44 protein-coding genes, 1 tRNA gene and 4 pseudogenes (1 of these 49 cut by a window edge) are annotated in these 49,452 nt (G+C 33.6%); 17 read left to right on the top strand and 32 right to left on the bottom strand.

Features of this window, described 5'->3' with window-relative positions; genetic code table 11:
• Nucleotides 1–94 precede the first annotated feature (94 nt).
• The 9 genes from E0F91_RS11875 to E0F91_RS11835 form a co-directional block, all read right to left on the bottom strand.
• On the bottom strand, nt 95–343 hold the full coding sequence (locus tag E0F91_RS11875; RefSeq protein ID WP_243698893.1) for a hypothetical protein: 249 nt from the start codon (nt 341–343) through the stop codon (nt 95–97).
• A gap of 438 nt (nt 344–781) precedes the next feature.
• Nucleotides 782–1,579: a PRTRC system ThiF family protein gene (locus E0F91_RS11870; protein ID WP_131910555.1), complete on the bottom strand. Its 798-nt coding sequence runs from the start codon at nt 1,577–1,579 to the stop codon at nt 782–784.
• Nucleotides 1,579–2,301, bottom strand: coding sequence for a PRTRC system protein B (locus tag E0F91_RS11865; protein WP_131910556.1), 723 nt, complete (start codon nt 2,299–2,301; stop codon nt 1,579–1,581). The genes E0F91_RS11870 and E0F91_RS11865 overlap by 1 nt, the downstream gene beginning before the upstream one ends.
• The gene (locus E0F91_RS11860; RefSeq protein WP_131910557.1) at nt 2,298–3,473 is read right to left on the bottom strand and encodes a hypothetical protein; all 1,176 of its coding nucleotides are present in this window, start codon (nt 3,471–3,473) and stop codon (nt 2,298–2,300) included. Before E0F91_RS11860 ends, E0F91_RS11865 begins: the two co-directional genes overlap by 4 nt.
• Before the next feature lie 16 nt (nt 3,474–3,489).
• Nucleotides 3,490–3,708: a PRTRC system protein C gene (locus E0F91_RS11855; protein ID WP_131910558.1), complete on the bottom strand. Its 219-nt coding sequence runs from the start codon at nt 3,706–3,708 to the stop codon at nt 3,490–3,492.
• A gap of 17 nt (nt 3,709–3,725) precedes the next feature.
• Nucleotides 3,726–4,334: a PRTRC system protein E gene (locus tag E0F91_RS11850; protein WP_131910559.1), complete on the bottom strand. Its 609-nt coding sequence runs from the start codon at nt 4,332–4,334 to the stop codon at nt 3,726–3,728.
• A gap of 11 nt (nt 4,335–4,345) precedes the next feature.
• A complete protein-coding gene (locus tag E0F91_RS11845; RefSeq protein ID WP_131910560.1) occupies nt 4,346–4,540 on the bottom strand; it encodes a hypothetical protein in 195 nt (64 codons plus the stop codon).
• Between the two features lie 50 nt (nt 4,541–4,590).
• A complete protein-coding gene (locus E0F91_RS11840) occupies nt 4,591–5,664 on the bottom strand; it encodes a DUF932 domain-containing protein (RefSeq protein WP_131910561.1) in 1,074 nt (357 codons plus the stop codon).
• Nucleotides 5,665–5,708: 44 nt separating this feature from the next.
• Nucleotides 5,709–6,101, bottom strand: coding sequence for a single-stranded DNA-binding protein (locus E0F91_RS11835; protein ID WP_131910562.1), 393 nt, complete (start codon nt 6,099–6,101; stop codon nt 5,709–5,711).
• A 215-nt stretch (nt 6,102–6,316) separates the two neighbouring features.
• On the opposite strand from E0F91_RS11835, the gene E0F91_RS18105 reads away from it, so the two are divergent.
• Nucleotides 6,317–6,451, top strand: coding sequence for a hypothetical protein (locus tag E0F91_RS18105; RefSeq protein ID WP_262709549.1), 135 nt, complete (start codon nt 6,317–6,319; stop codon nt 6,449–6,451).
• 456 nt (nt 6,452–6,907) lie between these two features.
• Here the strand turns inward: E0F91_RS18105 and E0F91_RS11830 are convergent, their stop codons facing one another.
• Nucleotides 6,908–8,050 (bottom strand): tyrosine-type recombinase/integrase, encoded by a 1,143-nt coding sequence (locus E0F91_RS11830; RefSeq protein WP_131910563.1) that lies wholly within the window; start codon nt 8,048–8,050, stop codon nt 6,908–6,910.
• The gene (locus E0F91_RS11825) at nt 8,047–8,610 is read right to left on the bottom strand and encodes a helix-turn-helix domain-containing protein (protein ID WP_243698892.1); all 564 of its coding nucleotides are present in this window, start codon (nt 8,608–8,610) and stop codon (nt 8,047–8,049) included. The genes E0F91_RS11830 and E0F91_RS11825 overlap by 4 nt, the downstream gene beginning before the upstream one ends.
• Before the next feature lie 562 nt (nt 8,611–9,172).
• On the opposite strand from E0F91_RS11825, the gene E0F91_RS11820 reads away from it, so the two are divergent.
• Entirely contained in the window at nt 9,173–9,451 is a 279-nt protein-coding gene (locus tag E0F91_RS11820) for a MerR family transcriptional regulator (protein ID WP_113637347.1), read from the top strand.
• A gap of 348 nt (nt 9,452–9,799) precedes the next feature.
• Here E0F91_RS11820 and E0F91_RS11810 read toward each other — a convergent pair whose 3' ends face one another.
• The 6 genes and pseudogenes from E0F91_RS11810 to E0F91_RS11785 all read right to left on the bottom strand — a co-directional run bounded on the left by E0F91_RS11810 (nt 9,800) and on the right by E0F91_RS11785 (nt 14,036).
• On the bottom strand, nt 9,800–11,110 hold the full coding sequence (locus E0F91_RS11810) for a site-specific integrase (protein WP_113637343.1): 1,311 nt from the start codon (nt 11,108–11,110) through the stop codon (nt 9,800–9,802).
• Between the two features lie 289 nt (nt 11,111–11,399).
• Nucleotides 11,400–11,483 (bottom strand) — tRNA-Tyr (locus E0F91_RS11805).
• Between the two features lie 174 nt (nt 11,484–11,657).
• Nucleotides 11,658–12,044, bottom strand: a pseudogene (locus E0F91_RS18220) (TlpA family protein disulfide reductase); the annotation flags it as partial.
• Between the two features lie 18 nt (nt 12,045–12,062).
• Nucleotides 12,063–12,821 (bottom strand): DUF4369 domain-containing protein, encoded by a 759-nt coding sequence (locus tag E0F91_RS11795; RefSeq protein WP_132066700.1) that lies wholly within the window; start codon nt 12,819–12,821, stop codon nt 12,063–12,065.
• A 356-nt stretch (nt 12,822–13,177) separates the two neighbouring features.
• Nucleotides 13,178–13,618, bottom strand: a complete 441-nt coding sequence (locus E0F91_RS11790) for a KTSC domain-containing protein (protein ID WP_132066699.1) — start codon at nt 13,616–13,618, stop codon at nt 13,178–13,180.
• Nucleotides 13,619–13,790: 172 nt separating this feature from the next.
• Complete coding sequence (locus tag E0F91_RS11785) at nt 13,791–14,036, bottom strand: hypothetical protein (protein ID WP_132066698.1); 246 nt, start codon at nt 14,034–14,036, stop codon at nt 13,791–13,793.
• A gap of 90 nt (nt 14,037–14,126) precedes the next feature.
• On the opposite strand from E0F91_RS11785, the gene E0F91_RS11780 reads away from it, so the two are divergent.
• The gene (locus E0F91_RS11780; protein ID WP_132066697.1) at nt 14,127–14,672 is read left to right on the top strand and encodes a hypothetical protein; all 546 of its coding nucleotides are present in this window, start codon (nt 14,127–14,129) and stop codon (nt 14,670–14,672) included.
• Between the two features lie 57 nt (nt 14,673–14,729).
• Here E0F91_RS11780 and E0F91_RS11775 read toward each other — a convergent pair whose 3' ends face one another.
• Both E0F91_RS11775 and E0F91_RS11770 read right to left on the bottom strand, forming a co-directional pair.
• Nucleotides 14,730–15,125, bottom strand: coding sequence for a response regulator (locus E0F91_RS11775; RefSeq protein WP_132066696.1), 396 nt, complete (start codon nt 15,123–15,125; stop codon nt 14,730–14,732).
• Nucleotides 15,122–17,965, bottom strand: coding sequence for a PAS domain S-box protein (locus E0F91_RS11770; protein WP_132066695.1), 2,844 nt, complete (start codon nt 17,963–17,965; stop codon nt 15,122–15,124). Before E0F91_RS11770 ends, E0F91_RS11775 begins: the two co-directional genes overlap by 4 nt.
• A 281-nt stretch (nt 17,966–18,246) precedes the next feature.
• On the opposite strand from E0F91_RS11770, the gene E0F91_RS17740 reads away from it, so the two are divergent.
• The 6 genes from E0F91_RS17740 to E0F91_RS11745 all read left to right on the top strand — a co-directional run bounded on the left by E0F91_RS17740 (nt 18,247) and on the right by E0F91_RS11745 (nt 22,653).
• Nucleotides 18,247–18,399, top strand: coding sequence for a hypothetical protein (locus E0F91_RS17740; protein WP_165930123.1), 153 nt, complete (start codon nt 18,247–18,249; stop codon nt 18,397–18,399).
• Nucleotides 18,400–18,410: 11 nt separating this feature from the next.
• Entirely contained in the window at nt 18,411–18,653 is a 243-nt protein-coding gene (locus tag E0F91_RS11765) for a hypothetical protein (RefSeq protein ID WP_132066694.1), read from the top strand.
• A 7-nt stretch (nt 18,654–18,660) separates the two neighbouring features.
• Nucleotides 18,661–19,050: a YchJ family protein gene (locus tag E0F91_RS11760; RefSeq protein WP_132066693.1), complete on the top strand. Its 390-nt coding sequence runs from the start codon at nt 18,661–18,663 to the stop codon at nt 19,048–19,050.
• A 133-nt stretch (nt 19,051–19,183) separates the two neighbouring features.
• Nucleotides 19,184–20,302, top strand: a complete 1,119-nt coding sequence (locus tag E0F91_RS11755) for a vWA domain-containing protein (protein WP_132066692.1) — start codon at nt 19,184–19,186, stop codon at nt 20,300–20,302.
• Nucleotides 20,303–20,427: 125 nt separating this feature from the next.
• A complete protein-coding gene (locus tag E0F91_RS11750; RefSeq protein WP_132066691.1) occupies nt 20,428–21,891 on the top strand; it encodes an AAA family ATPase in 1,464 nt (487 codons plus the stop codon).
• A 168-nt stretch (nt 21,892–22,059) separates the two neighbouring features.
• Nucleotides 22,060–22,653: a 2OG-Fe(II) oxygenase gene (locus tag E0F91_RS11745; protein WP_132066690.1), complete on the top strand. Its 594-nt coding sequence runs from the start codon at nt 22,060–22,062 to the stop codon at nt 22,651–22,653.
• 217 nt (nt 22,654–22,870) lie between these two features.
• Here the strand turns inward: E0F91_RS11745 and E0F91_RS11740 are convergent, their stop codons facing one another.
• Nucleotides 22,871–23,866, bottom strand: coding sequence for a metal-dependent hydrolase (locus E0F91_RS11740; RefSeq protein ID WP_132066689.1), 996 nt, complete (start codon nt 23,864–23,866; stop codon nt 22,871–22,873).
• A gap of 258 nt (nt 23,867–24,124) precedes the next feature.
• Between E0F91_RS11740 and E0F91_RS11735 the strand changes: the two genes are divergently transcribed.
• Nucleotides 24,125–24,979: an EamA family transporter gene (locus E0F91_RS11735; protein WP_132066688.1), complete on the top strand. Its 855-nt coding sequence runs from the start codon at nt 24,125–24,127 to the stop codon at nt 24,977–24,979.
• Nucleotides 24,980–25,058: 79 nt separating this feature from the next.
• Here the strand turns inward: E0F91_RS11735 and E0F91_RS11730 are convergent, their stop codons facing one another.
• Together E0F91_RS11730 and E0F91_RS11725 are read right to left on the bottom strand one after the other, a co-directional pair.
• Nucleotides 25,059–25,772, bottom strand: a complete 714-nt coding sequence (locus tag E0F91_RS11730) for a GYF domain-containing protein (protein ID WP_132066687.1) — start codon at nt 25,770–25,772, stop codon at nt 25,059–25,061.
• 132 nt (nt 25,773–25,904) lie between these two features.
• Nucleotides 25,905–27,053 (bottom strand): saccharopine dehydrogenase family protein, encoded by a 1,149-nt coding sequence (locus E0F91_RS11725; RefSeq protein ID WP_132066686.1) that lies wholly within the window; start codon nt 27,051–27,053, stop codon nt 25,905–25,907.
• A 509-nt stretch (nt 27,054–27,562) separates the two neighbouring features.
• Here E0F91_RS11725 and E0F91_RS11720 point away from each other — a divergent pair.
• On the top strand, nt 27,563–30,322 hold the full coding sequence (locus tag E0F91_RS11720; RefSeq protein WP_132066685.1) for an HNH endonuclease: 2,760 nt from the start codon (nt 27,563–27,565) through the stop codon (nt 30,320–30,322).
• A 153-nt stretch (nt 30,323–30,475) separates the two neighbouring features.
• Here the strand turns inward: E0F91_RS11720 and E0F91_RS11715 are convergent, their stop codons facing one another.
• From E0F91_RS11715 to E0F91_RS11695, 5 genes are all read right to left on the bottom strand, one after another.
• Entirely contained in the window at nt 30,476–30,799 is a 324-nt protein-coding gene (locus E0F91_RS11715) for a helix-turn-helix domain-containing protein (RefSeq protein WP_132066684.1), read from the bottom strand.
• 315 nt (nt 30,800–31,114) lie between these two features.
• The gene (locus E0F91_RS11710) at nt 31,115–32,032 is read right to left on the bottom strand and encodes a hypothetical protein (RefSeq protein WP_132066683.1); all 918 of its coding nucleotides are present in this window, start codon (nt 32,030–32,032) and stop codon (nt 31,115–31,117) included.
• Entirely contained in the window at nt 32,029–35,181 is a 3,153-nt protein-coding gene (locus E0F91_RS11705) for a synaptonemal complex protein 1 (RefSeq protein ID WP_132066682.1), read from the bottom strand. The genes E0F91_RS11710 and E0F91_RS11705 overlap by 4 nt, the downstream gene beginning before the upstream one ends.
• A gap of 2 nt (nt 35,182–35,183) precedes the next feature.
• Nucleotides 35,184–35,849, bottom strand: coding sequence for a chromosome partition protein MukE (locus E0F91_RS11700; RefSeq protein ID WP_132066681.1), 666 nt, complete (start codon nt 35,847–35,849; stop codon nt 35,184–35,186).
• Nucleotides 35,822–37,195, bottom strand: a complete 1,374-nt coding sequence (locus E0F91_RS11695; protein WP_132066680.1) for a hypothetical protein — start codon at nt 37,193–37,195, stop codon at nt 35,822–35,824. The genes E0F91_RS11700 and E0F91_RS11695 overlap by 28 nt, the downstream gene beginning before the upstream one ends.
• A gap of 598 nt (nt 37,196–37,793) precedes the next feature.
• On the opposite strand from E0F91_RS11695, the gene E0F91_RS11690 reads away from it, so the two are divergent.
• The 3 genes from E0F91_RS11690 to E0F91_RS11680 all read left to right on the top strand — a co-directional run bounded on the left by E0F91_RS11690 (nt 37,794) and on the right by E0F91_RS11680 (nt 43,500).
• Nucleotides 37,794–39,794, top strand: coding sequence for an ATP-dependent nuclease (locus tag E0F91_RS11690; protein WP_132066679.1), 2,001 nt, complete (start codon nt 37,794–37,796; stop codon nt 39,792–39,794).
• 1 nt (nt 39,795) lies between these two features.
• Nucleotides 39,796–41,616 (top strand): UvrD-helicase domain-containing protein, encoded by a 1,821-nt coding sequence (locus tag E0F91_RS11685; RefSeq protein ID WP_132066678.1) that lies wholly within the window; start codon nt 39,796–39,798, stop codon nt 41,614–41,616.
• Nucleotides 41,617–41,802: 186 nt separating this feature from the next.
• Nucleotides 41,803–43,500 (top strand): hypothetical protein, encoded by a 1,698-nt coding sequence (locus E0F91_RS11680; RefSeq protein ID WP_243698891.1) that lies wholly within the window; start codon nt 41,803–41,805, stop codon nt 43,498–43,500.
• Nucleotides 43,501–43,661: 161 nt separating this feature from the next.
• Here the strand turns inward: E0F91_RS11680 and E0F91_RS18005 are convergent.
• The 4 genes and pseudogenes from E0F91_RS18005 to E0F91_RS11660 form a co-directional block, all read right to left on the bottom strand.
• Nucleotides 43,662–43,820: pseudogene (locus tag E0F91_RS18005) on the bottom strand (DUF1016 N-terminal domain-containing protein); the annotation flags it as partial.
• A 70-nt stretch (nt 43,821–43,890) separates the two neighbouring features.
• Nucleotides 43,891–44,210 (bottom strand): annotated as a pseudogene (locus E0F91_RS18000) (conjugal transfer protein TraG); the annotation flags it as partial.
• 61 nt (nt 44,211–44,271) lie between these two features.
• Nucleotides 44,272–44,838 carry a helix-turn-helix domain-containing protein gene (locus E0F91_RS11665; RefSeq protein ID WP_132066677.1) on the bottom strand — a complete coding sequence of 189 codons (567 nt, stop codon included), beginning with the start codon at nt 44,836–44,838 and terminating at the stop codon, nt 44,272–44,274.
• 787 nt (nt 44,839–45,625) lie between these two features.
• On the bottom strand, nt 45,626–45,949 hold the full coding sequence (locus E0F91_RS11660) for a helix-turn-helix domain-containing protein (RefSeq protein ID WP_072944222.1): 324 nt from the start codon (nt 45,947–45,949) through the stop codon (nt 45,626–45,628).
• 1,457 nt (nt 45,950–47,406) lie between these two features.
• On the opposite strand from E0F91_RS11660, the pseudogene E0F91_RS11650 reads away from it, so the two are divergent.
• A pseudogene (locus tag E0F91_RS11650) lies at nt 47,407–47,669 on the top strand (aspartate aminotransferase family protein); the annotation flags it as partial.
• Nucleotides 47,670–47,762: 93 nt separating this feature from the next.
• Here E0F91_RS11650 and E0F91_RS11645 read toward each other — a convergent pair.
• A complete protein-coding gene (locus E0F91_RS11645) occupies nt 47,763–48,227 on the bottom strand; it encodes a hypothetical protein (RefSeq protein ID WP_132066676.1) in 465 nt (154 codons plus the stop codon).
• 194 nt (nt 48,228–48,421) lie between these two features.
• Between E0F91_RS11645 and E0F91_RS11640 the strand changes: the two genes are divergently transcribed.
• Entirely contained in the window at nt 48,422–48,919 is a 498-nt protein-coding gene (locus E0F91_RS11640; protein WP_086454424.1) for a c-type cytochrome, read from the top strand.
• A gap of 16 nt (nt 48,920–48,935) precedes the next feature.
• Nucleotides 48,936–49,452, top strand: the beginning of a protein-coding gene (gene nosZ, locus E0F91_RS11635) for a Sec-dependent nitrous-oxide reductase (RefSeq protein WP_086454423.1). 1,457 nt of this gene lie beyond the right edge of the window; the window shows 517 of its 1,974 coding nt (coding positions 1–517); its start codon is at nt 48,936–48,938; the stop codon falls past the right edge of the window.

Genomic DNA, 49,452 nt, shown 5'->3' with positions numbered 1-49,452 from the left:
TTTTCATTATATGAAAAATTATTAATGTTTGAAAAATAAGAATTGACGGTTTGTAGCACCGCAATTTGTTATTGTGCCGAAGACACTAAAAACATTAATTAATCTTAGGCGGTTGCCAAATGGAAGAGAAGAAGTCTGAAACAGCTGACGCAGTTATTACACCTAATTTCTTTTTAGGTTGTTGGACATAATTGGATGTTAAAGCATAAAAAGAAGTAATTACAAATCCAGTACAGGTATTGCATTTAGAAAAAGGCGAGCAACATTCCATACCGCAACCGTCGCTATCTTCTTCCTGATTATTTGTTGTTTGATGTATGACGTCAAAGCATTTATCTTCCATAAAGCCTGGCAAGATCGATAAGACCAAGACCATTAATGCTAATATGAATGATAAATTTTTCATTTGGCAAATGTATAAATTTATGCTCAATTTCACACAGTAATAAAGAATTAGAACATCAACTGTTATTTTTAAATAATATATAGCGAGAATTAGAGAAGAGATAGTATTAAATTTCTATCATTTTTAAAAAATATATTTGGTTTATAACACAGAATCTTTTCTTTGGTCGCAGATGTGAAAAGAAAAGAAGTCCGTTAAAATCAATAATGGGATACTGAATATCCCACGAAAATATCTCGCAACTTGTTTGGCGAAAATAGGGAAATGAAAGAATGAAATGGAAGATTTTTGACAAAGTGGTTGCACCTTATTAGATGCAAAAATGCGTTTCCGACCATAGTGAGGAATTGCATTTTTGCCACCCGATTTTTCGGGTCAGGGGACTTTTACCGGGTGGGTGCGGAAGTCTTTCAGATTATGAAAAAATCCTCTGTATTCCGTCATTCCATAACGAAATAAGTTCCAAAGCAAAGAACAACCCATTTGCGCCAATGACGAATTAATAAATAAATCCTGTTTTTCCAATGCTTCAGCTAAACTGCAACTTGGCGTGTCGTCCTGCTCTTCAGACTGTTTTAAAAGTTCGCCAAATTCATCGGTAACCAATGGCAGGCTTGCCACCGTTTCGAATCTCTCTGAATTGGGTTGTTGGATATTTCCTATTGTAGATAGTAAAACTTGTCCTGTATGTTGGCTATTGCCAAAATCCAACCAATACCGTGGGCGATTTGAATAGGCTTTACCGTTGTTTAAAATTTTTAAAATGTCTGCAATCTCAAATCTTGCTTTTACGCTGTCCACACAAGAAATATAAATACTTGAACCAGCTTTTTCGGGTAATTTATCCAAATAGTCTTTTTCGAATTTTGCCGTTTCCGATTTCCAATTTGTCCCCGAAAATCGGTTGGCTCTGTTAATTAATGCAACGGATTTGTACAATCCAATTTCACATTCTGCAAAACGCTGTCTGCCTAAATTTGCTTGGGTAATTACATCATCATCCCAAAGGCGGATTTGTAGTCCTGCGTGTCCCAACTCAATTAAACTGTGGTTCATTTCCATCAAGGCAGTCAAAACCTTTGAACCTGTTCCACCTGCACCAATTAAATTTACTAAAATCGGATTGGTCGGATTAATTAAATCAATATCTGTAAAATGTATTTTCGTTTTCATCACAATAGATTTTTAAGTGTTTTGTTATTTGGTTTCAATACTTCTTTTGGAAAGGGGTTGTCTGTACCAATTAGGTCTTTCCACATAGTTACACAATTTCCTTTTACTGGATTGTATTCGCCTAATAAGTGACTGAAATAACTATTAAAAAAATAACTTTCCCAAGCCTGTATAAATTCCTCCACCGTAGCCGAATTTTGAATATCAATAGTTACCGTTCCCATACATACATTTCCGTTTTCATACACATTGAAAAATGGTGCGTAATGCAAAAGCGTTTTTTGTGTCGGTCTTCTATCGCTTGACAAAGCAAATACTGCCAGGCTATTTTTATTAGCAAACCAAAGCATTGGCGGTACTTGTGCTTTTCCATTAGGAATGCCCAAACCATCTACAAAATACAGTTGTCTTTGCTGTGATTTGGTGTACCAAAGTACCGTACCCTTTTCGCTCGGGTTGATTTGTAAAATGTTGGTTGGTAAAATCCCTTTTGGTTTTAAAAAAGCTTTATTTTTTTCTTCATCCGTCTGTAATGATTTTGCCAATAGATTGGCTTCTTTTACAGTCAATGGATGCGCATTAATTGGATTACCGTTCTTGTCCATATCGAAATGCTCTACATACATATCTGTATTTATACCTTTGGTTTCATAAAAAACCAAAGCAGATTTCGGGTGGTATAATGTGCCAAAATTCTCGGTTATGTCGTTTGTATTATTCATTTTTCTGCTGTTTTATATTCATCTAATAAACCGCATAAATCATTTAGTATCGGAAACAAGCGGTTTTCAAAATCAAGGTTAGTATATGTTTTCTCGCTTCCGTCAAAGTGTTTGCTAATTGTTGGTTCTGCCATTGCTCCATACTCATTAAATTCATTGTTAATGCTATCCGAAAGACGTTCATACAGCCAACCTTTGGTATCTGCTACAAATGAAATGTACTTTTCCATTCCAAGGATTTCATTGTCGTAATCATTGTCGTAAGAGTCTTGTTCGGAAATGGGTGCATTTTTAAAAATACTTGTTATTGGATATTCCGTAAAAAGTTCAAAAACTTTACAAGCTACTTGCCAACATTCTTGGTCAAATTCATCAAGTTTTTTGAAGTTTTTTAAACGCTCTTCAAATAGTTGTAAATTGATACGGTTGAATATTTTCTGTTCTATTTTGTCGCCAATTTGTTCGGCTTGCCTTAACTCACTTTTATATTTCTCCGTTTCGTCCGTTTCATTGTCCTGTTCCACCCAATCGGTCATCATCTCATACATCCAATACAGATAACTATTTTCTTGTCTGTAATACGGAATACCAACAATGTGATACAGATAACTGCATACGGAAACCAATAATTGAGCAGTCTTTTTACGCCTTTTGTCGTTGAGCATTTTAAAGAGCGGAACGATAGGAATATAATACAAGGTCGTTCTTGTATCGTATCGTTCCTCACTTACAAAAAATGTTTTCTTACTGTCCTGTACCAATCTCAAACTATTCCAATTTAAATGGGTGCGTTTTAACTTGGTTTCTATATCCCACATCGCCAACGCTATATTGTAGGGATAGCCATAAATTTGTGTTTGCATTGGTTCTATGCCATATTGCTCGGCAAGTTTGGAAAGGGATTGATAAAAATCCCTCTCTGTTTTTGCTATTTCTTTACAAGCCTGTAAGGATTGTTGCGTTTTCAGTTTAGGCAGGAATATACACTTTAGAAAACCATTGGCAACATTGCTATTGGTACGGCTTTCCGCTTGTCTTTTTGTACTTGGTTTGCATCTTTTGGTCTTTGCATCCATTGTGCGAACTCGCCGAATTGTCGGTGCAATTGCCGTTGTCTTTTCTGTTCGGGTATGCTGATAATTCCCGATAGGATATGTGGTTGCATAATTCATCGTTTTGATTTTTGGTTTAACCTTTTGTACCCATTACGCTTTCAAATTTGTACTCAATTGCATCGTCTTTTATTTGCGGAGCAGATACTTTTGCCGTTGTAAGTATCGGGTACAAATTGGCGTAAAAATTCATTACGGCTTCCACGCTCCAACGTGGTTCGGGTTCGGTTAGTCTAATGTCCTGTCCTTTATCTTTGAGTATAAAAACTCGCTTTAATTGCGTTGCTACTAACATAACTCTGATTTTTTGGATTAATATTCTTGTTCTTCGTCCGTTTCATCGGTAGGATAATTTACTGTAACTTCTTCCTCTTGGTGCAGTTCGGGTTTTACTTCTTCCATTGCTCCAAAAAGGCTCGGTGTTACAAACTTTTCAGACAATGCGTTTTTACGTTTGCGTATCTCGTCCGCTTTTTCGGGAAACTCTGTTATCTCGGGTACTTTCATCCATGCTTCACGGAATTTGCCTTCTTTTTCTAGTTCTTCCGCCTTTGCCATTGCATCTTTAAATTTCTTGTCTTTGGCTTCTTGTTCTTTCTTCTGTTTATCGGCTTTTTCTTTCTCCATAGCCGATTGTTTTCTGACTTCTTCCATTTGTTTTAGAAATTTCTCCATATCCACCATTAAACCCGAAACGGTTTGGATAGGTGCGGTAATTTGCTCAAAAAATCCATCGTCAAACTCTTGGGGCGTTGCATTAAATGTCAATGGCGGAATTAGATTTTTGGCGTTATCTCCGCATTGTTCGTTGTTGAGGATAACCGAAACAATTAGGTTATTTTCTGCTCCTTTTGAAATATTCAGTTGTAATACTCCTGTAAAGTCCAACTGTGCTATCTGATTGAAAAAATTAGTATTCATTGCTATAAAATTTAAGATGTTGTTAATTGCGTATTGATTGCTCTTAGTTTTTCGTACATATCTGACCAATAGGTTATTTGTCTTTTGTCAAACTCCGAAAAATTGCTGTCCTGGTGGTTATATTCTTTGTATCGCCTTGCTATTTTTATAGCTTCCTTTAAATCTGTTACTTCGATTTGGCAACCATTTATGTCTGTTACGTTCATAGCTGTTTTATGGTAGGCTACCACCGCTTAAGGCGGTAGCCTATAGTTATTTAATTGAGGTTTAAGATTTCCGCACCGTCCAATGCAAAGGCGGTACACAATTCAAATGCTTTTTGAGATTTGAGTTGAGCTGTTCCACCCAATACAATACTCTGCAACTTGGCTTCATCATTTTTGTAATTGCGTACATTCTGATAGTATCCTGTAACGGCATTGTATGCTCCGAACAATGTTCCTTTTGTAGTGTCCATTTGTTGCGTGTCGCTCATCATTGCGTAAGAAAAAGCATCGTCAACGGTGTTTTTAAATAAGGTTGAAATTTCATCTTCTGCACCTTCTTTAATTAACTCAAGCGTTTCTTTATTCGGGCAAAGTGCCAATTGGATTAGCTTTCTTACTTCTCGGTCTGTAACTTTTACGCTTGCCCACTCATTAAAAATATTCTCTAATTGGTTGCTCAAAGTGTTCGCTAGTCCCATAATTTTATGGGCGTTTTCGATACGTTGTTTTGCTCCCGAAGTATGTTTTATACGAACTACATTGGTCATACTACGTAGCGAAGCATTCAACGTATTTTGGCAAACTATTCTAACAGGTGTAAATGCGGCTGTGATACTTCCGCTACCATCGTGCGAAGTAGTTAAGAAAATGTACTTTTCTGTTACATCATCGCCATTACCTACACGGATATAGTCGGGCAATTTGGCTGTGATAAATATGCGCTCTCCGTTGCCTAACGCTCCTGCGGTTTCATACAGAATACCCTCGCCACCTCCTACAATAGCATCAAAGAAATTGAATGCTTCACGGTTTTGTACGATGTGGTAATCTTTACCCACCACGCCCAATACTGCGTTGTTATCGTTACGGATGTTGGCAAAATAGTTAGGAACTTCAATTTCAGTATCTTGCATAACAATACCCTCGGTTATTTGAATAATTCCTGAGCCATTAGTATATAAAGGTCTTTTTACAACTTCGTAATCTAACCCTGCATGTTTTATAGCTTCCTCGCTCGTTGGGTACTGCTCTACGATTTGCCCTAAACCGTGCCACGCTTTTTGTTGAACGCTAAAGAATGAATAACGTCCTGTTCTCTCGTTGAAATTGATATTATGTGCCATAATGCTTAAAATTTATAGTTTGAAAAATGATTAAATACTCGTTGTTAAAATGGGAGGTCGTTTTCCGTACCTTGTTTTGTAGTTTTGTTACTTTCAGTTTGCACAGTAGCTTGTACGGTATCAGTCTTTCTACTGCCTCCGTGTAGTTTGATTTGTGAGGTATGAAAATTCAGTCCTGCTCTTAATTCTCCGTCATTACCTGTCCACGCTCTTGTACTTACTCTTCCCGATAGTTCTACCAAAGTGCCTTTTGTGAGTAGCAAGGCTACGTTTGGGCTTATCCAATAGGAGCAGTCGAAATAGGTCGTCTGGTCTATGCGTTCGCCCTGTTTGTTACGGTAGCTGTCGTTGATTGCTACTGAAAAGTTTACTACTTGTTTTTGCTGTGACGTTGTGCGTACTTCCGCATCTCTCGTCAATCGTCCTGTGATGTTCATGATTTCTACTTTTTTGAGTTATTAAATTTGTACTGATTTTATTTTTTTTAATTTATTCGGTAATGAGAGGAGGTTCTGAAGTTTCGTTTCTCTTTTACCATTTCTAATGCTGTATATTTTCGTTTCTGACATTTTTTTTATTCGTCTAAAGAGCCGGAGTATGCTTTGTTTCGTTTCACGAGCATAAAAGGTTCGTGTTTAGCAGCAGCAAGGTTTTGACAAAAAATACGACCCGAATGGGTGGAGATTTTTTGGCAAACCCGCAGGGCTTGACCTTGATGTTGCGTAAAGAACACGGAAATACCTTTGCTCTTGAAATGGGACAAAACAGCATACTGGCTATTGAATAAAAACCTTGTGGAAGCCAATGGAAAAGGCATTAAGAAATGGTCTATGTAATTACAAAACCAGCATTTATCTGGCAGAATTTTTAACTATGTTTAAGTGTTGGTGGCTATGAAAGCCACTAAAAAGATATTGGAAAATTTTGACTAGGGTTTTTTCTAAATTTTTGAATATGTTTTTCAGTATATCCAACCAAAGCTCTTTTATGCGAAGGGGGTGAGTAAAGGAAATAAATGTGCTTTGGGGATAAAAAGTGTGGGCATAAAAAAAGCAGAACCGTTAAGTTCTGCTTACAATCATTGTTATTCTAAATATCAAATGGTTTAAGTAAAGGCTTTTTCCATTTTCTAAAAATTCTACAATATAAAATCATCTGTTTTCGAAGTTTAAAGAGTTTGAAATGGTAGCTATAAAGTAAAAATAAAACATTAATGTTCTTGATTTATTCAGTATTAAAATTTTTACTTAAATGATATTTTATTTATTGTTTCGCGCTTTTTCTCGTCAATTATTTTTGTATATATCTGCGTTGTCTTTATATTTTTGTGTCCCAGCATTTTAGATACAGTAAAAATATCTGTCCCTGCTGCCATTTGTAATGTTGCATACGTATGGCGAAAGCAGTGAAATGTTATATGTTTTTCAATACCTGCATCTTTAACCCAAATAGGTATCAAGCGATCAAAATCCCATTTCTTTAAATCTAAAAAGATTTTGCCTTGATCCACTCTTTTTTCTCCTAGGAATTCAAGTGCTTCCTCGGAAATGGGATTGGTTGATGGTCTGTTAGTTTTCTGATGCTTAAATCGTATATAATATCCTTCATTTTTACTGTACTGTACTTCATCCCATGTAAGTTTAGAAATATCAGAATATCGCATTCCTGTTAGTAGAGAAAACATACTGACGCGCTTGACAATATCTTTTTTACACGGCGTACTGAACAACCTTGAAGCTTCTTCCATTGTTAAGAAATTTCTTTGAGACTCCTGTTCCTTGATACTTTCAACCATTGCATTAACATCTGTTTGCAATAATCCTTTTTTGTACGCTTTTTTAAGAGTTGCTTTGATCTTGTTAAAATAAGATAGGGCAGTGTTTTGGGCTAAGAACTGGTTTTTTCTCCGTAGACTTTTTGCGTTCAAGATATATTCTCTAAAATCTTCTATAACGGTTACGTCTATTTCCCGCATTATTATATCCTCATTCTTAAGGAACATCTCAAAGTGAATAATCGCGTACTTCCAGATATCACTGTTAATTCCAATTTTACTTTCTGCTGTCTCTTTTAAAAACTGAAGAAATGATTTTTCACCAATCTCAATCAGACGAAGACGCTCCTGCTCGAACGGAGTATAGATTTGCAACTTGTTCAGTTCATTTAGCCTATTTGCACATATAATTTCAGCCTTGCACAGATTCTCTAAATTCATTTCTCTATCCATATTGCTTTTGGGATTTGAAACGAGATATAAGCCTAAATATTCTCTTCGTGAGAATTCACGGATTTTAGGGTTATAGACTGCGGGAAAAAAATCAAGATATAATGTGATCTTTCCACTAGGCAGCTTTCTCTTTCTTAGCGTAACATTTACATTTTTCATCTTCTCACGTCATTAAAAATTATATCAATATCCTGTTTGGCTACATAGTTAAATTTTCCAACGGAATATTTAACTATGCCCTGTCGCTGAATCAAAAGATAGAGTGCCCCTGAAGAAATATTGTACTTCTGTTGAATTTCTGTTATTGTATAGCAATTGTCAAATCCAGGAAATTGGTGACCAGTACTCAAGGTTACATCCTGTATGGGAATAGCAAAAAAAGATTCAAGATCGCATCGTCGGATAACTGTTCTTTTGCCGAACTTTCCAATGTCCAAATGTCCATTGTTAATTAACCTATAAATAGTACTCCGGCTGATTCCAAAAAGAAGGCTTGCCTGAGTAATTTTTAGAAACTCTAGCGGCTTTATTTTTTCCAAATCTGTGTTTAATAGCTGAACTGTTTCGCTATTGCTTTTTTCTAGTTTTCCGTTGCGCACGATTGATTTATATCCTCTGCTGTTGCAAATGTGTGAACAATATCTTGTACGCGTTGTTCTGGCTGTGAACTGCTTTTTGCAGTACTCGCAAATTCTGATAACCTCAATTTTAGAACTCATAATATGACTAATTTTGTGTCCCATTGTGTCTAAGCGTCTCTAATTGTGTCATAATTTCGCCTAAAAAATTCCCAAGTTGGATTTTTTTTTAAGTGGTACAATAATGGTACAAAAAAGAACAAACTCTCTGTAAATAAAACTAAATAAACAGAAAGATAAATCCCAGTTAAAATGTTATTTTATAACATTTTAACTGGGATTCTTTGTTTTGTTTTGCGTTATTTTGTCCTGTTATTTGCCAATACAGAAAATTGCAAAAAAACTCTCGGCAAAAATTACAAAATACTATCGCTGAAGGTTTTCTTCAACCCGAGGATGATTCGTTTGCTTAAGGCTCGTTTTTGAAAGTATTTTTGAAGTAGCCTTTACTATAGATTAATTGCCAAGAGTTGATGAACAGACAATCATAGCCAAGAATCTCCTTTTAAAGCCGAAGATTGATTATTTCTGTATCATTCTAATAATTTAGTAGTTGTACCGATTAAAAAAAAGAAATCAAAAAAGCAGAATTTATTTTTTGGTAAATGAAAATATGCAACAGTCAAATTTTTAAAAAAATGTTATGGAAGAAATTATAACAAAAGAAGATTTAAGGCAGTTTGGTCTGCAATTATTAGATAAAATGCGCATTATAGTTCAAGAGACCACTCCTACGCAAACGGAATTAGTACAGCCAGAATGGCTCAAAAGTAAGGCTGTCAAAAAGCTGCTGGATATCTCTGCAGGTTCAGTGCAGAATCTCAGAGTGACACAGAAAGTCCGATTTAAAAAAGTTCTGGGCTCGTATTATTACAATAAAGAAGATCTTCAGAAACTTTTTAATGATGAATCAGACAAATAAACCAAGTGAAGACCAAATCATGAACTATTTATCCATTTGTATGGACGATCCAAGGCTTAATGTTTGGCATCTGGCCATTTTAGCGGCAATTCTAAATTTAGGTTACAGGCAGAGACAATGGCAGAGAATCAAAGTTAGTCGTAGTAAAATAATGGCATTGTCGCACATAAATACACTGCCAACATACCATAAATACTTTAAACAGCTTCAAGATTTTGGATATTTCAAGTACAGCCCCTCATACCATCCAGACTATAGGAGTGAAGTTGAATTACATGAAAAAAGGTTATCTCATAACTAGTGAGATAACCTCTTTGTTTTACTATTTATTTTTTTTCCAAATATGAATTAAGATGAGGGTATATTGTATTTTTCCTTAATTGTTTTTATATCTTTTTCTAATCTTGAAAGTACAGCCAGATCTACTTTGGACATCTTAAAGGACGTTTTAGACAGTCTTTTATTGAGCAGTGACATTTCGCGTCCAATGGTTGCCTGTTCTGTAATGGCATAGGCTTCCGTCTGTTTAACAGACGCATGGCCTAGCATTTCTTTAACTACATTAATGGGGACATTATTGTTTAATGTAACTGTACTTCCAAAGGTTCGACGTGCCATATGTGTATTTAATGTGAAGGGAAAACCGCATAGAGTCGCAATCTCTTTAAGATACTCGTTCATTTTCTGGTTGGAAGAAACTGGTAAAACTGTGCCACGCTGTAAGCACAGAGGGTGTTCTTTATATTTTTTAATTATTTTGAGTGCTTGAGGCAATAGTGGGACATTGGTAGGAGAACCCGTTTTTTGTCTTTCAGACATTATCCAAGAATTCCCGTCAATACCATCTTTGATATCGGTTTTTTTTAATTGATATGCGTCGATATAAGCCAATCCCGTGTAACATTGGAATACAAATACATCTCTGACAACATTAAGTCTTTCTGTGGTAAAATAATGCCGTTCCAATTCATACAGTTCTTGTGTGGAAAGAGGTTTCTTAACTATTTTGGTTTTTCGGCTTTTAAAGTTTTTAAAAGGGTCTTTTAGGATGACTTCCTTATCGATTGCACGAATGACAATTTTTTTGAAATTAGCAATGTATTTAAGCGTGGTATTGTTGCTGCAATTTCGAACTGTTCTCAGGTAAAACTCAAAGTCCTTAATAAATTCAAGATTTAGATCTGTAAATTCAATATCATCAGCATTAAATTTAAATCTAATAAATGACCTTAAATGATTTATCGTAATAGTAAAACGATCAAGAGTTCCTTTAGCATATCCTTTTCCCAGTAAGGCAGTCATTTCATCATTATGTTTTTGAAATTCTTCCAGTACTTTAACCCTTGGAGTAACGTTTCCTAATATGTAATCCATGATCTTTTGGGAAGTTATTGGTTTTCCGCTGTACATGATGTCGGTCTTGTATTCATTGATTTTTAAAATCAGTGAATCCAGAAAAAAGTTAAGGGATCTCGCATCTTCTTTGGTGCCGATAGCCCTTTCGGTTTTCTGGTCCCAGCGGGCGCTGTCCCATTTTCGTTTGGTGGATGTTTCCTTAGGGATTCCATCTACAGTTATTCTAAGATAAACTGTTCTAATTTTACTTTCATTGCGGGGGATTTTCAAAAAGAAAACCAACCCAAAGCTGCTCTCTAACATAATTCAACTTTTTAGATTAATAAATGTAGAATTATAGCATCAAAAAAACAAGTCGTTAACCTCGTTAACCTCTGTATTTACTAGTGTTTAAGTGGTATTCTGTGGCACATTTTGTGAACACGGTAATGTGCCACGATTTTGCCATAGAAACTTTGAGCGTTTTTATAAATATTGAAAAGTGCTTTAAAATAAAAAAACCTGCGAATCCTTGGATTTGCAGGTTTTACCACGTTTTTTGCGGGTTTTTGAAAAGATTGAAAAAGTTGCCTTTTTGCTTCTTTTACCCTTTTGGTGGGGAGAGCAGGATTCGAACCTGCGAAGTTTACACAGCAGATTTACAGTCTGCCCTCGTTGGCCGCTTGAGTATCTCCCCAAGTCTCAACAAGCATTGCTTATTGTGCTAACCGGGTGCAAATATAGAAACAGTTTTGAAGTTTCCAAACTAAATTTGCACTTAATTTCAGTATTATTTTTAATGTATTGGTATTGAATAAAATAAAAAAATCTCCACTAGGGAGATTTTTTTATTTTCTATCAAAGAAGTTGTTTATTTTGCTAAAAGTTCTACTATTTTTGCTCGAAGCGCATCACCTCTTAAATCTTTTGCGACTACATGTCCTGATGCATCTAAAATAAACGTAGCAGGAATAGATTCCACTTTGTATTGTGCTGCAATAGGTTCATCCCAAAATTTTAAATTTGAAACTTGGGTCCAAGTTAATTTATCTTTTGCAATGGCTTCTTTCCAAGCCTTGGCATCTTTATCTAAAGAAACACCAATAATGTTGAGTCCTTTGCTGTGAAATTCCTTGTAAATTGCTACAACATTGGGGTTTTCTTGACGGCATGGACCACACCAAGATGCCCAGAAATCAATTATTGTTACTTTACCTAAACTTTCTTTTAAAGATGTTATTTTTCCTTCTGGATTAGGAGCGGAAAAATCGGCTCTTCATTTACCGTCCGTTGTTGGGGCAGTTGCTCCAACAGCCGCAGGTGCTTTGATTTCAGCTAGTTTAGTTTTTATTGCTATACCTGGTTTAGTTTTTTTCAATGATTCTTCTAACCCGTTGTATAATTTTTCAGATTTTGCAACATCAGCAGTTGGATCATTTAACATTCCTTGAATGATTAAAGCAGAAATAAATGATTTTGGATGTGTTTCGGCGTAAGAAACATATTTTGCTTTTGAAGCAACACCAACTTCTTCTTGAATTTTTGCAAATTCTTTCATCAAACTATTGATAACAACAGTATCTTTAGTTTGTTGCGCAGCATTCATAGCTTCCATATTTTTATTTTGAAAATCCATTAGTTTCTTTTGAACTTTAGTGATTTCCTCATTGAAAGTTACATACTCATCATTATTGTAAGTTCCTGATACTTTCGATTTTTGAATACTATCTTTATTAATAGCAATAGTTACTTCGCCATTTTCAAGTATAAAAGGTATTTTAGCTTGTGCTCCTTCTAATTGAATCGTGTAAAATGAAGGTTCAGTTATTGTTCCTTTCATTTCAAATTTCCCATTTTCAACTTTTACAGTATCTTTTGGTAACATCATTCCCGTTGCATCTTGTGTTTCTAAGATAATTGTTTTACCATTTTCAATTCCTGTTGCAGTTCCTGTAATGATGTACTCGTCTTTGCCAACTTTGCTACAAGATATTAAAACAACAGCTGCCGAAAGTAATAGAATTATTTTTTTCATTATTAATTAGTTAATTGAGTTAAGTCTGCAAAAGTATTTAAAAAATATAAAATATAATTCATTTTAGAACCTAAATTTTTGTTATAATTTATAATTATTTATGTATCGTTTAGAATGAATTGATTAGCCAGTTTTAGATGCTGTTCGTTGTTAATAATAACAATTACAACGCAAGCAATAGTAAGAAGTATTTTTTTTGAAGCAACATTAAAAATGTTTAAAAATGAAAATGATTCTCTATTGTTGTTATTTGAATTAAAGATCCTTTAAAAAAGTGATAGTAAAAGAAAAAAAAGTGTTTTAAAAGCAAAAAAAGCACCCTTTTTGAGGATGCTTTATAATTTTATCTAAAAAAATTAATCTTGATTGATTGTTTTTCTCCAAGTAAACGAATTCAGAATGTGTCTTTTTGCAAATCTTCCAGGAGAATCAGCGTTGACCATTTTTACATAAGTTGCTTTAGGAACACTGATGTATTCATAAACGCTACCGTTTGAGAAATTAATTATTAATCTTCCTTCAACAAACTTATAGTCAGAAATTGTAGCTGTTGCTATTGTTTCAGTGTATTCTGGTAAGTTTGCTTTTAAAGTTTCAGGATTGATACTAACCAAGAAATGGTAAGCTTCAATGATTTTTTTACTATTTTCTTCAGCAGCTTTCAATCCAGCTTCATCGCCTTGAAATTTATCAGGATGCGCTTCTTTCATCGCATTACGATAAATCGTTTTTAAATCTTTTAGCTCTGCAGTTTTGTCTACATTTAGCAGTTTGCGGTATTCAACTATTTTTTTCATAAATAAGGTAACTACTTGTCTTTTACTATAAAATCAATATAATTTGATTTCAAAATCGACAAATTTTTTGCAAAGGTACACTTTTTTTTATTTTATTAGTTATGACCAATAAATTTTAAAAAAAAGTATTTTTTAAAAGTATGATTAAAAAGAATTAAAACTCTTTAATAAGCTACTGTTGTGGCTTATTATTTGCTTTATCGAAATTTTTTGATTTTTTTGGATATTTGTTGTGGCTGATATCGCTAGGATTTTCGATGATGGATTTTATAGTTATCAAATCTCCTACCGCATATTTTGTAGCCATTTGATAATCTAAAAGATATTGTCCACAAAAAAAGTTGTTATTTTCATCTTTTTCCATGATTCCGGTGTAAACCCCTTTTTGCAACATTCTTTCTTCAGAAGCTTTAGTCATAATAGTATTTTTAAAATAAATCTTTTTTGCAAAGTTAATCAATTATAGTTTGTCTTGCTACGATTTGCGCTTTCTGATTATCTTTGCTTGATGGAAAATTTTTTTCGCCCTAACCCAAATTCTTTCAAAAATACTTTTTGTGTATTTAGTGAAATACCTGTTGATACTGTCAATGGCATGAAAATCCAGTACGATAGTAAATCGGGAAGCAAATATTATTATACAAATTTAGGAATGTATCGTCTATCTAATCACTGGGGACGATTAGCAAACAGTAAATGGCGTCTAGAACCTTTAGAACCCCCAACTCTTTCTAAAATTAAATTGGGTTTCGCTTCTTGGGACCACTTTTATCCAGATAATGCTGTAGAAGAGCTCTATTATTTGGAGGTAAATTTCTCAAATAAAACCGTTAATTATCAGCATAAAAACAATCCAGTTTATGATAAAAAAGCAATTTTACGAACTAGTTTTGAAACTTCCAAGCGGATCAAACAAGTTCGAAATTTACTTACTTTAACCTCATGGGCTCGATATTTTGATTGTGATGATATTGATCTTTTGAGACAACAAATCATCAATGAACTTCTCTTTACTACTAAAACATTAGAAGAAATAAAAAAAGAATTTCACTGATGTTAGTTCTCACAGCATCATTTAATATTTTTTAGGAAGCTTCATAGCATGCTTTCTTTAATCATTTGAAGCAATTAATACCAAATCATTTACGGTGATGGGCTTGGAGAGGTATCCTAAAATATTTTCATACGATTTTGATTTGTTCTTATCTTCAATGGCAATCGAGGAACTGACAATATAGACGACGATTTCTTTATGCAATTTAGGTTTTATAAGCGCCATTGCTTCCATAAACTCCCATCCATCCATTATAGGCATATTGATATCCAGTAAAATGATATCTGGAAGATCACCATTAATTGTTGCAGCATGATCCAAGTTATCAATAGCTTCTTTTCCATTTTTGAAAGAGGAAATCGCCGAAAACATCTCTGACCTTTGAATTATTTTGTTTACTATAATTTGGTAAATGGCATCATCGTCAACTATCCAGATTGCTTTTTTTGTCATTGAATATAAATTTTAAAGGTAGTTCCAATATTGGGTTCGCTTTCCACAGTAATATTTCCTCCCATTGCATCAATTTGATTTTTGGTGATAAACAATCCAATTCCTTTGGAATCAGAATTGTTCGTGAAGGTCTTGTACATGCCAAAAATTTTGTCAGCGTTTCTCACAAGATCAATACCTATACCGTTATCTGAAATTTGAAGTACTTTCCTATCATTTTCGACCGCTAAATTAATTTTTATGATGGGTTTACGAGACGGATGTCTGTATCGAATTGAGTTTGAAATAATATTATACAGGATACTTTCCAGATAAGCGGGGTTATAATTAATAAAAGTATCCTGCGGTATATCAGATGAAATAGTTACTTCATGACTGGTGATTTGTTCAGAAAGCACACTTTTTACAGTTGTAATATAATGTGCTAAATTCAAAGATTCTGATACTAATCCAATATTATTCCTAATATTTATGACTTCATTTAAGTGTATCATGGTTTCGTTAAGAGAGCAGGAAACAGTTTTTAATAATTGCATCATTTGTTCTCTTTCTTCTTCGGATTCGGAGGATTCAATCAAAGAAACGATAGAGGCGATATTGCTGGTATGTGATCTTAAATTATGGGAAACAATATAAGAGAAATTTAGCAACCTTTTATTTTGTTCTGTCACTATCGTAAAGGAAGAATTCAACTCTTTTTCCGCTTCTTTAGTTTTAGTTATGTCAATCATAATACCACGTAAACTAACCGCTTTGCCATTTTCTAAAACTACGTTTACGATGTCCCTGAGCCAAACAATCGAATGGTCTTTAGCAACCATTCTATATTCAAAATCATGGTTTAATTTTTGTTCTGTTTTCAGTTTGCAATAATTTCGAACCATTTCTTGGTCTTCCCAGTAGATATGATCCTGCCAAAATGTGGGTTCTGCAAGCCATTCGGCAGCAGTATATCCCAGAATATTTTCTACTTTTTTACTTATAAAATTAAACGAAAAGCTTGTAGCATCACATTCCCAAACTATTCCGTCTATGGTATTAATCAATGATTCTACTCTTTGTTTTGTGTCAAGCATAATTTTTTCAGTGGCTATCCGATCCGTAATATCTTCTGTAGAGACAATGATTTGTTCGAATGTTTTTGTGTAACTTCTAACTATATTCCATCTTAAATTAATGTCACGAAATTCTCCTTTGGCATTTTTTATTATCGTATCAATAATGAACTGCTTCTTTCCTTGGGTGATTGCGATTAAATTCTCAATGAAATCTTTCTTGGATCTTATGTTAAATAGTTCTGACTTCGCTTGAATTAAATCTTCTTTGGATTTGACTTTATATAATTTTAAACTGGCCTTATTTATATTGATGACTTGAATTAAGGAATGGCACTTTTCTACAACAAGTGGGTTAGCGTAAAAAAAATCAGTAACTATATCTTTACTTTTATTTAATAATTTCAGTTCTTCTAAGTATTTTTTAACTTCAGAAAAATCTTCTTCTCTTAACGGCATAGGGGAGTCGTCAAACAGACTCTTAAATCGGGTTTCATTTTTTTTAATTAAATATTCAGCTTCTTTTTTTGTTGAAATATCCTCAACTATAGATATGTGTGTTGTTACTTTTTTATTATTTTTTAATAGCGGAGAGACCGTTAAATTTATCCAAACAATAGCACCCTCTTTTGTAATGTATCGTTTTTCCATTGTGTACGCTGCAATTTTTCCTTCTCGCAGTTTTTCAAGATTTAGTAAATCTTCTTCTAAATCTTTTGGATGAGTTACAGATTGAAAGTTCCTATCTTTCATTTCCTGCTGCGTGTATCCTAATAATTGGCAATATTGATTGTTGATTTCAATAAAATTTCCTGTAAAGGAATCTATGTGCGCAATTCCCACCGCTGCTTGATCGAAAATAGCCCCAAATTTTATTTCAGAATTCAAAAGCTTAGTAGCCTGAATGCTCACTAATGATTGTAATTCTTCCGGTATTTTTAAAAGCGTAAAAATTAATAGCCCAAAAAGAGCGGCTATTATGATTCCAATGATTCCAGGAATTAAAATTTGAGAATAAAGATAATTTTGATTTTTTGATATGATGTATAACTTCCAATCACCATCCGGAATTTTTAATGAAATTTTATATTTTTTAGAAAAATCACTTTTATTAGGTAAGTAAAAAATCTCTTTCTGTTCTGTGGAATCGTATTTTGAAAATTGAAAATAATATTTAGAATCATCTATATTATCGATTCCAGATGATTTTAAAAGTGTTTCTAGTGTGATGATTACTGCGGAAAAACCCCAAAATTTATTATTTTGAAAAACGGGAAACCTTCCTACAATTCCCATACCGCCCTGCTTTAATTTTAAAGGCCCTGCAAAATACATTTTTTGAGTTGCAATTGATTTTAAAGCTTCCTCCTTAAGATAAGGATCCGTTAGAATATTTAAATTCATAGCCGCTTCATTCCCTTTCATGGGATATATGTATTTTATAATTCCTTTTGGAACTAACTGTACCGCATTAATATTAGCATTTGAGGCCATTAGTGTTTTGCCAACACTGTCAAAATTTTCAGGAATCCCGTTGTTATCGATAGTGAGTGCTAAAGTCAGTGTAGTGGTATAACAATTTTTAAGCGATTGTTCAATGTTTTGATGCACGACATGAACAATAGAGTTCATTTCGCGTTGCTCATCTTCTTTAATGAGTTTATATTGCTGCCATAAAATAAAACCGGTAATATAACTCAAAAACAAGAATGTTAAAAAACCTGTTAATTTTGGTTTGCTAAAAAACCATCCGATGAATTTGCTGTGTTTTTTTCCAGACTTCATTTTTTATTAGGTTGGTTTTCTAAAAGTTTATTATTCAAAAAATAAATATATAAAAAAATATAACATGAGAATCCTATTTTGAAATTATATTTTACTACTTCAGGATGATATTCTTCAGCCAATAGTACCTTTTACATCATCATTTTTACTAAAAAAACTAATTATTGCAAAGAAAGTAACTCTAGAAATAATAAATTTTAGGTTGGATTTAAAGAAATAAACCGAACTTTACAGCATTTATTGAATCAAATAACAAATAGATTACTTAAAAATAGACGGGTATGAGCAGAAATAACGACAGAAATATTAAAAAACACAACGACAAATTGCATAAAGCACAAGATAAAGTCAAACAAGCGGAAATTGTGCGCAAAGAAAAGTTAAAGCAAATTGTAAAGAAGTTTAATGAAAATAACGCTTCGAAAAATAATTAAAAAGCCGCATCATGGAAATAAATAAATTTGACCAAGTAAAAAGTGGTGTTCAAGAAATAATTGATTTTATAGCTAAAAAAAATGCCAAAGAAGCCAACAATAAATTAGTTGCAGTTAGCGAAGAGCTAGATGAATTACTCGATTTTGCCGAAGAAGATGAAGACCTGATAGAAATAAGTAGGTATCAAGTTTTGTTGAATCAATTACACCAAAGAATAGTAGGACTTAATGGCCAGGCAACAACTTCTATCTAAAAGTAGCATGCTAAATAGCAACCAGAAAACTTGTTTTTGCGGTTTGGGTAAATCCTATCAGGAATGTTGTGAACCCATTATTAATGGCATTCAAAAAGCAACAACAGCTGAATTGTTAATGCGTTCTCGTTATTCGGCCTATGTGACGCATCAAGCTGATTATTTGGTAGCAACAACTCATGTCTCCAAAAGAAGTTCCCATTCTAAATCAGAAATTCTTAATTGGGCGACCAGTAATAAATGGCTTCAATTAGAAATTATACACGTAACCGAATATACGGTGGAGTTCAAAGCCTACTTTTTGGACTCTAAAAACCAGCAGCAAATTCATCATGAACTTTCCTCTTTTAAACTTGAAAATGGGAATTGGTTTTATGTGGATGGGGAATTCTTTTGATTTTTTTTGATTACGTTAGAAAGAGCATTCTTGGCTCCATTATTCCGATGACTATTTTTATTAAAACGCTTTTAACTAAAAATTAATAAACGTTTTTGCAGGGTCATTTGAAAATGATGTAATTTTAACAATTATGAAAAATGACAATAGAAAAGGTTTTTATTTCAAGCAATACGAAGCGCCAAATCAATCTCCGTTTGATAAACTCTTTGGAATTTTCAAGGAATTAATCACACATACTTCTGGAGATTTTGATGAAGCAATCGACTGGTTGCGGGAATTAGACAAAGAATATAAATTGACGGATGAAAATTACACCATTGATAATTTTATCGAAGATTTAAAGAAAAAAGGTTACATCCGAGATGAACTTAAAGAAGATGGAAGTTCAGGAATTGGAATTACATCAAAAACGGAGCGAGCCATCCGGCAGCAGGCATTAGACAATATTTTTGGGAATTTAAAGCGCAGTGGCAGTGGAAATCACAAAACCAAACATGCCGGAAATGGTGACGAACATACTGGTGAATTTCGCGAATTTCATTTTGGTGATGGACTAGAGCGAATCTCATTGACAGAAAGTTTGCGAAATGCCCAAATCAATAATGGAGTCGACAGTTTCATGCTGACTGAAAATGATTTGGTTGTTGAAGAAACACAATTTAAATCTCAGATGAGCACCGTCTTGATGATTGATATTAGTCACAGTATGATCTTGTATGGGGAAGATAGAATTACACCAGCTAAAAAAGTGGCAATGGCTCTAGCTGAACTAATTACAACACGTTATCCAAAAGATACTTTAGATATATTAGTTTTTGGAAATGATGCTTGGACGATTGCTATCAAAGATTTACCTTATCTAAAAGTGGGTCCATTTCACACTAATACTGTCGCAGGCTTGCAACTAGCAATGGACCTACTTCGTCGAAAACGAAATACCAATAAACAAATATTCATGATTACGGATGGGAAACCAAGTTGCGTTCGGGAAAAGGACGGTTCGTATTATATGAATAGCAATGGTCTAGATGAATATATTGTAGATAAATGCTACAGTCAAGCGCAACAAGCCCGTAAATTACACATTCCGATTACTACTTTTATGATTGCTAATGATCCTTATCTACAGCAGTTTGTCAATAAATTTACCGAAGCCAATCAAGGAAAAGCGTTCTATACTGGATTAAAAGGTTTGGGCGAAATGATTTTTGAAGATTATGAAACAAATAGAAAGAAGAGAATTAAATAAAGCGATACAAACACTGTAGAGTAAAAAAGAATAAAGCGAACAAGATAATTAATCAAGATAATAGATAGAAAGAGCAGGAAAACAATTTTTAAAGTAGTCCTTCTTTCAATCGTTAAATTTCAAACATGAAAATAGAAAATATAAAAACATTAGGCGAATTAAAAAAATCAGGATACGAAAGCAAAAGCATAAAAGATGAATTGCGTTTGAACTTGAGAGAAAAAATCAAATCAGGAAAACCAACATTCGAAGGCGTTCATGGATTTGAAAATACGGTAATTCCAGAGTTGGAGCGCGCCATTTTATCACGTCATAACATCAATTTATTGGGACTCCGTGGTCAAGCCAAAACGAGGTTAGCGCGTAAAATGATCGAATTGTTAGACGAATACATTCCGTTTGTAGCGGGTTCAGAAATTAATGACGATCCTTTGAAACCAATTTCCCGTTTTGCTAAAGACTTAATTGCCGAAAAAGCAGATGAAACGCCCATTTCTTGGCTGCACAGAAGCGATCGTTTCTTTGAGAAGCTTGCTACTCCAGACGTAACCGTTGCCGATTTAATAGGAGATGTAGATCCGATAAAAGCCGCAAATCTGAAATTATCCTATGCTGATGATCGAGTGATTCACTTTGGGATGATTCCAAGAGCCAATCGCTGTATTTTTGTAATTAATGAATTACCTGATTTACAAGCAAGAATCCAAGTTGCTTTGTTTAATATTTTGCAAGAAGGTGATATCCAAATCCGTGGTTTCAAATTAAGAATGCCCTTGGACATGCAATTTGTCTTTACGGCAAATCCAGAGGATTACACCAATCGTGGAAGTATTGTAACACCATTGAAAGACAGAATTGGTTCTCAAATTTTGACACATTATCCCGATACGATAAAAATTGCGAGAACAATTACAGAGCAAGAAGCTAAATTAGATAAAGTGCAGAACGAGATGGTCTATGTTCCTTCATTAGCAAGGGATTTATTGGAACAAATCAGTTTTGAGGCTCGTGAGAGTGAATACATAGACAATAAAAGTGGTGTAAGCGCCAGATTGAGTATTACTGCTTTTGAGAATTTATTAAGTACAGCGGAACGCAGAGCATTGAGATCAGGAGCAGATCAAACTACTTTACGTTTATCTGATTTTATGGGAATTATTCCTGCGATTACTGGAAAAGTAGAATTAGTATATGAAGGAGAGCAGGAGGGTGCAGCCGTTGTAGCACAGCACTTATTAGGCGATGCAATCCATACCTTTTTTCCAGCTTATTTTCCAAAAATTGAAAAGCTGGAAAAGCAAGATGAAAAAACAGCTTATACGGATATCATCGAATGGTTTTTTGCCGAAAGTGGTTTCGAATTATTAGATGATTGTTCTGATGAAGAATATGAAAGAATCTTGGGAAGTATTGTTCCTCTTGAAGTTTTAATCAAGAAATACCAACCTCAACTCGCCAAGGAAGATAAATTTTTCATGAAGGAATTTATACTTTGGGCTTTGGTTGAATATAAAAAACTAAGCAAAGATCGTTTTTCTGAAGGCTATCAGTTTAAAGATATTTACGGAAGTTATATCAGCAAATTATAAAAATAAGTAAGGGTTTAGATTCATTTCTAAACCCTTTTTTATTTTTGGCAATCGCAAAGCAAATGAAAATTATAAGGGAATAATTTTATTTATTTCTATAAACGACGATGCCGGTTTTATTTAGTCTACCTTGTCCCGTTGGCGGTATATTCAGTCAATAAAAATGACATGGAAAATAGCTTTGAGGATTTGATTGCTACTTATATCGAAAATAAAGTAGGCATATCCGAACATTTTTTGAGTACTACTTTGGCTAATAATTTAAAGCAGAACTTAATTAGTTTGAATGAGCAAAGTTTATTGCTGGAAGCTGGAGTTGGGAACTCAGTGAAGGTTTCGTATGATGGAGCTATCCGAAGCGATTCTATTTATTGGCTTGACAAAAAACACAATAATGCTTTCGAAAACGAATTCTTTACTCAAATAGAAGCGTTTATTCTTTATTTGAACCAAAGTTGTTATGCCGGAATAACAGGTTATGAATTTCACTATTCACTTTATGAATCGGGTGATTTTTATTTAAAGCACTTAGACCAATTCAAAAACAATCCCAGTCGTAAATATTCTATGATTAGTTACCTGAATAGCAATTGGCAAGAAAGTGATGGAGGAGAATTATTGATTCATCAAGTAAATAACAATCAAAAAATTGCTCCAACTCAAGGTAAAACTATTTTTTTTAAAAGTGATGAGTTAGTTCATGAAGTTTTAGTAACTCAAAATACTAGAATGAGTATTACGGGATGGTTGAAGAGCGATTGATGTTTTAAATTGAAAAGTAAGACTACTATTTAGTTGTATTTTATATTAAATAATCACATTGAATGGTTTGATTTATTTAATTAATAATGAATGGTTTGATTTTAATTTTATCACCTATAATACAAATGGATTTGATTTAGGAAAAAATAGTAACTGCCGAAAGCTTTTTTCGTTTTCATTCCTTTAATGTAGTGTAATGTATAAAATAAGGAGCATCTTAATTTCCTTTGAGTCGATTAAATATTTTATGTAAAAGTCGTTTTCCATCTCTTTTGCTTTTAGGGACTTCAACGGCATTCAAGTCGCTATTGTTGGCAATAAATTGATAACTAAAAGCAAATTGAGGGTTTACAGGATTATCATTCAATAGTCCAAAGCGTAAATCATTAAAGTATAAAGTTTCTTTTTTTCGAGAAATAATGTACCAACCTTCGCTGGCTTTTTTTAGTTTTTCAAAATCGGTGTTTCTTGTCAGCTTTGATTCTAAAATTTTATTTTTGTTGTAAGCTACAAATGAAATGGGTTGGGTATCAAATAATGAATAGTTGGACAATAAATAAGAATTGGTCGTTGCTACATTGGCATTCCACAAAATCAGATTCAAAGGCGTAGGTTTTACGATAATTTCAGAATAATGAATTCCCTGGTTTAGTAATGCTTTTTCAAATTGGTGCAAGGCATACAATTTTATAAAGCAGGATAAAATAAGATAGGCAGTACTAAAAATCAATCCTTTATAATTGTACTTTTTACGAAGCAAAGGATCTTTGGTTCTCCATACCCAAAGCAATGCAATCAGCAGCGGAATGGTATATAACGGATCAACTACAAAAATGGTTTTAAAGGCAAAGCGATGATCCAGCGGCCACAAAATTTGTGTACCCCATGAGGTAAACATGTCTAACAATACATGAGTTAAAAGGCACCAAAAAACCATAGTAGTGGCCAGAATGAAGCTAATTTTGGCTCTTTCAATTTTTGAAATAAACCAACCTAAAATAGGGGATAAAATCAAAAAAAGAAAAATCGAATGGCTGATGCCGCGGTGAATGAGAACAGCATCTATTGGATTTAAAAAAAGGCCAACTACAACATCTAAATCGGGAATGGTACCAAGAATAGCACCATACAAAAAAGTCTTATTCTTTAATTTTTTGCCAGCGCATACTTCAGCTATTGCAATTCCTAAAGCGATTTGAGTAAAAGAATCCATGACACAAAAGTAGCTGAAATCAAATAATATCTGGGTAGTGTTAGTGTAAATGTTTGTGCCATAATTTCAGCTTGCTAAAACTCCTGTTTAGTAATAAATAGTATTGAAATAAGTCTTTTGAAATACCTTAAAGACAAGGATTTCTAATTAGAGGATTTTTTAGTTTCGTCTTTAAATCTGTTTTTTATGTTTTTTTAATTTTCAAAAAGAGCAATTGGAGAGACAATAAATGGTAGTTTTGCACTCTAAAATTGTACTATGCTATTTCTGATTTTGAGTATTATTTGCAGTGTCACTGTGGGAATACTGTTTAAATTTTCTCGCCATTACAACGTTAATAATGCACAAATTGTTGCTGCTAATTATCTGTTTGCTCTTGTTTTATGTTATTGGTTTTTCAGTCCAAATTTGAATGAGGTGAACACTTCGTCACCATGGCATATTTATATAGCGCTTGGTATTTTATTACCTTCAGTATTTCTATTTCTGGCAATTTCCATTAAGTACATGGGAATTGTAAAAACCGATGCTGCTCAGCGACTTTCATTATTCATTCCGATTTTAGCTGCTTGGTTAATATTTAAGGAGGATTTCAATGTATTTAAAGTTACGGCTCTTGTAGTTGGGTTCCCAGCTCTGGTACTAATTCTGTCTAAACCCTCACAAAATACCAAGAACAAATGGATTTATCCTACTGTAGTTCTGCTGGGTTTTGGGGTTATAGACATCCTTTTTAAACAAATCGCTCTATTTACAACACTACCTTATACCACTTCTCTATTTATAGTTTTTAGTATTGCATTGCTAATCATGCTTGCAGTAGTAGGTTACGAATTGCTTGCAAATAAAGTTCGATTACAGCCGAAAAACATAGTTTTTGGTGGGCTAGTGGGTATTTTTAACTTTGGTAATATTCTCTTTTATCTTAAGGCACATCAAGCATTTGCTAAAAATCCGTCAACAGTTTTTGCAGGAATGAATATGGGAGTAATTATAATAGGGAGTCTTGTTGGTATTTTAGTTTTCAAAGAAAAACTTACGAAAATAAATTACGCTGGTCTTTTTATGGCGTTGGTAGCGATTGTTTTAATTGTGCTTTCACAAACAAAATAGAAAAAGATACTATTTTGTAGCTACTTATTTAAATGACATAGAATGCTGCTAGTTAAGATTGCCATTTAGATTCGTTTGTTTAGGATTTTATTTTTTCTAATTCTAAGTAGAGCTGATCCATTTCTTTCTTTAAATTTTCAATCTCTACATTTAAATTTTCAATTTCATTTTCGATCAAACTGATGTCCTCATTTCTCTCACTGTTTGTTCTTAAAAATTGAAAATCTGTAGCTTTAGCCAGCTTATCTTTAGCTTGATCTAAAGCACTGAAATCAATAGCAAGTTTTTCCTTAATTTCAAAAAGCCTATTGTTTAGGGTTTGTTTTCTCTCTTTTAAAACTCTTTCAAATTCCTGTTTTTCTTGTTCAATTATGCGATTCTTTTGTTCTTCAATTTCTTTTTCCTGTAATTGAAATTGTAGATTATTCCTTTCCGTAATGCTGTTTTTTTGTTTAAGTTCAGCACTTCTGCCTTCTTCAAAATAATTAAAAATAAGAGTTCCAACTACTAAAATCAAAATTCCGGAGAGCATGTAAAAAAGCGACTTGTCAATCCCTATTATTTTTGTATTTGCCTCTTCAGTACTTTGTTTTGGAAGTGCTGTAGTAGTATTAATAGGTGGAGGCATCACTCTGAAAATAGATTGTAATTCTGCTATTTCACCTGCAGTTTTCCAATCTTGCATTCCTTCACACCAAACCGGTGTTGTTTTTAAAATTGATTTGGCTTTCAATTCGGTTAAATTAAATGGACCGCTACTTTCCGTGCCGTTGTGTAAGTAATAGGAATTCATTGCGTGCTTCTTATTTATTGCTTCTCGATTGATTTTTTAAGTTTCAAAAGTACAAAACAATTTGCTTTTTTTAGTAGTGTATTTTAACAGAAAACTACTTATCGAAATTATAAAATAAATGATTAATTTGGATTAAGTAGTTGTTTTTCCATAGACCTGGATGATATAATTTCCATTTAAAAAGGATTCGGGATCAATATGGCTTTGAAGAACAACACCACGTAGCGATGATTCTAGCAATAGTTGTGCTGCTTGGGCTAATGGCGCCGCTGTGGTTGTTTGTATAGCTCTCAATTTGTGCTTTCCTACTATTTGGGGTGTAATGCGCTTTGCAATTTCACGTCTTCGCAAAATACCAGCAGCATCTTTACCTTCAACCGCAGCATATAAGATAATTTGATCGTCCTCGACATGAGGAATTGCCGCCTCCATTGCTTGCTGTAATAATTTTATCGCTTCTTCAGTATTTTCCAAAATAGAAAGTTGCTCTTGAATCCATGCATAGTGACCGGGATGGCGTAAGGTTTTGTAATCTAGTGAACGCACTTTCCCAGAGAGCGCTTCTGGTAAATCTGCTGCTCCGCCAGAGGTAAGATCTTCTTCATAGGTTATACCTTCAATAATAATAGAAGCTCTTTCCGATAATGGAGGGAGTGTTGTTTTTATGAAATCCCGGAGCACTAGGGTATCTTTCAAATATTCCGTAGCCACACCTATTGGACTCCAAGTAAATCCGTAGTAATGTGGAGCAACGGCGTGATTGGTCAAGGCGCCAACTTTAAATTCTAATTTATCTACTTTATCAACTTCAAAGTCATTGCAAAACTGCTGAAAAAGTCCATTTGCCAGTACATCGATGTACCCTGGAGCGAGTCCCGTTTGAAGAACAAAACCTGTTTTGGCATTTTTTGCCAAAGCTACTATTTGGGAAGTTTCGGTAACATATTCTGTGAGATTGGCGTAATGCATATCAAAATCTTTAGCAAATTGCGCCATACGTGGTGCTTGACTACCAGGAAGGCAGTCGAGAATGATATTACCTCGACGCAAAATGGTCTCCATTTCACTCGTAAGTTCTATTTCATTAAGATGAAAGTCATGAACGGATTTCTTTTTCGTTGTTCCTTCTTGAATCCACTGCGTTACTTTTTTTGCTTTGTTGTGGTTTCTGTCACCAATGTATAAGGTAGGAGTCACGTCACTCCATTCCATGAGTAATAAAGCAACAGCTTCGGCTATTCCGCCGGCTCCCGCTATAATGATAGTGTGATGCTTTTTCATATTTTAAAGATACTATTTTTAATTGGTTCCGCATTTTAGTGCGTATAGCAATTTATTTTTTCTTGAAATGAATTTTCTGCCTCTGATAGCAACGAAAAGCCCGTAAGGGAAGCGCCCATTAAAAAACAAAACCCATAAAGCGACCAGCGGAAGCTTTTTTTGGGTTTCTGTTTTTAGGGCAATGACTGCGGACTTGTAGTGTAAAGCGGAAAATGGCAGCCTAATTAAGGTACACAGCAACTGCTGACTCAATGCTAAATTACTTCCCAATACAGAAAATAGCAGCCAGTGTTTACTGGCGTTTCCAGATTATATGGTACAAAAATGGTACAAATCTGGCCGAAATATCACAAAATAAAACAAAGTATCCTTATTGAGATAACATAACTCATGGGAGTTGTTTCATGCAAAAATAATATAAATTTTGAATGTTGATTATATTACTAACATAAAAATGATTAGTCGCTTAGAAATGATTTTTATCTTTACAAATACATGATACATACATTATGAGAAAGGATTCAGAAAAGAGATTATTAGAGTTAGGTTTTGACACAGATTTGATTCAAAAGATTGACTCAAAATCATTGAATATTAGTAGTCTTAAGCCCATGAGCAAACATGCTCTTTTAAAGGCTGGATTTACAAATGATGAAGTTGAATTGATTTATAGTAAAACAAAAAGGGATCCTATATCTGATGAAGTACTGGATGCTGTTTTATCAAAAAGTGGTGAGGTTTGTTGCTACTGTTCAGATGGTATTTCTACAAGGCCTTTTCACATACATCATATAGATGAATATCATGTGAGTAGAAATAATGATGAAGATAATTTGGCTTTAGTGTGTCCGAATGACCATGCTAATATACATGCAAAAAAAATAACTATCGAAGAACAAAAAGCTATTAAAAAAGTCTGGGAGAATCTTTGGAGTATTGCACAGGAGTACAAAACAAAAGGAATTGCATTCCCGTTTGGTGCATTTGAAATAATAGATTATTCGGTAAAAGGAAATATTACTGATGTGTTTTCCTTTTCTTCTCCCAAAGGATCTGTTTGTCTACAGCTTGCCAAAGGATATTTATCTGACCATTGTTTAATGACTATTGAAAAAGAGAATAAACTTATACTTGCAGGCGGTTCCGGTAGTGGTAAAACAACTCTTGCAAAAGGTATTGCTGGGCACATTAAAGACGCTATAGTATTTAAATATGTTGTTTCTGATAAATCAAGTGTCGAAATTGCTAAAGAAATATCTCAATTTCTAACACTTGCACAAAAGACACTAGTTTTAATTATTGATGATGCAAATACCAAACTTAAAACAGAACAAATTGAAAGCATTTTACAATTTGCTAAAAAAGAACAAAAAATAATTCTTGTAAACACAAGAAACTCTTTCAGTAGTGAAGGTAACTTAGAACAACACTTTCCTAATTGTGTTGAGCATATTAGTTGGCCTATACTTCGCGAAGAGGTAATTGCAGCTATTTTAGAAAGTGAAACAGAAATTATTAGTTACTTAGCTCAAAATGAAATCAATTATCACAATGGGGATAGAATTGGTTATGGAGTTTTGGACCAGCATCTAAACAGGGTTGCTGAAAGTTATGCTAAGAGTACAGATACGGTATGGCAGTTTATTTTTATGTTAGGTGGAGGACTACTAAGGATAAGTAAAATGTTTACCGAACTTCAAGCTGAAGATAGGTTTGATTTAGTTGTACTTTATATTTCTATCAAACAGATTGCAAAAGTTGAAGAGGGCTCCAGTATTGATGAAATTATTGAGTTATATAGTCGAAATAGTATCTTGAAAAAGCAATCCGTGCCAACAAAGGAATGGCTAAAAGATAAATTAAATCATTTATGTCATAGAAGGATTTTAGTTGAAAGCAGAGGCATGTTTAAAACGGTTCATCGTGAGTTTTCCAAATCATTTATCGAAAATGCTTACTTCATGAATAGAACGGGTTGCTCTGAGTTGTTGGATGAAGTGTTTAAGGACTTTACAAAAGCTAGGGAAATAATGATTCTTTGGTCGTGGTTGAAATATGGGCAAGCCAATGATTATACTAAAAGATGGTCTGCTTCATTAACCATAGATCAATGGAAGAGCTTAACGAATGAAACTATTAAGCATGGTTTGCCAATATTGTCAATTTTGGCAAGACACCTTCATACTACAACATTACCAGGACACAGCAAAATTGCCAATGAGGTTTTTAAAGACAAGGCGGATAAAATAGCCGATTTGATTGATAATGGGGATGAAAGTACGCTATACTATTTTAACGAAATGGGAGCTACATTGCAATACCATTGCAAAGAAGTTATTAAACCGATTATGGATAAAATAGATTCTGATAAGTTTGCTGACCTTATTAAAAATTCAGATGTCGAAGCATTTCATTACCTACCGTGGTTATTTAATACTATTTCTATAGGGCATTTGGAATGGGTAGTAAATTTTCAAAGCAAATTAAGTTTTATGGATTTTCAAAGAATAATTGAAAGAAATGAAAAGGGAAAAATTGATTTGATATACGACTTGATTTCTTTTTATCGTAATTACATAGGAAACATCAAAAGAAGTGAATTCAAATATCTTGTTGACAAAATCAGCTTACAGATTAAAGCATGTAGTTTACAGGAAATTCGATTTCCTCAACTGTTTATCTCAGGGTTGACGGAATTGATTTTTTTTGAAAAAGAAGTTAATCAGATAGTTAATTCTATTGATTTTAATAGAGTAAAAAAAGATTTTGAAGAAGCTACTCCAAGGTATTGGGGAAGTTTGTCGAGTATTTCAATGCTTGGGGAATATGGAACAAATAGCTTTAGCAGGGATTTTGTTGATGCACTTGACTTAAATAAAGTTGTAAGTAATATTGAAAAGCATTATGAAGCAAATCTGCATGAATTTAGAGTTTTAATGTACCAGCTTGCGTACGGGAGTGATTCAACAAAAAAGGAATATGCTAAGGCTTTGCAACCAATGGTAGAACATGTCATGCAAAGATTTACAGAAAAAGAGGATCATGAAGATATATTAAAAGCTTTCTATAATTTGGATATTGAACTTGGAAAAGAGAGCTGTAAAAAATTAAATAAAGCTGTTCCTAAAGCACGCAAAAAAATTAAGAAGCCATCAGATAAGAGAAAGTCAAAGTTAGGCATAGCTGCGACTGAAAAAAGTGGTGAGGAATATGTAATGCTTGAAAGTCTTATCAGTTTAAGAAAAGAAGAATCAAAACAGGAAGATTGACTTCCTGTTTTGATTCGAGTTTAATTATATTATTTTTTGTCAATTTGCCATATATGACTTTGAGCTTTTAACATAAAAAAGCTAAGTCATACATGATTAGAATATTCAGAGATGAACCTTAAAAAGAGATGAATTCAAAAATCTAAAGTAACACTAGATTTCTGAACTTTTTTCAATATCATTTTGGACTTCTAAATAAGTTTTTATCCGACCGGACTTAATCCATTTCATTAACTCATGTTTGTAAAAATAAATGCTCTTACCTTGTTTATTAAATGGAATTTCTCTTTTACATACTTTACTATAGATTGTTGATACCGATAGATTTAAAAGTTTTGATGTTTCTTGAATGTTTAGTAGTTCATCTTGATTTTTTCTGGTAGGGGAGATTCTTTCAATAAGTTTTTCCAAATGCTCTAATTTATCATAAAGCTTTTTCATCATTATTGGTATCTGGTCAAAAGTAAATGGCTTCATGGGAATTTGTTATTTAGATCCTATGTAAAAGTACATATTACCATTACAATAGTTTAATAAATAAACAGATATATATACGTATTAGTCAATGTCTTTTTAATTGATATATTTGAAATTGTTTGTTAAATACTTAAAATACGGTTTTCCATAAATAAAAAATAAATTAAATGATAATATTTGTCAATGGAGGCTATAAAAGTATTATTAAAATTTAAAATGAAGATTAAAAGAGTTTCTACTTTTTATTTGATGGTGAAATTGATGTATAAATGTTTGATAAAGTGGTTGAATAACTTTAAAGCCTTTTTAATATGATTATGAATGACTTGAGAGCATGTCAATCAGGTTGTTTGACTCTTCGATAATCCATTGGTTTTTGTCAATAAGGTTATTAATTAAATTTCTTTGATCTGGATTATAAGCCATCTCATTTAACCCTGCAAGAGTATTGTTTTGCCAAAAGCTTTTGTGTTCTGTAATTTCAATACTCCTGGGATCACCATTGGGATATAGCAACTTTATTCCGGGAATCTTTTCTAATACTGCCTCGAAAATTTTTAATCCGTCATAATCCCAGTCGCATGAGTAGTAGATTGGTAAATCTCTTGTATTAACATAATTAAGTTTTGCAATATTCTTGCCCCCTGCATACCACAATTCAATATTATTAGCCCTCGGAGCTGCAGGTCGCTTTAAAAAGTCAAGGTTTTCACAGAGAACTATTTTGTTTGGTTCATTACATTGCAACACATAGAGATACTGCTGATCCTTATCGTTTGCCAGTTCTTCAATCTTTAAAAGTTGCTTTACGGCATTGACTAATGAAATTTTCTCTTCAAGATATTTATCATTCTTAAAGAACATAAGGGAAACACCTCTCACACTTTCTTGATTTGCGATAATTTGTTCCCTTACTGCGTATAGTTCACCACTATCCATTTGCTCCCTGATACTCATCAGTATTCGTATGTCTTTTTCTTCGAATCTAGTCTGTGATTTAAGGAGTGCATTTTCCATAAGGAATGCGTTGAATCTGTTGAATTCATTAAGGTATTTATGCTCATATAATTTTTCAAAACCGTTGCCTTTTAAAATATCGTTTTTATATGCTTTGAGTTCTTTAGTATTTTTAAGCAAATGCAAGACAAAAGGATCTTTAAGCAATGATTCTTTTTTTGAGGTTTTCCCTTCGATATAAATTTCATTTAAGGATTTTAATACTATCCAATTCATTTTTTTTGCGATTTAATATATTCTAGCAGGGGAGTGGATGTCCTGTTGGTTTTTACATAACTGCTGGGAATCGGAAAATTGATGTCAGTATCAATTTTGCCAGGAATTAGGTGATGTATAATCCAGCCGTCTTCTGAGTCGGAACCATAAGGCTTTGGGGTCATTGTTATTATCTGATATCCATGCTCTTTTGCCAGGTCGGGGAATGTTCCAAAGTTTGTGGCATCAAGATTAGCAGTCTCTTCAAGGATAATGAATTTTATTCCCTTTTTGCTGTCCGACTGCACTTTTGAAAGCCTTCCTATGCCAAGGAGTACTAAGGCGGCATAAGTTTCTCCTGTACTACCTGGTGTTTCTTTGTCTCCTGCCTCATTTTCTAATTTAGTATTCAATTCGAAATAGGTTCTGGGATCAAGAAGGTCCGAAAATTTAATCCCGCGTTTGAAACCTGTTGCTTTCTTGAAAAAGTCTTCAACAAAGCTCTCTACAGATATATCTGAAAAGGCTATTTCACCGGATTTATAGGCTGAGGCAGATTCGTCCTGAAGTTTATAGATCCAATCAATGGTAAAGTCTTTTCGAGCTTCAAATTGAATTTGGAAATAATATTTATTACTGATGACTTTTCCTTTGAAAAATTCATTCAATCCATTGATGACAGATCGGTACTGGCTGAACTTTTTACTTGTTTGTGAAAAGATTTCCAGCATAGTCTCAAATATCGCCTCTACTATACCTAGGCGTGAGCCATTCAGTTCCCTTAATATTTCTGTGATGTTGTCAATGTGTTTGATTCTTGATCCCAACAGGGCCTGTTCTAAAATGTGAAAATTATATTTTAACTGGTTTACTTGGTCATTGACTTCAGTATTTTTTTCGTTGGACGTATCTTCAAATTTGGCGACAATCAGCATGTACTCTTGGTTGTATCTTTCCCGTACAGACTGATACTTTTGGACCAACTCTTCAGAAGATATTGTGCGTATTGAACCCTGATCATAGTTTTTCGGATCTTCTTCAGGATAGAGCTTTTTAAAATCCGTTAGCTTTTGGTCATATTTTTCAGTAAATTTAATTGCATCAATCTCATCTGAAGAACATTTTGACTCCATTGATGGGATGAGTTCATCCTTCAGCGTTTTGATCCTTGTATCTTCAGTAGCAATCTGTGAACTGATTTTTATAAGATTTTTGTTCTTGGCTGTAAGATCCTTTTCATAAAACTCAACAGATTTCGAAGTGTCGATTCTGCTTGTGAGCCCGAGTTCTTTTTGTTTGTCTTTGCAACTCTGAATTTCCTGAACAATCTTTTCAAATCTCTCATCCAGCTGTGAAATCAGGTAAGCGGTCGTCTCGTAATTCTCGTATGCCGTAAAATCCTTCAACCGCTGGTCTAGCTGATAATCGAGGTTAATTTTTTCATGCTGAAAACTACTGCCTCTTTCAAAATCATCCAGTGCTTTTTGTTCTGCCTGCAGGGCAGACTTTGCCGCAGTAATTGTGGATTCCATATCCTTTAAAGCCTGATCCAACTTGTCAGGATCGTTAAATAGTTGAGCTTGCTGTAGTGGTGGTATAAATCGGTTTATTTGTCCCATCCTGAGCCAATATCCTCCGGAAGCCTGATCCGGGATTATATTTTCTTTGGAAAATGCACTTAAACTCTCCGTGTACATTGTCCCGTCAGAAGGACTTGAAGGTTTACCCCAATGGGTATCGATCAGATTGAACAATGTTGCTTCCTGCCCAGAGGAAAGACTTTGTTTCTTGTCAATAACCTGCGAAAGTATTGAGCCGTCCTCCCGCAATTTTATTAAAGAAAGAATTGTTTCATTAGCTGCAAACTCTTTTTGGAGTTCGGTCCTACGTTTCGACAGTACTGACCTTTGTTGCTCAACCTTTGCTAGCATATCAGGCACAGATCCATACTGAATAAAAATATCCTTAAATTCTTTAATCCTTTTGATTAGATCCTGTGTTTGATAATCATCTGGGTTAGTATCATTTTTTTCAAATGTACTCACTACAGGGGCATCACAATCTTCAATACTTTTTTTCTCCTGTCGCAGTTTTTCTATCTCTTTGCTGTATTCTTCATATTTTCTAAGTGCGTTAACTTCATTCCTTAGGAGTGAAACTGAAGTTTCCTTGGTTAATAAAATGCATGAGAGTCTTGGTTCACGGGCTTTGAGGTTGTCTAAATTTTTTTTAAATCCTTCCAGTGAGCTACGGCTTGCATTGTATTTAGCTGTCGAACTGCTTCTGCTTTTTTTAAATTGATATATTTCGGATTTTATTGAAATCAGGTGTGCGATTCTTTTTTCGTCCTCGATTGTTTTCAAATGAGTAAGTGCAACCTGCTTGTTTTCTAGCTCTTCTATTTCTTTTTCCAAAGACTTATATTCCTGTATTTGCCTTTCAAGCTCTTTTTTATGTGAGATGAACAATTCCTGATAGTCCTTTTCGGTATCCTCAAAGATAAAGTCCTTAAGGCTTTTAGAATTCTTAAGATTCAATGATTTCGCCCTTGAAAAAGACTGTATAATTTTGGCAAATGATTTAAGGTTACTCCTGATGCTAAGATTGATGGAAAGTATATCTTTTTTATATAAAAAGGAATAGTAGCGACTCTTATCGTCATTAGTTATAAAGTATTGCAGGCAGAGTGCGTGCTCATCCCTAAAATGTCGCGTAAGATCTGCAAGACCAAGGAACTGGCCATGGTTAATGAATTTGTTGTGAAACGGCAACTGTGATGCAGAAAAGGTCAGTTCTTCAATATTTTTATCAAGATCCAGATCTTTTAATATGACGAAGGGTTTTAGCCTTTTACTCCTCTTATTAGGGATGCACACCCCTATAGTTATAAAGGCGTTTTCAGACACCTCGATGTTCATAAAGGCATATCCTTCGCTGGTATCTTTAGGTAATGTATAGGCGCTCCTTCCATCTTTGTCCATACTGTAAGTTCCAAATTCAATCAGGCTGTCGTCATGGATAAATATAAGCTGGATAAGATCGGCCAGGATAGATTTGCCTATCCCATTGTTTCCGGTAAAATCTGTCCTTTGCTCATGTAGTAAGTAATCCTGGTTGTAGTGTTTTACAATTCCTACAGTTGAAAGCGAATATATTTTTGGATTATTCATGATTATGACTGATTAAGGTAGCTTACAACAAAATCATCAAAATGCTGTAACTCTTTTTCATAAAGTTTCGCAAAGCGGCTAATGCTTTCCCGGATCACAAAATGTATTTCATGTTCAGAAGATGAAATTTTTGAAACCCAGCCTAAAGCTTCAAACTCACGCACGCATTTTAAGAATCTCTTCCTAACGCTTTCCCATTCGGCATCGCTGTAAAATTCCCTGATTTCATCAAAGAATACTTTCTTAAAGCTATCACTATATTCTGATTCCATAACGTGATGTTCAATATCCTGCCATGTTACGATTTTCTGCAGTTCAAAATATTTATCGTAATACATTTTAAGCAACATGATACCGGTGATGATGTTCATAGGGGAAAGCTCCCGATGCCTGTCTTGGCGCGATAATTTTCCTTTTCCATCTAGGATATCGAGATAATAGAAAGTCTCGTTGTTATGCCTGTCTCTGATCAGTTCAAGTCCATATAGGGAATTGTAATAGTTGCGCAGTTCCCTTTCCTTGTCCTGAAGGAGGGAAAATAGGTAGTACGATTCTTTCTGTATGTGTGTCCCTCTGAGAAGCTCAATATTTAGGTCGGCAAAATAATTTTGTGCCGCTTCCTCAGATAAGAATGTAAAATCTATCTCTTTACTATATCCGTCTGCCATGAGTATATCTTTTTATCCTTGGAATTCTTTAATAAGTTTTGGTCGATGGTAACCTTGTATTGTTTTGAGTGGTGGGCGAAGAGCAATAATTCGTAGCTGACATTAAGAGCTATTTCCACGTCCTTATCCTGTTCCAGAATGTGATAAAATTTCTCTGTAAAATCCATCTGTTTATCCAGAGCGAGTAATTCCTTATAATAGCTCACGAGTTCCATAATTCTTTCCTGGCGTGCAATATCCTTTTCGATTTTGGCATTCTCAGACTCTTGGTATTCCTTGTCAATCAATGTAGTGGTGACCATAACCTTTTTAGGAAAAAATTCTTCCATATGGTTAACCATTGTTATCTTAAATGACTCATAAGGAATTGACTTGCGGGGAAAGCAAGCTGACAGCCCAGGGCCGTCCTTGGTAAATCGGGATTCTGTTAACACAAAATGTAGCATTCTTTTAATATTAAGCTTATAACTACTTTGGTAGTGAAAGTTATGCTGTAGGTCATTGAGCTTATTACTGGCAAATACAATCTTTTCTCTTAACTGTCCAATTTTTCCGCCTACCACCATAAAAAAAGTATTGACTTCCCATTGTATCTTTTGAGCACTTTCGTAGTCTTTGGAAACTTTCTTGTACAAAGTCGCATCTGATTTTGGCTCAGTATTGCTGCTTGTATCTAAAATGGCATAAAAATGGTCGACTACTAGCTGGAGTTCTCTTTCTAATCGGTTCCCTAATCTTAAAGTATCCCTGATTTCTTCCGTTTTTTCATTTAAACCGGTGAAAATCTCTGCAAATTCTGATACAATCTGTACTATATCTATATTTTCCTGCTGCAGGATCTGTCCGAGCTCCTTGACGGACTGGCTCACTACATCTTTAAGTGCTTCCAGGTGATCGATGATATTCTGTCTGGTGATATTGTTAAAGCCCTGCTCGAACCAACGTTCAAGTTCCACTATATCCTGTATTTCGGTTGCCTGAAAAGTTGTATATTTTTCGAAGCTCTTTCTTAATGGAAACGTTCTGTAAGGATTATTGAGCTTATGGTCTACTATTGCAATGAACTTTAATGCATATTCTGTTAGCTTGTAGCCATTTTTCTGATCGGCTGGCCTTTCTATAAAATTATTCAGAAAATTTTTCAGTAAAGTTTCTGAACGCGGTATACCACCTGGAGACCAATCAGCCACCTCCTTAACGACCTGCCTGAAGTCTCCGTAACTAAATGGCTCTTCAATTTCTCTGTCTTTTATTTTTTGGTGCAGGAGAAAAATAACCATTCCATCCTCTTTGCTTGGTAGAAGAAGTTCATAAGACTGATAAATATTTTGAAGCTGATTATTCATTCTTTGGTCAAAAACGATTACTACTGGGCAAAATATACTAAGGCAAAAGCGTTAAATTTTTACGGTATTCGTTATCAGTTAATTATTATAAATTTAGCATTATTTTTGTAAGCAAGTTATGAAAATTAATCAATGTTGACAATTCTTTATAAATAGCTGACTAATTTGCTAAAAAACTATTTTATTCAGCATTAGATTATGAAATTTCTGTTGGTATTTAAATTAAATTAGGAGGCAGACTATTCCTATTTATATTCATACCATCTTGTGATATATCAATAATTTCTATTTTGTTGTATGCAGGGACTATCTTGGCTACCTTTTTATTCCGTTTAGAATTGAAAATTTTAGTATTTACCTTATATCTGTGTAAATAAAATCTTATATTGTGGGTTTGATTTATATAAAATTTCAAGAAGGCCAATCGGGCTGCTAAACCAATATCTAGTGGAGCTTACAGCTTTTAAATAATTATAAGAGGTACATTGTAAAGCACGGATAGCCGAATTAATAGTTCAAATTATGGAAACCCGTAAATTCATAACGACATAAATTTTATATATTTATCAATTAAGGAATTAGAAACCACTTGTTGATTATGTATATAGAAAAACTTACAATTAAAAAATTTAGGTCTATTGAGTATTTAGTAGTAGAATTTAATAAAGGACTAAATATTATTGTTGGAGAAAACAATGTAGGAAAAACGACCATAATTGACGCAATCAGGATATGCTTAAGCTTAGGAAGACAATGGAGAGATATTGGTGTGAAAAATCCGGAAGATTTTTATATTGACAACTTGGTTATCTCAGATGTCCTTGAACCTATAGAATTTACTATAGAGTTTAAAATTGAAGAAGCTGAAGACAGAAATCTTTTTCATTCACTATTATGGCAAGACCCAGCAAAGAAAGAATCCCCAAACTTAAGGTTGAATTTTCATTATGATATTGAAAAAGACATTAGGGGAAATGAAAAATTAAAATGGAAAGTATTGGGAGGACATGATACTATCGTAGATATGGCAGAGTTGCAGCAGATATATTACTCTTATCTGGAACCATTAAGAAATGCCGAACAGGAATTAAGGCCTTATGCAAACAATAATAAAGTTACTTCCTTATTTAGGGATATGACTTCGTATGAGAAAGCTGATCCAGCAGGAAAAACAACAGTCAGCCTTACACATGACAAAAAAAACGAGCTTTCACAAGCAATTGAAAAAGTGCTTCAAAACGATGACTGGACTGGTTTAATCAGTACAGGACAAAGTTATATAAATGAACATCTTGAAAAAGCAGATATCAAGAAAAAGAGTTCTAAGGTCCATTTAAAGCTATTGGAATATAAATATGACAATATTGTTAAGGGGCTCCTTACAAGGAAACCTGTTTACTCACAAGCGGTTTTGGGTACTGATTTGCATCTTCAAAAATATTTTGATATCAGCCAGAATGGATTGGGAGATAATAATATAATATTGGCCTCGGCAGTTTTAGGGGATCTGAAGAGCAGGAGAGATCAGGAAATTGAACATTATTATGCTTTATTAATAGAGGAACCCGAAGCTCATTTACATCCGCAACGTCAAAACACATTTTTTAATTATCTAAATACTTTACAAGATTTAGGTGTGCAAATATTTATAACTTCACATTCTCCAACAATCACCGCAAAATCAAATCTTGATAATCTACTGATATTACAAAAAGATGAATTGTATAAAACATCTTTTTTCACGACTAGGAAATCGATCCTTACAGGCAAGAACAAAGATTATTTGAGAAAATTTTTAGACGTTACCAAATCGCAACTGTTTTTCGCAAGCGGGTGTATATTGGTTGAAGGTATATCAGAAGCATTATTACTTCCTGTATTTGCTAAAATGACTGGAAAAGATTATGATCTTGATAAGAATGGTATTGAAATAGTAAATATCAATGGAGTTGCTTTTGAGCCATTTGCCAATCTTTTTAACGCACCTGATAAAGAAAAGAGATTGGCGACTTATTGTTCGCTAATCACTGATGATGACAAAAGTATCATAAAATCTGGAAATTTTATTAGCAAAGGCGAGGGAATCAATAAGGCTCAAGCTGTTGAAGTTTTCAAAGAGCTTAAAGGTCTAAAAATAATTGACCACAGTAATCGTATAGTGGATTTTGACGCGACAAAGGATCTAAAAATCACAGGTTTTGAGTCCAATGAAGTTTTTATTAAGGCAGTATTGTCAAACAAATACAATAAGTTATCTGACCGTGCCTCAAAAGCACAAAAATTAGCCAATAAAAATCTAAGAGTTGAATTGGCGAATCATACATTTGAGTATGAGCTTATAACCGCAGATGACTACAATGCCAGATTAATTGCCCGAATTTATAACGATATGCATTCTAAAAAATATGTTGATGTTTTTGCTAATAAGCACTTGCTAGCGGCTGATATTTTGAAGAAGTTGAAATCCAATAAGGATAAATCAGTGTTAGCAGAAAACTTAGCTTATTTACTTGAGCAAAAACCTGGAATGTGGAGGCATTTTGTAATTCCTAAATACCTTGAAAATTCAATTCGTTGGGTAATCGATAAAAAGGTCTAACATGTATAGCAAATTATCAGAGGGCCAACGAAAAATTTTAGAGTACAATCAGGGTACAGTAGTTGTAAAGGCTTGTCCCGGCAGTGGTAAAACATATTCGTTGGCGGCACGAATATCGCGTCTGCTCAGAGAGCCTGATTTAGGAAAAAAAGGCCTAGCAATAATTTCATTTACAAATATTGCATGTAGGGAAATCGAAGATAAGCTCTTAACTGATTTTTCAACTCCAATTCCTTTAAGCTACCCTCATTTTTTGGGAACCATAGATAGTTTTATCAATACGTTTATCTTCCTTCCTTTTGGTCATTTAATAATGGGATGTTCTTTCAGGCCGGAATTGGTAGGGGAACCACATGGCCCATGGAGTGTGAAGAAGTTTGATATGGATTATGACCAGTATTTTGATAAGACAACTTTTGATTCGAATGATATCCTAATTCGTATAGCGCCTTATCAAGCATTCCATTTTAAATGGGTTTATAACAACATTAGCGGTGGTATCAACGGTAATATCACAAATATTATCAATTCTAAATGGGCTTTGTTTAAAAAAGGGTACGCCAATCAATCTGATGCAAATTATATTGCTCTTAAAGTGTTAGAAAAATATCCTATAATAGCTGAAAATATTGCTAAAAAGTTTGCTAATTTTTTAATTGATGAATGTCAAGATACGAATGACATACATATGAAAATCATTGACATATTTAATAGTAAAGGCAACAGCAATATTATGCTGATCGGTGATCGTGACCAGTCGATATTTGAATGGAATGAAGCCCGGCCTGAATTATTTGATGCGAAATATGATGTATGGGACAAGATACTTTTGTATGAGAATAGGAGAAGCTCCCAGCATATTTGTGATTTCATACAGAATCTATCGTCATTTTCAGAAATAAAAGCTGTAAATGAACGAGTTAAGGACTCTGTTTTAATACCTGCAATTTCTGGCTATAAAATGCCAAAGAAAGCGACTAAAAAAGATATTACAGTTATAACCACTGAAGAAAGCCATGAGGCTTTTGGAGAAATTTTAAAAGATTTCCTTAAGGAATGTGATAGTAATGGAATAATAGTAAATAAAGAAAATGTAGCGGTATTGTATAGAGGTACTGCGAGTTCGAGATACTTAGGGCTTAGTTCTGATGTGCATAGTTTTGAGACTATCCCCTGGCTAAAGAATCATTATCATGTGAAAGGCATAATTAAAGGAAAGCATATGTATGAACATGGGGGATTAAACAAAGGATATAAATTATTGGAAAAATCATATTTTGAGGCTCTATTGCGTCCGGCCGATTCACGATTCTACTGCAGCAGTCAATTTATAAGTGATAAGATAGCGGTTTTAGGAATCAAAAATTATAGAAGAGAAATTTTTAGATTTATTGACAGTCTGCCTTATACTAAAGATAAGACCTTAAATGTATGGGTGAAGGAGGCTAATGCAGCGTTAAAAAGCTCAGGGATTAATATTAATTTAAATATTGATAGCAAATACGGGGATATTTTAATTGATGATTATTTTGGTGAAGATTTAAACAGTGAGCGACTGCATCCATTTTATTTTGGGACCGTTCATTCGGTAAAAGGCAAAACTTTTCAGGCTGTCTTGTTGTTATTGGGGAAAAAATCGGTTCTTAAGAATTATGATACCATTTTAAATTCTGACCCAAAACTTTTGAATCCAAACGATTTGGAAGAATTGAGGATTGTATATGTTGCTTTATCACGTCCTGAGCTATTTTTAAAATTGGTAGTTCCTGACTCAGATGTGAAATTATGGACTGATAAACTACTCAGGCAGAATAATGTTTAGACCTATTGATGTGACAACTTATTTTAGGGTTTAAGGCGTTTTATCTTTTTTTGGGTATTTTTAATGATTTTGTGATTGTTTAAATAACTGATTATCAGATTTTTGATTTTAAAAATCAATTGTGTTTAAAAAAACGAGCCGTGCGCATAAAGGTAAAAAATATAATTTATAAGGGCAGCGTGACAAATGAAAGAAAAACAACAAAGCGTACAAGAAAAATATAATAAATTTTTAACGGATCTGCTTGAGCAGAAATTGTTCGAATCTGCGATGGAAATACATTCCAGCTTGGTAAAAACTTTTGGTGTTACTCCTGAAAATGCCAGAAAAATTGTGAGTAGGGCCGTATCGCAGAAAGCAATCAAATCGTCAGCACCCTATACTTTTGGAAAGGGACAGTACGTCTATATCTATAATGAATATGGTTTTGGAAAAGATGGAATAAAAAAAGTTGCAGAAAAATCCCGTCCTCCTGTATATAGATTATTAGAATTAATGGATCAAAATATGGGAATTATTTCCTATTACGAAGCATTGAAAATTACTGCAGCTCCATTGGAAGAGAGCTCTACAAAAGTAGTTTCCTTAGATGATATACTTACTCTTTTGATGAAACTGGATGTAGCTTACAAAGTGAAGGATCGAAACGATTTGGTTTATATTGTATATAAAGTGAACAAGGAAAAACAAGCTGAAGCATCTGTAGAAATTATGATGGCGGATCATTTTGCAACTATGGTAGCAGACTGCAGCGTTTTACCAGATATCTTACGATGGTTGGGGAATGCAAATATTATTGACAATGTCAATGCCATATATAGGAATAAGAAAACGCCACATATTGGAGCAAAACATAATAATCTGATGTGGGATGCCTTTGCTTATTCCCGTGCAACAGGAATTAATCCGATTTTGGGAGCAAAAGCAGATACTATAGATAAAAAAACTCTTGTTGCTTTGGATGTAGTTCTTGCCTCGGAGTATTCTGCGATACACCTGGATGCTTTTATAAGCAGGATTCAGATTAATCGTAAATCTGTAAATGAAGAGGATAGAAAAATACTCCCTATCATTATTTACAGATTATGTTCGCAGCATACCATTAATAAAATTAGGAAGAATGGAATTATTGCATTTGATATTAGCGCCATTTTTGGGACAAGGATTTATGATGTACTAAATCGAATCAAGGAACTGTCTGTGCTGCTTAAGGGTAATGATAGGATTGAACAGACTATAGAAAGTATATTACATACAATTAACAATGCTGGCCAGGATGAAGCATTAAAGGAACTTAGAGGAACCTTATTTGAGTTTTTGATGTACCCCTTAATAAAAACATTATATCCCAATGCTTCTATTGAGAGAGGGAAAATATTGAGTATGGATAATAATGGCAAGAAGGAGAGCTACGAGTATGATTATATTATTGAATCAAGTAATCCTCCTGAACTAATTTTCGTTGAACTTAAAGGCTATAATGCCAGTGCTACTATAAATTTGGGTGACAGCAATAAAAAAGCGACACTTCAGTGGTTTTTTAGGAAAACGCTTCCCTTTGCTGAAAAATATTATAAAACAACTATTGAAAAAGGGAAAAAAGCAAAGGCAGTTTTTATAACGTCGGCTAATTTTTTTGATGACGGCAAAGAATTTATTGGCAAGATGAATGTTAGTAAATATAGGTCCATGCAATTAGAAACAGGTTATGAAAGAGAAGCATTGCTTCAATTACTCAAGAAGTACGGATTTGAAACAGAAATAAGAATTATCGACAAATTTTATTCCGGTTCTCAAAATGAAGATGGTTTTGATCAGGAAGAACAGCAAAATAATGAAGTACGGAATATCCTTTCTGATATTAAAGAAGATTTGCCGTTTTAATTAAATGATGAACTAAAGTTTACGATTTATCCTTTGAAAAGTTAGATTGAGAGGGCTGGATATTCCGCTGCAAAGTGCAGCGGAATATCCACACTGCTTATTTGCCTCTCCAATTCTCTGGAGATAAATTTTTACTGACTTGAAAGGCGAATGTAAAATTCCTATTCTTCAACTGACTTTGCTCTGCTTAAAATAATAAGGTTATTGGTCCAGCTAATTTCTCTCAGCAGTGCTGAGAGCTTTGGAAAAGCTTTGTATGTCTGATAAAATTGCTTCATTCTCGAAAAATTTTTATCTGAAAAACCTTTTAGATCAGGTTGGGTTTTCTGTAAAAATTAGACAAGATTCTTCACTACGGACTTTCCCCATTGCTCCGTTTCAATTCGAGGTAGCCACTTTATTGCTTCGTGCAGTAGCGATAAGACTATCCATATTATTAAGGTAAATCGTCGGAAATTCATCAAAGATGAGGCTGGATTTCATTTTACCTTTCTTGCTGACCAGTTTAACCAATCTGTTTACATAAAGTGACAGTACAGCATCATAAATTTATATTTTCTGTGGATCGTTGTCCATACTACAATCTTAGGTTCCTTTGGATTATTAATGCCTAAAGTGAAGTCATTTCCCGATAACACATAATATAGTTGAGGTGAGGAGAATCGTGCCATTGCTACTTTTGCTGAAGCTATTTGTCCTTCTAATTGCTCTATCACAACATTGAGATAGGCACAGCTTCTTTTGGGATTAAAAGCAAATACCTGAGCGATATTACTTTATAAGAGCTTCAATATCATTTTTAGCAACATAAGTAAACTTTCCCAGTGAAAATTTACATATGTTATTACGTTTTATAATATTGTACAATGCACCACTTGAAATATTAAATTTCTTTTGTATTTCAGTGATAGTATAACAGTCTTTAATTTCAGCCTGTTTTCTTTGTTCTATAGGCCGTAAAACTACTTCGAATCCAATTTGTGACTTTTCAAATAAAACATTGATATCACACCGTCTAATTAAGGTTTTTCTTTCTGAAAAGTTATAGGCATTTATTCTTTTGGTATTAATCAAACGATAGACAGTTTTAGCAGAAAAACCTAAAAGCAATGCAAGTTGTTTTACAGTTAGAAATTCTTTGTCTTTAAGCTCAATAAGCGGCTGGTTTTTTATTTTGAGCGTTTGAAGGTGTGAGTTTTCAATTTTCTGATTTCTTAGCCTTCTCTTATAATCTTTGCTTGCACATTTCAAAGAGCAATATTTTGTCGTGGTTTTCTTTGCAAGGAACTCAGAACCACAAAATCCACATATTCTAAATACTGAAATATTTGAGCTCATTTTTCAGTTTTATTAGTTGGAATTATAGGACTGAAAAGTAGTAAAGAACGCTAAAACGACACGTTGTGATTTGGGAGAAATATTACAAGTATACTTTTTAAAGTATCCAGACTAAAATATTTAATTACTCCAGTAAATATAAGGCTTTTCATTTTAATAATTATACTTCCAGGTTTGTTTACAAAGTTTAAAAAATTGCTAATTTCTGTAATAGAAAGTAACAATCCAGTCTTTACAACAGCTCAGAGATAATGGATGAAAGAGTGGTACATTTTTAAACAAAATAAAACAAAAGAAAAGCAAGTGAAAATTATAATTTGCCTATAATTTTGGTTGCTTTTAATAATATTAAGTAGATTTAAGCGCCGTTATTTGCCCCTAAAAGCCACATAAAAGAGATTTTTTCTTTTCTGGTACAATTACGGTACAAAAAGTCGATTATGAAGAAAAATATGTAGGATTTTTAGCTTATTATTTAACATAAAATTAAGTGAAAATGTTAAAATTATGTTAATTATTTGCCGATGCAGAAAATAACTTTCCTTACTTTAATAGGGTTTTAAACTTAGATGGTACAATTATGGTACAATTTAAAGCAAACTATCGCAAAACAAAACAAAGTATCCTTAATCAAGATAACATAACTCATGGGAGTTGTTTATGCAAAAATAGTTATAAACTTTGAATGTTGATTATGTTACTAACATAAAAAAACTAAGTCTTGTATGATGAGAATATTTAGATATTAGGGGTAAAAAGAAAAGAGGTCAAAAATCTAGTATTAGCTTTAGATTTTTGACCTCTTTTCAATATCGTTTTTGATTTCTAAATAAGTTTTTACACGACCGGACTTAATCCATTTCATTAACTCATGTCTATAAAAATAAATGCGTTTACCTTGTTTATTGACGGGGATTTCCCTTTTACATACTTTACTATAGATTGTTGATACCGATAGATTTAAAAGTTTTGATGCTTCTTGAATGTTTAGAATTTCGTTCTCATTTTCCTCTACAATAGAGATTCTTAGAATAAGTTTTTCCAAATGCTCCAATTTATCATGAATTTTGTTCATCATTACAGGTATTTGGTCAAAAGTAAATGGCTTCATGGTGATCGGTTATTTAAATCTCATGTAAAAGTATTTATTACCGACTTTGGAGATGAAAGATGTCCTTAAAAGGGAGAGTTTGGCTTTTAATTTCTAATGATTACTGATTGGATGGCAATTGATAATAATTATTAATTTCGAAAAATGTAGTTTCGACCTATCCATTTTAGTAGCGCTGTACTTACAAATGTCGATTTTTTTTGTAGAGGATTTGGAACGTTTACCCTGTAAATATCTAGGATTAAATGCCGTTAGTATTTATGCTGCAAATACCAGCGATATTGATTTCCAAATTCTGATTTAAAAAGATGATTGAATGTTATTTAATATTGTAATTCAAATACTTACAGAAATTTATGGATTCCATTCCTAATTTTATCACAGCTGTTTTTTATCAATAAACCTACTTTTTTTTACGGAAATAGCACCTAGCTGAACATAGTTTTTGCTCTTAATTTGTAGTTTCAAATAGATTGCTAATTGTAGAATAAATAATATTGTAAAAGCCAAAAAAAGAGGCTTTACAAAATTTTAAATTTTATGAATAAAGAAAAACTAACCCTTGTGATTTTGGCTGCGGGTATGGGAGCCGCTATGGGCCTTGAAACAAATAGATACGTTTACACCATAAGGGTATACCATTATTGATTTTTCAATGTATGATGCACCTCAAGCTGGCTTTGGAAAATTTGTATTTATAATCCGTAGAAGTTTTGAAAAAGAATATAAGGAAATTTTCAATAAAAAACTTGTAGGGAAGGCAGAGCAGGATTCGAACCAATAAGCTAGAACCCTTGCCTATACTGCATTTTCAACTACTTATAAACTGATGTCCCATGATTTTGCCACAAAACTCAATGTGAAAATTTTAAGCCATTTTTTAATTAAATTATTGAATTAACTTGTTTAAATTGAGTGATATAATTCATATTTTGAAAATCTAAGTTAAGTAATTTTGTGATAATCTAAAAAGTTTATTTAATATTTTTTCAGTTTAACGCTAATTTATTATTTTGTACCAATAGTTTCCTAAATGGTTTCTTGAATCAATTATAATAATTTGAAATACAGAAAAATGCATTGCAAAAAATGATTTGGACAGCTTTATTCATAACGCAATATTTTTAGGGTTAAAAAAATAACTATTAGAGACTTTAATTTTATTGGGTAATAATTCTAGTCTCTAATGAGAAAAAATCTTGTACTGTTTACGGTTCTTGTTTTGGAGAAGGAAAAACACCTCCAAAAAAATCATAAATATTCTAAAGAACGCCCTTATTAAGGGGCGCTTCTTAAATTATTTCAGATTTAAAACTTCATTCGCTGTATTCTCACGGCATTTAAAATGGCTTATAAAAGCAAGCTAACATCAGTGAAAATTTTTATGAAATTACGGGTAAGCAACCCACAACATGGAACTTATTTATTGAAAAACATAAAGTAGAACTTGACTTTTTTTGAAAGCCAATAATGTTGTCTTTACAATCAACACTTTTGGCTCAATGATTTCGGTTCATTTTGACGCTGCTCCTGTTGTAGACTTTCAAACTGCCGCAAAAGGCGATAATTGAACTTTTAAAAAATTCTTTCACGGTTATTGTATGAAGGAATTTATATTGCGCCATCCGCTTATGAAACGTGGTTTATTACCAATGCATTAACGTATGAGAATTTAGATTTTACCATTCGAGCGATAGATAAAGTTTCGAAAACATATTAATAAAAAAAATGCCACAAATAGTGTCTAACTTTTTGGGGCATGTTCATTTTGGGCTTTTCTATGAATTAAGATGAAATATTTCAAGTGGAAGGATTATTTTTTATCAACCATTTTTGCTGGTTTTCCATCTTTATGGTGCATCATTCTTTTTTTCATTCCGTGATGTCTTTTTCCTTTCATGTCCTCCCATTTTTTGTATTGGTCAGCTGAAAGTATTTTTTTCATTCTTTCTTTCATCACAATTTGCTCGTCTAACATTTGATTTTTTTGAGCAAAACGTTCGTCAGCGGTTAGCTGTTTTTTAGCTGAATTTTTAGTTGCTTTTCGTTCCACCATTTTAGCTTCTCTTTTATTACTTTGTTCAGCAATAACTTTACTCATTTCTTTTTGTTGAGAAGCATTCAAATCTATTTCTAAAGTCATTTTTTTCAAATGCAACTGATTTCTTTGTTCAGGAGTCATTTGTTCCATTTTGGCTCTTTCTGTAGTTGCTCTTCTTTCTTGTGCAAAGCTTGTGATTCCGACAACTAATAATGCAGCGATGAATAATTTTTTCATTTTGTATTGTTTTACTTTTTATAGATATAAGACAAGGATAGGTTTTAAAAGTTTAATCGTTAACAAAAGTTTATCGTTTGGTTTTCCAAGTACAGGTAGAGAAATCTGGAAAATAGTTCTATAAGTATGATTCAAGTCATAATTAATTCACTAATCTAATCGCAAATTTGTTAAACAATTCTAAAAACAAATTTATGTACAAATTAACTTTTTTTGTAGTTGCATTCGTAATGTTAACTTCATGTGGTGATAAAAAAAACAAACCTGAGGAGGATTTTACACCAACCACTTCATCTGATGAAGGAATGGCCGCACCGGAAGGTTCCGCAGCAGATGCTGCAACTTATGATCCAAACAGAGGTATCGGAAAACACACCTCAGTGGATTTAGGTGCTAAGTTGGATGAGGCAATGGCTGCCGAAGGAGAAAAAATACAATCCGTTAAATGTTCTTCTTGTCATAAATTGACTGATGAAAAATTAGTTGGTCCAGGATGGAAAGGAGTTACTGAGAGACAAAAACCAGAATGGATTATGAACTTTATCACTAATCCAGATCCAATGATTGATAAAGATCCAAAACTTCAAGCACAGTTAGAACTTTGTTTAGTTCGTATGCCAAATCAAGCCTTGACCGATACCGATGCAAGAAACTTGTTGGAATATATGCGTAAAAATGACGGAGTAAAATAATTTAACTCAAAATAAAATGAACAATATTTTTATAAAAACAAGTCTTTCCATCGTTTTGGTTAGTGCATTTTTTGGCTCTTGTAGACCTAAAGATACAGCTGATGCCGTAGGTGGCGACGCTGCTCAAAAAGTCTATGTTGCTCCGGGAAAATATGACGAATTCTATAATTTCGTTTCAGGAGGTTTTAGTGGACAAGTGAGTGTTTATGGTTTACCAAGCGCACGATTATTGAGAGTCATTCCAGTATTTTCTCAAGACCCGCAAAGTGGTTATGGATATAGCGAAGAAACCAAACCAATGTTGAATACTTCTCACGGCTATGTGCCTTGGGATGATCAGCACCATTTAGATCTGTCTCAGACTAACGGTGAGGTTGACGGTCGTTGGCTTTTCGCTAATGCTAATAACACGCCCAGAATTGCACGTGTTGATTTGAAAACATTTAAAACGGTTGAAATAATTGAATTGCCAAACAGTGCTGGAAATCATTCTTCTCCATTTATTACTGAGAATACTGAATACGTTGTTGCAG

The sequence above is a fragment of the Flavobacterium sandaracinum genome (assembly GCF_004349135.1).
GTDB classification, from domain to species: domain Bacteria; phylum Bacteroidota; class Bacteroidia; order Flavobacteriales; family Flavobacteriaceae; genus Flavobacterium; species Flavobacterium sandaracinum.
Note: the sequence above shows the minus strand (reverse complement) of the source record. Positions and strands in the feature narration are given on the sequence as shown.

Excerpts from the sequence above, each read along its gene's own strand:
- E0F91_RS11875 (WP_243698893.1), bottom strand. The coding sequence starts at position 343 with ATGGAAGATAAATGCTTTGACGTCATACATCAAACAACAAATAATCAG.
- E0F91_RS11870 (WP_131910555.1), bottom strand. The coding sequence starts at position 1,579 with ATGAAAACGAAAATACATTTTACAGATATTGATTTAATTAATCCGACC.
- E0F91_RS11865 (WP_131910556.1), bottom strand. The coding sequence starts at position 2,301 with ATGAATAATACAAACGACATAACCGAGAATTTTGGCACATTATACCAC.
- E0F91_RS11860 (WP_131910557.1), bottom strand. The coding sequence starts at position 3,473 with ATGAATTATGCAACCACATATCCTATCGGGAATTATCAGCATACCCGA.
- E0F91_RS11855 (WP_131910558.1), bottom strand. The coding sequence starts at position 3,708 with ATGTTAGTAGCAACGCAATTAAAGCGAGTTTTTATACTCAAAGATAAA.
- E0F91_RS11850 (WP_131910559.1), bottom strand. The coding sequence starts at position 4,334 with ATGAATACTAATTTTTTCAATCAGATAGCACAGTTGGACTTTACAGGA.
- E0F91_RS11845 (WP_131910560.1), bottom strand. The coding sequence starts at position 4,540 with ATGAACGTAACAGACATAAATGGTTGCCAAATCGAAGTAACAGATTTA.
- E0F91_RS11840 (WP_131910561.1), bottom strand. The coding sequence starts at position 5,664 with ATGGCACATAATATCAATTTCAACGAGAGAACAGGACGTTATTCATTC.
- E0F91_RS11835 (WP_131910562.1), bottom strand. The coding sequence starts at position 6,101 with ATGAACATCACAGGACGATTGACGAGAGATGCGGAAGTACGCACAACG.
- E0F91_RS11830 (WP_131910563.1), bottom strand. The coding sequence starts at position 8,050 with ATGAAAAATGTAAATGTTACGCTAAGAAAGAGAAAGCTGCCTAGTGGA.
- E0F91_RS11825 (WP_243698892.1), bottom strand. The coding sequence starts at position 8,610 with ATGAGTTCTAAAATTGAGGTTATCAGAATTTGCGAGTACTGCAAAAAG.
- E0F91_RS11820 (WP_113637347.1), top strand. The coding sequence starts at position 9,173 with ATGGAAGAAATTATAACAAAAGAAGATTTAAGGCAGTTTGGTCTGCAA.
- E0F91_RS11810 (WP_113637343.1), bottom strand. The coding sequence starts at position 11,110 with ATGTTAGAGAGCAGCTTTGGGTTGGTTTTCTTTTTGAAAATCCCCCGC.
- E0F91_RS11795 (WP_132066700.1), bottom strand. The coding sequence starts at position 12,821 with ATGAAAAAAATAATTCTATTACTTTCGGCAGCTGTTGTTTTAATATCT.
- E0F91_RS11790 (WP_132066699.1), bottom strand. The coding sequence starts at position 13,618 with ATGAAAAAAATAGTTGAATACCGCAAACTGCTAAATGTAGACAAAACT.
- E0F91_RS11785 (WP_132066698.1), bottom strand. The coding sequence starts at position 14,036 with ATGACTAAAGCTTCTGAAGAAAGAATGTTGCAAAAAGGGGTTTACACC.
- E0F91_RS11780 (WP_132066697.1), top strand. The coding sequence starts at position 14,127 with ATGGAAAATTTTTTTCGCCCTAACCCAAATTCTTTCAAAAATACTTTT.
- E0F91_RS11775 (WP_132066696.1), bottom strand. The coding sequence starts at position 15,125 with ATGACAAAAAAAGCAATCTGGATAGTTGACGATGATGCCATTTACCAA.
- E0F91_RS11770 (WP_132066695.1), bottom strand. The coding sequence starts at position 17,965 with ATGAAGTCTGGAAAAAAACACAGCAAATTCATCGGATGGTTTTTTAGC.
- E0F91_RS17740 (WP_165930123.1), top strand. The coding sequence starts at position 18,247 with ATGAGCAGAAATAACGACAGAAATATTAAAAAACACAACGACAAATTG.
- E0F91_RS11765 (WP_132066694.1), top strand. The coding sequence starts at position 18,411 with ATGGAAATAAATAAATTTGACCAAGTAAAAAGTGGTGTTCAAGAAATA.
- E0F91_RS11760 (WP_132066693.1), top strand. The coding sequence starts at position 18,661 with ATGCTAAATAGCAACCAGAAAACTTGTTTTTGCGGTTTGGGTAAATCC.
- E0F91_RS11755 (WP_132066692.1), top strand. The coding sequence starts at position 19,184 with ATGAAAAATGACAATAGAAAAGGTTTTTATTTCAAGCAATACGAAGCG.
- E0F91_RS11750 (WP_132066691.1), top strand. The coding sequence starts at position 20,428 with ATGAAAATAGAAAATATAAAAACATTAGGCGAATTAAAAAAATCAGGA.
- E0F91_RS11745 (WP_132066690.1), top strand. The coding sequence starts at position 22,060 with ATGGAAAATAGCTTTGAGGATTTGATTGCTACTTATATCGAAAATAAA.
- E0F91_RS11740 (WP_132066689.1), bottom strand. The coding sequence starts at position 23,866 with ATGGATTCTTTTACTCAAATCGCTTTAGGAATTGCAATAGCTGAAGTA.
- E0F91_RS11735 (WP_132066688.1), top strand. The coding sequence starts at position 24,125 with ATGCTATTTCTGATTTTGAGTATTATTTGCAGTGTCACTGTGGGAATA.
- E0F91_RS11730 (WP_132066687.1), bottom strand. The coding sequence starts at position 25,772 with ATGAATTCCTATTACTTACACAACGGCACGGAAAGTAGCGGTCCATTT.
- E0F91_RS11725 (WP_132066686.1), bottom strand. The coding sequence starts at position 27,053 with ATGAAAAAGCATCACACTATCATTATAGCGGGAGCCGGCGGAATAGCC.
- E0F91_RS11720 (WP_132066685.1), top strand. The coding sequence starts at position 27,563 with ATGAGAAAGGATTCAGAAAAGAGATTATTAGAGTTAGGTTTTGACACA.
- E0F91_RS11715 (WP_132066684.1), bottom strand. The coding sequence starts at position 30,799 with ATGAAGCCATTTACTTTTGACCAGATACCAATAATGATGAAAAAGCTT.
- E0F91_RS11710 (WP_132066683.1), bottom strand. The coding sequence starts at position 32,032 with ATGAATTGGATAGTATTAAAATCCTTAAATGAAATTTATATCGAAGGG.
- E0F91_RS11705 (WP_132066682.1), bottom strand. The coding sequence starts at position 35,181 with ATGAATAATCCAAAAATATATTCGCTTTCAACTGTAGGAATTGTAAAA.
- E0F91_RS11700 (WP_132066681.1), bottom strand. The coding sequence starts at position 35,849 with ATGGCAGACGGATATAGTAAAGAGATAGATTTTACATTCTTATCTGAG.
- E0F91_RS11695 (WP_132066680.1), bottom strand. The coding sequence starts at position 37,195 with ATGAATAATCAGCTTCAAAATATTTATCAGTCTTATGAACTTCTTCTA.
- E0F91_RS11690 (WP_132066679.1), top strand. The coding sequence starts at position 37,794 with ATGTATATAGAAAAACTTACAATTAAAAAATTTAGGTCTATTGAGTAT.
- E0F91_RS11685 (WP_132066678.1), top strand. The coding sequence starts at position 39,796 with ATGTATAGCAAATTATCAGAGGGCCAACGAAAAATTTTAGAGTACAAT.
- E0F91_RS11680 (WP_243698891.1), top strand. The coding sequence starts at position 41,803 with ATGAAAGAAAAACAACAAAGCGTACAAGAAAAATATAATAAATTTTTA.
- E0F91_RS11665 (WP_132066677.1), bottom strand. The coding sequence starts at position 44,838 with ATGAGCTCAAATATTTCAGTATTTAGAATATGTGGATTTTGTGGTTCT.
- E0F91_RS11660 (WP_072944222.1), bottom strand. The coding sequence starts at position 45,949 with ATGAAGCCATTTACTTTTGACCAAATACCTGTAATGATGAACAAAATT.
- E0F91_RS11645 (WP_132066676.1), bottom strand. The coding sequence starts at position 48,227 with ATGAAAAAATTATTCATCGCTGCATTATTAGTTGTCGGAATCACAAGC.
- E0F91_RS11640 (WP_086454424.1), top strand. The coding sequence starts at position 48,422 with ATGTACAAATTAACTTTTTTTGTAGTTGCATTCGTAATGTTAACTTCA.